Consider the following 46,974-nt stretch of genomic DNA (forward strand, 5'->3'; position numbering starts at 1 on the left):
GCGCGCGGCCGCCCGCGTGGTGGTCTTCGGCTCCGCCGCCTTCCGGGTGCGCGTGGTCTTCGCCGGTTCCGGCGTCTGCGCCGGTTCGGCCTTTGCGCGGGCGGGCTTCGCCGGAGCTGGTTTGGCCGGAGCGGGCTTGGCCGCCTTGGCGGGGGCGGGCTTGGCCGCGGTGGCTTTTGCCTTGACCGGCGCGGCCTTGGCGGGCGTGGCCTTGGCGGGCGTGGCCTTGACCGGCGCGGCCTTGGCGGGCGCGGCTTTCGCGGCGGCCGGCTTCGGCGTGGTCTTTCTCGCGCCGGGGACGAGCCGCGGCCGGTTCTTGCGACCGCCGGTGCGGCGGCCGGCGTCGGCGTACCGCTGCAGGAATGCGCGCAACGCCTCGGCGTTGGCGAAGGAGAGGTCGATGTCGTAGTCGATGCCGTCCACCCCGAACCCGACGGTCTCCGCCGCGGGCCCACCGGTCAGATCATCCAGCACCTGCACAGCCGTGTTCCTGGCCACGACAAACCTCCCGTGCTCGAACGTGTGATGTGTCCGCGAGCACCGGGCCCGACGGCATCCGGTGCCGCCGAAAACTTGCAGCTTCCTGACGGAGGATAGCCGTTGGCTTGCGTGATCCCGCGTAGTGGTGTGCGCTGAAGCCATGGCTGCACAGACTTTTGACGTAGTGGTGATCGGCGCGGGCCCGGTGGGGGAGGTGGCCGCCGAACGAGCGGCTCGCGGAGGCCTGAAGGTCGCCCTCGTCGAGCACGAACGCTTCGGCGGCGAGTGCTCCTACTGGGCCTGCATCCCGAGCAAGGCGTTGCTGCGGCCGGGAAATCTCCTCGCCGCGGCGAAGCGGGTGCCCGGGATCCCGGTCGGCGACCGGCTCGACCCGGCGGCCGTGTTCGCGCGCCGTGACTGGTTCACCGGCAAGGGCGACGACTCGGGACAGGTCGACTGGGCTCGCGGCGCCGGCATCGAACCGGTTCGCGGTCACGGCGTGCTCACCGGTGAGCGGGAGGTGACCGTCGACGGCGACCGCGTGCTGACCGCGCGGCACGCGGTGATCGTCTGCACCGGCAGCGTGCCCAGCAAGCCGTCGATCCCCGGGCTCGACACGATCCGGCCGTGGGGTTCGCGCGAGGCGACGTCGGCGTCTTCGGTGCCGGCGCGGCTCGGCGTGCTCGGCGGCGGCGTGGTCGGCGTCGAGATGGCGCAGGCGTTCGCTTGGCTCGGGTCGGAGGTGCACCTGGTGATCACCGGCGAGCGGCCGCTGCCGCGCAACGCCGGGTTCGCCGGTGACCTCGTGCTGGCGGGGCTGCGCGAAGCCGGCGTCGAGGTGCACACGGACTCGGGCGTTTCGCAGGTCGCGGCCGGGGACTCCGGGACGACGCTGACGCTGAAGGACGGCTCGACGCTGGTCGTCGACGAGTTCCTGGTGGCGACGGGCCGCCGTCCCGCGACCGCCGGGCTCGAGCGCTTCGGGATCGAGCCGGGGCATCCGCTGGAGACCGACGACACCGGCCGGGTGTCCGCAGTGGACGGTGACTGGCTGTTCGCGGCCGGCGACGTCACCGGCCGCGCGCCGCTGACCCACCAGGGCAAGTACGGCGCCCGCGCGGCGGGGGACACGGTGGCGGCGCTGGCCGCGGGCACGCCGGTGCCGGCTTCGCCGTGGAGCCGGTTCACGGCCACGGCCGACCACCACGCGGTGCCGCAGGTGGTGTTCACCGACCCGGAGGTCGCGGCCGTCGGCCTGGCGGACGCGCGCCCGGGCTCGTCGGACCGCGTCGTCGACATCGACATCGCGGTGGCGGGCTCGTCCCTGCACGCGGACGGCTACACCGGCAAGGCCCGGATGGTCGTCGACACCGAACGGAACGTGCTGCTCGGCGTGACGTTCGTCGGCCAGGACGTCTCGGAGCTGCTGCACTCGGCGACGGTGGCGATCGTCGGGGAGGTGCCCCTGGACCGGCTGTGGCACGCGGTGCCGTCGTTCCCGACGATCAGCGAGGTGTGGCTGCGGCTGCTCGAGGCCTACGGGCTCTGATTCACCGGGCGGGCAGGTCCAGGGCGGCCTTCGCGGCCCTGAGCAGGCCGGGATCGTCCGGAGAGGACGGTCCCGGCGCCCACACGGCCTGCACCAGCCGGACGGAGGAGCCGTCGAGCTTGCTGGCGTAGGCGGCGTTCTCGAACTGCGGGGCGGGCGTGGCGCCCCACTGGCCGGTCTCGGTGGCGAGGTCGAGGACCCCGCCACCGCCCGGGGTGTCGGCGACGGCCTTGAAGGCCGCGGCCTGCGCGGCATCGGGGAATTCGACGATCCCGACGGTGACGGCCCCGCCCCGCCCGTCGACGGTGGCGGCGTAGCTCGCCCGCCGCACGCCGGAGCAGCTGGTCCGCTGCAGACTGGCCTGGGCATCCCCGAAGGCGTGCGACGCACACCGCTGATCCCCACCGGCGGCGCGCAGGGCGAACTGGAGGTTCCGCACGGGAGCGGCCGACCTGCTCGGTGAGGCCTGGGTCGCCGGGCCGGCCGGAGCGACGGGCGCGGCGGCGGTGCCATCCCCGGTGGTGGCCACGGCGATGGCGGCGACGACCAGCAGGACGAGTGCACCGATGGCTGCCAGGGGAAGCCAGCGCACGGTCCGCGAGGCCGAGGGGCCGGGCTGCGGCCGCGGGGCGGGGAAGGAAGGGGGGTCGGCGGCCGCGGTTTCGGCGGCCGGCGGCGCGGTGGGGTGCGGGGTGGTCCGCCCGGCGGCGGCAAAACCTTCGATTCGCTCGCTGCTCGGCGAGGGAAGACGGAGGTTTTCGGTGCGCTCGCTCTCCGCGCCGGCCGGTTCCGGACCATCCGGCGGGATGGCTCCGGGGAACGGCGATGGCTCCGCGGCTCCGGTCCCGGGGAACACGGGCCGCGCCGGGAGACCAGCGGGACGGTCCGGTTCCTCCTCGGCTGGCGAGGGGAGAACCTCGGTGCGCCCGGCTTCCGCGGCTGCTTCCGCATCGGCGGGCGGGGGAGTGAGGTCCGCGGTCGCGGAAAGCTGCGGCTCGGCTTGGGCGGGTTGGGTTTCCGGGGCGGGTGGGGAGTCGCTGGTGGGTTGCGGCTCGGCAGATGCGGGCTGGGTTTCCGCGGCCGGTGGGGAATCACTGGTGGGCTGCGGCTGGGTTTGGGTGGGCTGGGTTTCCGCAACGGATGCGGAGTCACCGGCGGGCGGCGGCTCGGCTTGGACCGGGGCCTTGGTCCGCCAGTCGCTTGCGCCCACCGCGGGCAGAGCCGCGGCCGCCGGACGGGGCTTGGCCGGGCCGGGTTCCGGCGGGTCTGCGGGTGCAGTTGTGGCCGGGGCCGGTGTGGCCGGAACCGCGTCGGCTGAACCGGCTGCGGCGGGTGCCGGTGGGCTTGCCGAGGCAGTTGTCGGTGTGGCTGGGGTGCTTGCATCCGGGCGGGGTGCGGTCGGGCCGGGTTCCGGCGGGTCTGCGGGTGCAGCTGTGTTCGAGGCTGAAGCCGAACCGGCTGCGCCGGGCGCAGCCGGAGCCGGGCCAGCCGGAGCCGGGCCAGCCGAAATCGCGCCAGCCGGATCCGCGGCCGCCGAGTCCGCTGCAGCCGGGCCGCGCTCCACCGTGGACGAGCCGGCCGCCGAAGCCTCGCCCCCCGGTGGCTGGGCCGGGACCGCCGGACCGGCGTCCCAAAGGGACTCCGGTGGCGCGTCGTCGGTCAACCGGCTGAAACCCTCGCCGAGCAGCACCTCGTCGGAAAACTCCGGTGCCGACGGGGCCAGCCCGCGGATCAGCGCGCGGGCCTGGTCCACCGAGCGGGGACGGTGGGCCGTCGCCAGGGACACCGTTGCCGCCAGCATCGTCGTCGGCGTGGGGTGCAGCACCCGGACCGGGCCCGCCAGGTCGCCCGCCGGCTGGTCGACCGTCTCCACGTACGGGCCCACCGCGATGATCGTGCCCACCGGGGCCGTGCCCGGGACCAGGTCCGCGATGCGCCTTTCGCACGCCTGGGAGAGGTCCAGTGCCTCCGTCGCCGGGTTGATCGCGTCGTCGTCGGCGACCAACGGCCAGCCGTCCGCCTTCCACGGGCCACCCAGGGGTGCCTCCAGGCGGAGCGCGGGGTCCGGGAGGTCGACGCCGATGACGATGATCACCCCGTGCGGGAGCACCACCACCGCCTCGATCGGGCGCTCGGTCACCGAGCCGACACCGACGAGGGCGATGCCGCCGATGACGGTGCTGCCGCGGCCCAGGGACGCCAGTGCCGCCCGGATGTCGTCCGCCACCCGGGACTGCTGCCGCTCCAGGCGCACCAGTCGCACCGAAACCCCCTCCCTGCTCATCGTTCCGGGTCAACACGCTAGCGCGCCCGGCGCAGTGGACCGCGCGACACGGGGACGGCGCGGCCGCTTGCCCTCCGAAAGTGTGTGCGAGGTGACTTGTGGTGTTCGTGTGGCCAAACGGCACGCTTGGGGTGCAGAATGTGCTTCAACGCATCGGAGGCGGCATTCGGGAGCCGCGCTGAGGCCCACGCTGCAGCTCGGAGTAGGGCGTAGGGGAAGACGTCCCTCGTCGAGCAAGCGGAGGTAGCAGTGAGCACCCGTGGCAGCACCCGAGGTGTGGTGTACGTCCACTCGTCGCCGTCTGCGGTGTGTCCGCACGTCGAGTGGGCCATATCGGGCACCCTGGGTGCCCGCGTTGACCTGAAGTGGACGGCGCAGCCGGCCAGTCCGGGTCAGCTTCGCGCCGAGTGCGGCTGGCGCGCGCCCGCGGGCACCGGCGCCAAATTGGCGGCCGCGCTCAAGGCGTGGCCGATGCTCCGGTTCGAAGTCACCGAAGAGCCCAGCGCGGGCGTCGACGGCGAACGGTTCTGCTTCGCGCCCGGCCTCGGCCTGTGGCACGGACGGACCAGCGCCAACGGCGACATCGTGGTGGGCGAGGACCAGCTGCGCGCCCTCGTCAGCATGACCCGCGGAGGTGAGTCGCTCGCGCACAAGCTCGACGAACTCCTCGCCGCGAGCTGGGACGAGGCGCTCGAGCCCTTCCGCCACGCCGGCGACGGCGCGCCGGTGACCTGGCTGCACCAGGTGGGCTGAGCCGTGGGACGGGGGCCGGTACGCTCTCCGGCGTGACCACCCCCGCCCCCAGCTCTCGCCAGCGCTGGCTGGTGCCCGTCGTGGTCGTGGTGCTGTCCGTGACCGTCGGCGGTGGCTTGCTCGCGCGCGAGCTCTACCGCCGTCCCGACCTGCCCGCCGACGACGCCTCCATCGCCGTGTCGGCGCCGTCGACGTCCAGCAGCGGCGAGCCGGGCGCGGCGGACGACGTCCGGATGACCGACGACGCGCGGGCGCACCCGCAGGCCGACGCCGTCCGGCGGCTCTTGAGGAAGTACTTCGACGCCATCAACACCAAGCAGTACGCGCAGTGGACCGCCGTGGTCACCGAAGAGCGGGCTGCCGGTCAGTCGCAGAAAGCCTGGAAGGACGGCGTTCGCACCACAAAGGACAGCGACGCCCTCGTCTACCGGATCGAGCGCTCGTCCGGGTCGTCGCTGCGGGTCCTGGTCGGGTTCAAGAGCGAGCAGGCCCTCGACGACGCCCCGCCGTACTTCCGGGAGCCCTGCATCAGGTGGCGGCTCGTCCTCCCGATGGTGCTCGACAATTCCGCGCTGAAGATCGCGGCCGTCGACGGTGGCCCGCCACCCGAACACGAGAAGTGCTGAACGCGGGGAAGGGGCCCGGCCGAAGCCGGGCCCCTTCTCCGTCTGCGTGGTGCGGTCAGGCCGCCGGCGTGAACAGCAGCGCGGTGTTGTGGCCGCCGAACCCGAACGAGTTGCTGATCGCCGCGGTCAGCTCGACCTTGCGCGGCTCACCCGCGACGACGTCCAGCTGCACCCGCGGGTCCAGGTCCGTCAGGTTCAGGGTGGCCGGCACGAGACCGTGGTAGAGCGACAGGATCGTGATGATCGCCTCCACCGCGCCGGCGCCGCCGACGAGGTGGCCGAGCGCGCCCTTCGGCGCCGTCACGACCGGGTGTTCCCCGATCGCGTTGCGGATCGCCGTGGCCTCGCCGATGTCACCGACCACAGTGGACGTCGCGTGCGCGTTCACGTGCCCGACGTCCGCGGCGGTCACCCCGGCCATCTTCATCGCCGCGCGCATCGCGGCGATCTGGCCGATGCCCTCGGGGTGGTTGCCGGTGATGTGGTAGGCGTCCGAGGTGATGCCGTGCCCGGCGATCGTCGCGTAGACGCGCGCCCCGCGGGCCTTCGCCAGGTCCGCGCGCTCCAGGATGACCACGCCGGAGCCCTCGCCGAGGACGAAGCCGTCGCGGTTCGCGTCGAACGGCCGCGACGCGCGCGCCGGGTCGTCGTTGCGCGTGGACACGGTGCGGGCCTGGGCGAACCCGGCCAGCGTGATCGGGTGGATGCACGCTTCGGCGCCCCCCGCGATCACGACGTCGGCGCGCCCGGAGCGGATCATCTCCACCCCGCTGGCGATGCCCTCGGCGCCCGAGGCGCAGGCCGAGGCCGGGGAGTGCACCCCGGCCCGCGCCTTGAGGTCGATGCCCACGTGCGCGGCCGGGCCGTTCGGCATCAGCATCGGCACGGTCAGCGGCGACACCTTGCGGAGACCCTGCTGGTGCAACAGGTCGTTCTGGGTGAGCAGGGTGACCGGGCCGCCGACGCCGGTGCCGATCGACACGCCGAGGCGGTCGGGGTCGACGTCCGTGTGGTCGTCGGTCGGCTCGGCGTACCCGGCGTCGGCCCACGCCTGGCGGGCGGCGATCAGCGCGACCTGCTCGCAGCGGTCCAGCCGGCGGGCCTGCACCCGCGGGAGGACTTCCGAGGGATCGACGGCCAGCATGCCGCCGATCTTGACGGGCAGCTGCAGCTCCTCGACCCAATCGGCCTCGATCGCGCGAACCCCGCTCGCCCCGGCCAGCAGACCGTCCCAGGTGGACGTGACGTCCCCGCCGAGCGGTGTGGTGGCGCCGAGACCGGTGATCACGACGTCGATGTTGCTCATGGGAGTCTCCTCAAGGAGGGAAGAGGTCTTACTTGGAGTTGGCCGACACGTAGTTGACGGCGTCGCCCACGGTCTTCAGGTTGGCCAGCTCGTCGTCCGGGATCTTGACGCCGAACTTGTCCTCGGCCTGCACGGCGATCTCGACCATCGACAGCGAGTCGATGTCGAGGTCGTCCACGAACGACTTCTCGGCGGTGACGTCGTCCTGAGCCACACCGGCGACCTCTTCGACGATCTCGGCGAGGCCGGCGAGGATCTCAGCGTTGTCAGCCATGGGGGTGTTCCCTTCTCGGTCTTACTGGGGGTCTGTTTCCCTCGGGCGAATGCCCGCGGGGAGCGTAGCGGTGGTCAGGGGCAGATGAACGCCTGGCCGGCGTAGGACAGGCCCGCGCCGAACCCGACCGCCAGCACCACGTCGCCGGACTTCGCCGTCCCGGCCTTGCGCATGTGGTCCAGCGCCAGGGGGATGGACGCCGACGAGGTGTTGCCGGAGTACCTGATGTCGTCGGCGACGACCATGTCGTCGCGGGCGCCGTTGGCCCGCAGCTTCTTCGCGATCGCCTCGACGATGCGCAGGTTCGCCTGGTGCGGGATCAGCACGTCCACATCGGACGGCTTGAGCCCGGCGGCGTCGAGCGCGCCCAGCGCGATCGGCGCGATCCGGGTCGTCGCCCACCGGAAGACCGACTGGCCCTCCTGGTAGATGTACTTCTGGTCGCGCATGTAGATCAGGTCGACCAGGTCGCCCGCGCTGCCCCAGGACACCGGGCCGATGTGCGGCTCGTCCGACGCACCGACGACCGCGGCGCCCGCACCGTCGGCGAAGATGATCGCGTTCGCGCGGTCGGTGGGGTCGACCCAGTCGGTGAGCTTCTCGGCGCCGATCACGAGGACCTTCTTGGCCGAGCCCGCGCGGATCAGGTCCGAGGCGACGCCCAGGCCGTAGCAGAAGCCGGCGCACGCGGCGTTGAGGTCGAACGCGCCGGGACCCGGGATGCCGATCCGGGCCGCGACCTGCGCGGCGGCGTTCGGGATCTGCGTCGGCATCGTGCAGTTCGGCAGGATGACCGTGTCCACTTCGGACGGGTCGACCCCGGCGTCGGCGAGCGCGGCGGTGCCGGCGGCGACGGCGAGGTCGGTCAGCAGCTCGTCCTTCTCCGCGAACCGCCGCTCGACGATCCCGACGCGCGTCTGGATCCACTCGTCGTTGGTCTCCATGATCTTCGAGAGGTCGTCGTTGGTGACGATCTTCTCGGGCTGCGCGCTGCCGATGCCCAGCACGCGGCTGCCGCGGGAGCCGGGGTTGAGGCTCAGGGCGGGTCGGTCGGTCACGAGGCGTCCTCCTGGCGCAGCGCCGCCAGCTCGGACGGCGACTTCAGCGCGGTGATAGTGGTGACGACGCCCTTGAGCTGCCGCTTGACCAGGCCGGTCAGGGTGCCCGCGGGCGCGAGTTCGATCGTGCGGGTGACGCCGAGCGCGACCAGGCCGTCCATCGTCAGGTCCCACCGGACCGGCCGGGTGACCTGGGAGACCAGCCGCGCCAGGTACTCGGCCCCGCTGGTGACGACGGTACCGTCCGCGTTGGACAGCAGCGGCCGGGTGGGGTCGGCCGGGGTCAGCTCGGCGGCGTGGGCGCGCATCGCCTCTTCGGCGGGCGCCATGTAGTGCGTGTGGAACGCGCCGGCGACCTTGAGGGCGCGGATCTTCGTGCCTTCGAGGGGCTCGGCGACGATCTTCGCGATGGCGTCGGCGGCGCCGGAGGCGACGATCTGCCCGGCACCGTTGCGGTTCGCCGCGGTCAGTCCCTGGTCTTCGAGCCACGAGACGATCTGCTCGGGATCCCCGAGCATGACCGCGGCCATCGACGTCGGTTCCAGCGCGCACGCCTTCGCCATCTCGGCACCGCGGACGGCGGCGAGCGCGACGGCGTCTTCCGGCTTCAGCACCCCGGCGATCGCGGCGGCGGCGAGCTCGCCGACGGAGTGACCGGCGACCGGCGCGTCCGCGGGCACCGGCGCGGTGGCCTGGAGGTGCTCGAAGGTGAGCAGTGACAGGGCGACGATCAGCGGCTGCGCGATCGCGGTGTCCTGGATCTCCTCGGCCGCCGCCTCAGTGCCCAGGCGGAGCAGGTCGAGCCCGGCGCGGTCGGACCACTGGGCGACGCGCTCGCGGGCGCCGTCGAGGTCGAGCCAGGGGGTGAACATACCGGGGGTCTGGGACCCCTGGCCGGGAGCGAGGACTGCTGCTGTCACCCTTCTAGACAACACGTCCAGGGGGCTGTCCGGGGATGCCGACGCTCACAGTGTCTGTGCGGCGTCTTTGTCGGAAACCTCCAAAAATGCGCCGCAGAAGCTCGCGCGTAACCCGGAAGCCTTGTCGGGTTCAATCACCTTTCGCTGTTAAGTCCATCACGTGACGCCCGTCTCGGGAAGGGCAGGGCCCGGGTCACCAGAGACCGCGGGCCCTCGCCAGCCGCCCCACGGCCAGGGCGATCCGCAGCACCAGGGCGTCGCGGGGGTCGGTCGCCTGGCAGCCGGTGAGGTCCGCGGCCTTCCGCAACCGGTACCGGACGGTGTTCGGGTGGACGAACAGCGTCTTCGCGCACGTCTCCAGCACGCCGCCGCTCTCCAGGTACGCCTCGACCGTGCGCTGCAGGGTCGGGCCCGCCTCCTCGAGCGGGCGGGCGATCGTGTCCACCAGCAGGCGTTCCGCCTCCGCGTCGCCCGACAGCGCGCGTTCGGGCAGCAGGTCCGTCGACCGCACCGGCCGGGGGGCACCCGGCCAGCCGACCACCGCCCGCAGCCCCGACAACGCCTCCGTCGCGCTGTGGTGGGCCGCCGCCAGTGTCGGGACGGTCGGGCCGGCGACCACCGGTCCCTCGGCGAAGGCCACCGACATCCGGGTCAGGATCTCCCGCTCCTTCACCCCGCCCTCGGTCGGCCCGCCGACCACGACCACCAGCCGGGAGCCCTGCACCGACAGCAGCACCGGACGGCCGACGCGGGCCGCGCGGCTGCGGACCTCGAACACCACCGTCGGCGGGTCCTCCGACGGCGGGTTGCCGACCAGCACGGTCGCGGCCGCCGTCGGGTCCCAGCCCAGCGCCGTGGCCCGCGAAAGCACCGACTCCTCGGCGTCGCCGCGGACGATGCCGTCGACGACCAGCGCCTCCAGCCGGGCGTCCCAGGCGCCGCGCGCCTCGGCCGCGGCCGCGTAGGAGTTCGCCGCCGCGAAGGCGATTTCCCGGCCGTAGCGCAGGATTCCCTCGATCAAGGCGGCTCGTTCCGCTTCGTTCGCGGCGAAGTCGGGCAGCTGCTCCTCGAACACCTCGATGGCCAGCCGGACCATGCCGACCGCCTGGCGCAGGCTGATCCACCGCGACAGCTCGGCCGGCGCGTCGCGGAACGCCTCGGTGGTGAGCTTCAAGGCCTCTTTGGAGTCCCGCAGCCAGCTGACGAAGCCCGCGGCCCCGGCCTGGGTGATCAGCAGGACGCTCGCGCGCTGGTCGGCGGGCAGCCGGGCGAACCAGGTCAGCCGCCGCTCCATCACCGCGATGCTCGCGCTCGCCAGGCTGCCGGACGCGTGCTCCAGCTGCCGGAGCGTCTTCGCGGACAGTCCGTGGTGCTTCGGCACCCGGCGCGGGGCGGCGGTTCCATCCATGGCGGAGGCGATCCTACGTGCCCGCAACTTTCGTAGCCCGGCGCGGCAACGCGCGAGGGTGGGCGGCGCGTCTACGCACTGCCTAGGATCGGGGCCCACACAGGAACGGGGGAACCGGAATGACCGGTTTAGAGATCGACGGGATTTCCAAACGGTACGGCGACGTGGTCGCCCTGCGCGAAATGACATTCGACGTCCGGCCGGGCGAATTGTTCGGTTTCGTCGGCAGCAACGGTGCCGGCAAGACCACGACCATGCGGATCGCGCTCGGCGTGCTGTCCGCCGACGCCGGCGAAGTCCGCTACGACGGCGTGCCGGTGACGCACGAGACGCGCCGCCACATCGGGTACATGCCCGAAGAACGCGGCCTCTACCCGAAGATGAAGGTCGCCGAGCAGCTGACGTACCTCGCGCGGCTGCACGGCATGCCGGCGGCCGACGCGCGGGCGTCGGTCGGGAAGTGGATCGAACGGCTGGGCGTCGCCGGCCGCCGCGACGACGAAGTGCAGAAGCTCAGCCTCGGCAACCAGCAGCGCGTCCAGCTGGCCGCGGCGCTGGTGCACGAGCCGCGGATCCTGGTGCTCGACGAGCCGTTCTCCGGCCTCGACCCGGTCGCGGTCGACGTGATGAGCCAGGTGCTCAAGGAGAAGGCGGCGGACGGGGTGCCGGTCGTGTTCTCCAGCCACCAGCTCGATCTGGTGGAACGGCTCTGCGACCGCGTCGGGATCGTCCGCAGTGGACAGATGGTGGCCAGGGGCACGGTCGGCGAGCTGCGGGCCGGTGGCGCGGTGCGGCTGCGGGTCGACGTCCCCGGCGCCGCCGACGGGTGGGCCGACGGGCTGCCCGGGGTGAAGGTGCTCGGCCGGACGGGCCCGGTGACCGAGCTCGAGCTGGGCGAGGGCGCCGACGACCAGGCTGTGCTCAAAGCGGCGCTGGCCACCGGCCCGGTCCGCGAGTTCGCCCGCGAACAGCCGTCGCTGACCGAACTGTTCCGTTCCGTCGTCACGACCGAGGAGGTCGCCGCATGAGTACCCCGGACGTCCGGATGAGCCCGACGGCGGCGGTGGGGCTGGTCGCCTCCCGGGAGATCAGCACCCGCGTGAAGTCGAAGGCCTACCGCGCGAGCACCGTGGTCATGCTGCTGCTGATCGTGGTCGGCATCGTGCTGATCAAGCTGATCTCGGGCGGGAACGACGCCGACTCGACGGTCGGCTACACCTCGGCGACCGCGCCGCTCGCCGCGCCGCTGAAGGCCGGTGGCCAGGCGGTCGACGAGAAGATCGACACGGTGCAGGTGGCCGACGAGGCCGCCGGGCGCGCGAAGCTGGCCGACGGCTCGCTCGACGCGCTGCTCACCGGCGACGGCAAGAGCGTGCACGTCCAGGTGAAGAAGGACCTCGACGGCAAGCTGGCCAACGTCCTGCAGCTGGTGTCCCAGCAGGTGGCGGTCAACCAGCAGGTGACGGCGCTGGGCGGGAACCCGGCGCGGTTCCAGGCCGCGATCGCGTCGGCGAAGTTCGTCGAGGACCCGCCGCTGGAGGAGCCGTACGACTACAACGGCCAGCAGCTCGTGCTGGGCATCGTCGCCGGGATCCTGATCTACATGTCGCTGCTGCTCAACGGCCAGAGCGTCGCGCAGGGCGTCGTCGAGGAAAAGACGTCCCGGGTCGTCGAACTGCTGCTCTCGACGATCAAGCCGTGGCAGCTGATGGCCGGGAAGGTGCTGGGCATCGGGTTGGTCGGGCTGATCCAGATGGTCGTGATCGGCGCCGGTGGTGTCATCACCGGACTGGCCACGGGGGTGCTCACCATCTCCGTTTCCGCGGCCGTCGGCACGGTCGTCTGGCTGATCGTGTGGTACCTGCTGGGGTTCTTCATGTACTCGATCGTGTTCGCCGCGCTGGGGGCGCTGGTTTCGCGCCAGGAAGACGTCGCCGGCGCGACCATGCCGGCGCTGATGCTGGTGATGGTCGGATACATCGTCGGCATTTCCGTGCTGCCGTCGGATCCGGGCAACACGTTCGCCGAAGTACTTTCGGTGATTCCGGTGTTCTCGCCGACGCTGATGCCGATGCGGCTCGCCATGGGCGGGGTGCCCGTTTGGGAAGCGGTGGTGTCGGTGGGACTGGTGGTGCTGCTGATTCCGGGACTGGTCTGGTTCGCCGCCCGGATCTACCGCAACGCGGTGATGCGCACCGGCGCCAAGGTGAAACTCCGCGATGCCCTGCGGGCCGCCTGAGTTTTGCTGTCCTGACAATGCTCGAGCCCGGTAATGCTCGAGGCCGCCCGGCGCTTGCGGTTTACGCTGCGCCGGACGGCCTCGTCTCCCCGGTCCCCACCGGTAGAACCAGTATGGCCACGGGTGATCTTCGCGCGCCAGTCGTCTCACTCGATCGTGGGGCGCACGACTTGCCGCCGCCGGGTACCTGATCAACGATCCGGTGCACGCGATTCGGCGTGAACCCCGTGGAGGGAGTCGGTATGGGCCAGCAACTGAAGGACGGACTCGGGCAGGCGTGGGCCATGGTGGCCACGTTCGTCCCGAAACTCGTCGGATTCCTGATCATCCTGCTGATCGGCTGGCTGATCGCCAAAGCCGTCTCGAAAGGGCTGGGGCTCGTCCTCGGAAAAGCCGGTTTCGGGAAACTCGTCGAGAAGACCGGCCTGAGCGGAAAGATCGGCCAGCAGAAGATCGACGCGACCGGGATCGTCGTGAAACTGGTGTATTACTTCATTCTGCTGATCGCGCTGCAGCTGGCGTTCGGCGTGTTCGGGCCGACCAACCCGGTGAGCCAGTTGCTCAACGACATCATCGCGTTCCTGCCGCGGATTGTCGTGGCACTGGTGCTCGTGGTGGTGGCCGCGGCCATCGCCAAGGTGGTGCGCGACGTCGTCGCGTCCGCGTTGTCCGGCCGCGGGGCGGCTCGCCCGCTTTCGCTGGCGGCCTACTGGCTGATCATGGCGTTCGGCATCATCGCGGCGCTCGGCCAGGTGAACATCGCGACGGCGATCACCGGCCCGGTGCTGATCGCGGTGCTGGCGACGATCGGCGGCGTGATCGTGGTCGGCTTCGGCGGCGGCCTGATCAAGCCGGCCCAGGACCGCTGGCGCGGCTGGATGGCGAACATGGAGCACCAGCTGGAGACGCCGGCGCAGCGCACGGGCGAGATGGGGGCCGGTGCACCTGCGCGGGTGCCGGTCGGCGCGGACAACACCCCGACGCCGCCGGTCGGCACCCCGCGCCCCCAGGGCTGAGCGGAGGACGGTGCGGGCCCGGCGGACGAAGCGGCCGCCGGGCCCGCACCGTCCCACGAGCCGGGATGTTCCGCCGCTCACAGTCTCTGGGGAATGCGTCCGCCGGGGAGCATGTTGGGAGCGGTAGGACGAAAGGGGCGTGACGTGGACTTCCTGCTGCACCACGGAATCACGGTGCTCGGCCAGTGGATCTCGATCGCGGAGCTCGCCGGGCAGGTGTTCGCGCTGGCCGTGGTGTTCCTCGCCCAGCGTCGCACCCTGTGGACGTGGCCGGTGCAGGTCGGGGCCACCGTGCTGCTGTTCGCCGTCTACGTCTCCGCGCACCTCGGCGGGCTCGCCGCCCGGCAGGTCGCCATCCTCGCCATCTCCGTCTACGGCTGGTGGGCCTGGACGCGCCGCAAGGACCCGGTCTTCGGGGTCGTCGTCCGCAAGGGCCGGCTCGCCGAGCGGCTGGCGATGCTCGGCGCGTTCGTCGTCGGCACCACCGTGATGGCGCTGGTCCTCGACGCCCTGCACGCGTCATGGGCGCCCTGGCCGGACGCCGCCATCTTCGTCGGCACGCTCGTCGCCTTCGGGGCGCAGGGGCTCGGGCTCGTCGAGTTCTGGCTGGTCTGGCTGGCCGTCGACGCGATCGGCGTGCCGCTGCAGATCTCGTCCGGGCTGTACTTCTCGGCCGCGATCTACATCGTCTTCGCCGGGCTGGTCGTGCACGGCTGGTGGAGCTGGAACCGCTCTGCCCGGCGCGTCGCCGCCCGGCCCGGGGTCACGGCAGCATCCAGCTGAGTGCCGCGGTGCTCTGACCCCACACGATCAGGCACATCGCGAGCAGCAGCCCGATGCTCCACGGCAGCACCTTCCGCAGCAGCTTCCCCTCTTCGCCGGGCAGGTTCGCCGCGACGCAGGCGATCGTGAGGTTCTGCGGCGACACCATCTTGCCGAGGACGCCGCCGGAGCTGTTCGCGGCGGCCAGCAGGTCGGCCGGCAGGCCCGTCTGGTGCGCCGCCGTCACCTGCAGGGCGCCGAACAGCGCGTTGGCCGAGGTGTCGGACCCCGAGACCGCGACGCCGAACCAGCCCAGCACCGGCGAAAGGAACGCGAGCCCGGCGCCCGCGGCCGCGATGAACGTGCCGATCGCGGGAGTCTGCCCGGAAAGGTTCATGACGTAGGCGAGCGCGAGCACCCCGGTCACGGTGAGGATCGCGAACCGCAGCTCCTTGACCGTCGCCAGCCACTCCTGCGCGGAGTCGCTCGCCTGCACCGCCAGCAGCGCCGCCGTGATGACGCCGGCCAGCAGCACCAGGGTGCCGCCGGTGTTGAGGAACGGCAGCGAGAACGTGTTGCCGGAAACCGATTTCCCGTTCGGCGCGGCGACGTTCAGCGCGGGCCAGTGGAACTTCCAGGTCGCCTTGTCGAGCAGCTTCTTGACCGGCGGCAGCACGGCGATCGAGAAGATGACGATGATGAGCAGGTACGGCAGGTACGCCTTGACGACGTCGCCGCGCGCGTCCTCCGGCGGCGTCTCGGCGGTCGCCGTCCCGCCGGTGCCGATCCGGACGGCCTCGGGCACCGGGCGCCGGGTCTGGGGCAGCGCCACCAGCGCGGCCGCACCGGCGAGCGCCGCGCCGATGTCGGCCAGCTGCGGCGACACGTAGTTCGAGGCGAGGAACTGCACGAGCCCGAACGCGACGCCGCAGACGAGCGCCGGCACCCAGGTGTCCTTCAGGCCGCGCTTCCCGTCGACGATGATCACCAGCAGCAGCGGCACGAGCAGGGCGAGCAGCGGCGTCTGGCGGCCGACGATCGAGGAGACCTGCTGCAGCGGGAGGCCGGTGACCTGGGCCAGCGTGACGACCGGGGTGCCCATCGCCCCGAACGCGACCGGCGCGGTGTTCGCGACCAGCGCGACGACGGCGGCCTTCACCGGGTGGAACCCGACGGCCACCAGCATCACGGCGCTGATCGCGACCGGCGCGCCGAAACCGGCCAGCGCCTCCATGAGCGCGCCGAAGCAGAAGGCGATGATCAGCGCCTGGATCCGCGGGTCGTCGGAGATCCGGCCGAACGAGCGGCGCAGCACGTCGAAGTGCCCGGTCCGCACGGTCAGCCGGTAGATCCAGAGTGCGTTGACGACGATCCACATGATCGGCCACAACCCGAACGCGGCGCCCTGCAGCGCCCCGGAGACGGCCTGGACGACCGGCATCCCGAACGCGGCGACCCCGACGACCAGCGCGACGAGCAACCCGATCAGCGCGGCGTGGTGCGCCCGCATCCGGACGACGCCGAGCAGCACGAGCACGGTGGCCAGCGGCAGCACGGCGACGAGCGCGGACAGGCCCAGCGAGCCGAGCGGAGTCACGTCTTGGATGAACACAGCCTGCACGAACACGGGCGACCTCCGTTTCCACGATGCGAAAACGGCCTTTCGGCGAGTGTCCGAGATCTTCGTCACAAACCAGCCGGTCCGTCAAGAACTTGAGACCGGTTGGCCCAACGAGTCAGGCGGTAACCCGGATCTCGCGTGATCCAAGCCGGAACTCGCGAGTTACGGGTCTGATCACGCGAGTTCGGGGTCTGATCACGCGAGTTACGGGTGTGTTCACGCGAGTTGCGGCCGCGGCAGCACGGCGAGCGCGGTGTCGGCGATCGCGCGCAGGCTGTCCGGCTCGACGCCGCCCTTGCCCAGCGCTTCGAGGCCGCGCAGGACCGCGAGCACCAGCCCGGCGAGGTGGGCGGGGTCGGCTCCGGCGTGGATGTCGCCGGCGCGCTGCGCGCCCGCGATGCAGGCCGTCAGGTAGTCCTGCAGGTCGCGGAAGGCTCGCCGGGTCCGCGTGGCGACCGCCTCGTCGTGCTCGGCGCATTCGGCTGCGCCCTTCGCGATCAGGCAGCCCCTGCGCTCCCGGTCGGCGGCGACCGACTCGGCGATGGCCCGCACGTGGTCGCCGAGCCGCCGGTAGGCCGTGTTGTCGGGGCCTTCGAGCTGGTGCCGCACGCCGTCGGTCGATTCGGTGCAGTAGTAGTCGTAGACGCGCAGGTAGAGCGCGTGCTTGTCGCCGAAAGCGCCATACAGGCTGCCTTTGCCGAGGCCGGTCGCGGCGGCGATGTCGTCGACCTTCGTGCCGGCGTAACCGTGTTCCCAGAACTGGTCCCTGGCCGCGCGCAGGACCGCTGTCTCGTCGAAGCTCCGGGGTCTCGCCATGAGAGCAGGCTACCCATTCTTGACTATCTCGTCCAGAACGGCGTACGTTCTGGACGAGATAGTCAAGAACTTGGAGGGCATCGTGAACCTGGAGAACAAGACCGCGGTCGTGACCGGCAGCAGCACCGGCATCGGGCTCGCCATCGCGAAGCGCTTCGCGGCCGAAGGCGCGCACGTGTTCATCACGGGCCGCCGCAAGGAGGCCCTCGACGACGCGATCGCCGAGATCGGGGGCGACGTGACGGCGGTGCGGGCGGACTCAGCGAACCTGGCCGACCTGGACGGGCTCTACCGCGCGGTGGCCGAGCGCGGCCGCGGCCTGGACGTGCTGGTGGCCAACTCCGGCGGCGGCAGCTTCGCCCCGCTCGGCGAGATCACCGAGGAACAGTTCGACGCGACCTTCGACACGAACGTCAAGGGTGTCGTCTTCGCCGTCCAGAAGGCGCTGCCGCTGCTGAACGCGAACGCGTCGATCATCCTCACCGGCTCGACGGCGTCGACGCGGGTCGACCCGGCCTTCAGCGTCTACGGGGCGACGAAGGCGGCGGTGCGCAACTTCGCCCGCGGCTGGGCGACCGACCTGAAGGGGACCGGGACGCGGGTCAACGTCCTGAGCCCGGGGCCGACGCGCACCCCCGGCCTGCTCGGTCTCGTCGCCGAGGACGAGCGGCAGGGTTTGATCGACACCCTCGCGGCGCAGGTCCCGCTCGGCCGGGTCGGGGAACCGGCCGAAATCGCGGCCGCGGCGCTGTTCCTGGCCTCCGAGGAGGCGAGCTTCGTCAACGGCGTCGAGTTCTTCGTCGACGGCGGCCTCGCGCAGGTCTAACGCAGGGTGGCGTGGCTCGGCGTCAGGTCCTTCAGCGTCCGGACGCCGAGCAGCTGCATCGTGCGGACCAGTTCGGTGCGCAGGATGTCGACGCAGCGCTGGACGCCGCGTTCGCCGCCGGCCATCAGGCCGTACAGGAACGCGCGGCCGATCAGGACCGCGTCCGCGCCGCGGGCGATCGCCGCCACGATATCGCCGCCCGACAGGATGCCCGTGTCGATCCAGACCTCGGCGCCGCCCTGGAGCTCGTCCAGGACCGCCGGGAGCAGTTCGAGCGGCGTCGGGGCGCGGTCGAGCTGGCGGCCGCCGTGGTTGGACAGCAGGACCGCGTCGGCGCCGTGCTTCACGACGTCGCGGGCGTCGTCGACGTTCTGCACGCCCTTGACCACGAGCTTGCCCGGCCAGGTGCGGCGGACCCAGTCGAGGTCGTCGTAGTTCAGCGTCGGGTCGAACAGCTTGTTGAGCAGCTCCGCGACCGTCCCGTCGAAGTGGCTGAGCGAGGCGAAGTTCAGCGGCTCGGTGGTGAGCAGGTTGAACCACCACGCCGGGTGCATCGCGCCGTCGAGGAACGTCTTGAGCGTCAGCGCCGGCGGGATGGTCAGGCCGTTGCGGACGTCGCGCAGGCGGGCACCGCCGACCGGGGTGTCCACGGTCAGCATGAGGGTGTCGTAGCCGTGCTCCCACGCGCGATTCATCAGATCTTCACCGGCGCCGTGGTCGCGCCAGACGTAGAGCTGGAACCACTTGCGGGCGCCGGGCGCGGCCGCCGCCAGGTCCTCGATCGACGTCGTCGCCATCGTCGAAAGGCCGACCGGGATGCCGCTGCGCTCGGCGACGCGGGCCACCGCGGCCTCGCCCTCGTGCTGCATCATGCGGGTGAACCCGGTGGGGGCGAAGGCGAACGGCAGCGCCGACGGCTTGCCGAGGACCTCGCGGGTGGTGTCCACATCGGACACCCCGCGCAGCACGTTCGGGTGGAACTCGATGCGGCGGTACGCCTGCCTCGCGCGGAGCAGGCTGTCCTCGAGCTCGGCCGCGCCGTCGGTGTAGTCGAACGCCGCCCGCGGGGTGCGTTTGCGGGCGATCATCCGCAGGTCGGCGATGGTGTGGGCGTTCGCCAGCCGCCGGTCCGTCGGGTTCAGCACGATCGGCTTCGGTCGGAGGATCTGCTTCAGCTCGTCCGGCTTCGGCAGTCGGCGCTTCGTCACCATCATCAACTCCCTGAACGGACTACGCGGCAAGCGGGACCCGGCAGACATCGGATGTCTGCCGGGTCCTTTCTAGCACCAGATCACGCGTTACCGGAATCCGACGTCTGCGGCCCGGCGGCCGTGATGTCGTCGAGCCGGTACTTCCCGGCCGCTTCGAGGACCTTCGCCTGGTCGACCTCGCCGCGCTTGGCCAGGATCGACAGCGCCCCGACGGTGATCGACTCGGCGTCGACCAGGAACTTCCGCCGCGCTGCCGGCCGGGTGTCGGAGAAGCCGAAGCCGTCCGTGCCCAGCGTCAGCATGTCGGTCGGCACGTACGGGCGGATCAGGTCCGGCACCGCGCGCATCCAGTCCGACACCGCCACGACCGGCCCGTTCGACCCCGAGAGCGCCTCGGTGACGTACGGCACGCGCGGCTCGCTGCCCGGGTAGAGCAGGTTGTCGTGGTCGATCTCGACGGCTTCGCGCCGCAGCTCGGTCCACGACGTCGCCGACCACACCGCGGCCCGCACGCCCCACTCCTCGGCCAGCAGCTTCTGCGCCTTCAGCGCGTCCGGCATCGTGACGCCCGAGACCAGGATCTGCACCTCGGGGCCGTCACCCGACGGCGCGTCGGCGTACTTGTACAGACCCTTCAGCAGGCCGTCGACGTCGAGGTTCTCCGGCTCGGCGGGCTGCTGGTACGGCTCGTTGTAGATCGTCATGTAGTAGAAGACGTTCTCGCCGTTGCCGTCCGGGCCCGTCTCGCCGTACATCCGGCGCAGGCCGTCCTTGACGATGTGCGCGATCTCGAACGACCACGCCGGGTCGTAGGCCACCGCGGCCGGGTTGGTCGCCGCCAGCAGCAGCGAGTGCCCGTCCGCGTGCTGCAGACCTTCACCCGTCAGGGTGGTGCGGCCGGCGGTGGCGCCGATGACGAACCCGCGGGCCATCTGGTCGGCGGCGGCGTACAGGCCGTCACCGGTCCGCTGGAACCCGAACATCGAGTAGAAGATGTAGATCGGGATCATCGGCTCGCCGTGCGTGGCGTACGACGTGCCGACGGCGGTGAACGACGCGGTCGAGCCCGCCTCGTTGATGCCTTCGTGCAGCAGCTGGCCCTTTTCGGACTCCTTGTAGGCCAGCATCAGGCTCGCGTCGACCGACGTGTACGTCTGGCCGTGCGGGTTGTAGATCTTCGCCGTCGGGAACATCGAGTCGAGGCCGAAGGTGCGGGCCTCGTCCGGGATGATCGGGACGACGCGCTTGCCGATCTCGGAGTCCTTCGCCAGCTCGCGGACCAGCCGGACGAACGCCATCGTCGTGGCGACCTCCTGCTTGCCGGAGCCCTTCCGGATGCCCTCGTAGACTTTGTCGCCGGGCAGGACCAGCGCCTTCGCGGCCTTCGGGCGCCGCTCCGGCAGGAAGCCGCCGAGCGCCTTGCGGCGGCCGATCAGGTACTCGATCTCGGGCGAGTTCGCGCCCGGGTGGTAGTACGGCGGCAGCTTCGGGTTGCGCTCCAGTTCCTCGTCGCTGACCGGGATCCGCTGCGAGTCGCGGAACAGCTTCAGGTCGTCGAGGGTGAGCTTCTTCATCTGGTGCGTGGCGTTGCGGCCCTCGAACGCCGGGCCCAGGCCGTAGCCCTTGATGGTGTGGGCCAGGATCACCGTCGGCTGGCCGTGGTGCTCCAGTGCCGACTTGTACGCCGCGTACACCTTGCGGTAGTCGTGGCCGCCGCGCTTGAGGTTCCAGATGTCGGCGTCGGAGAGGTCCTTGACCAGGTCCTTCGTCCGCGGGTCGCGGCCGAAGAAGTGCTCGCGGACGAAGGCGCCGTCGTTGGCCTTGTACGTCTGGTAGTCGCCGTCCGGCGTGACGTTCATCAGGTTGACCAGCGCGCCGTCGCGGTCGGCGTGCAGCAGCGAGTCCCACTCGCGGCCCCAGATGACCTTGATGACGTTCCAGCCGGCGCCGCGGAAGTACGACTCCAGCTCCTGGATGATCTTGCCGTTGCCGCGCACCGGGCCGTCGAGCCGCTGCAGGTTGCAGTTGATCACGAAGGTCAGGTTGTCGAGGCCCTCGCCCGCCGCGACGTGGATCAGGCCGCGGGATTCGGCCTCGTCCATCTCGCCGTCGCCGAGGAATGCCCAGACGTGCTGGTCGTTCGTGTCCTTGATGCCGCGGTCGCGCAGGTAGCGGTTGAACCGCGCCTGGTAGATGGCGTTCATCGGGCCGAGGCCCATGGACACCGTCGGGTTCTCCCAGAAGTCCGGCATCAGCCGCGGGTGCGGGTACGACGGCAGGCCGCCGCCCTCGCCCGCGTGGCTGTACTCCTGGCGGAAGCCGTCGAGCTGCGACTCCGAGAGCCGGCCCTCGAGGAAGGCGCGGGCGTAGATGCCGGGGGAGGCGTGGCCCTGGATGTAGATCTGGTCGCCGCCGCCGGAGTGGTCCTTGCCGCGGAAGAAGTGGTTGAAGCCCACTTCGTACAGCGCGGCCGAGGAGGCGTAGGTCGAGATGTGGCCGCCGACGCCGACGCCCGGGCGCTGCGCCCGGTGCACCATGATCGCCGCGTTCCACCGGATGTAGGCGCGGTAGCGGCGCTCGATCTCCTCGTCGCCGGGGAACCAGGGCTCGTTCTCGGTGGGGATGGTGTTGACGTAGTCCGTCGAGGTCAGGGCCGGTACGCCGACGTTCCGCTCCCGGGCCCGCTCGAGGATGCGCAGCATCAGGTACCTGGCTCGCTGCTGCCCGCCCCTCGCGAGGGCCTCGTCGAAGGAGTCCAGCCACTCGGCGGTCTCCTCCGGGTCGATGTCGGGCAGGTGCGCCGCCAATCCGTCACGGATGACGCGTACGCGTGCCGGGGTCTCCTTGCCGGAGGCGCCGTCGTTCTGCGGGGCCAAGGGGTCTCCTTGCGAAAAGTTGTAGCCGGTGGTGCTCGTACGCGGGGGTGTACGACTCTCCATCGTCGTCTTCCGTCCCGGCTTCCGCACCGCTACTTGGCGGTAACATAGACCGGCCCGGTCGAGCCACTCCCTGCGAGCGGTGTATCGCGCGCGCGTTTTCTTCCTCCCCACCCTAGGGGACGACCCCCGGAGGGGTGGCAGTCCGGTGCCGCGAGGCACCCGAAACGCCGTCGCGGACGGCCGGTCGCGGGCCGTATCCTGCGACACGAGTTGTCAAAGATCCGGTGTGGACGGTTGCGCGCGGAGCTTCACCAGTGTTCGCTATCGGCAACCGGGTAGCCGAGTGTGGCGGAGCCGTACCCTCCGAGGGTGCTCCGACGCCACGCTCCGTCGCAGTTGGAGGAGTGAAAGCAGTGGTCGCCGCGGGAGACGCTGATCAGAGCAGCGTCGCCGAGAGGCTCGGCATCAAGCCCGAGATGGTGGTCCAGGAGATCGGCTGGGACGAGGACGTCGACGACGACCTCCGCGCGGCGATCGAGGAGCAGATCGGCGGGGACATCCTCGACGAGGACGCCGACGAGGTCATCGACGTGGTGTTGCTGTGGTGGCGCGAGGACGACGGCGACCTGGGTGACGCGCTCATCGACGCCAGAGGCCCCCTGGAGGAGACCGGCGTGATCTGGGTGCTGACCCCGAAGAACGGGCAGCCGGGACACGTCGAGCCGAGCGAAATCGCCGAAGCGGTACCTGCCGTCGGCCTGGCCCAGACCGCCAACATGAGTGTCGGTGCGAACTGGATCGGCACCAGGCTGGTGTCCCCGAAGTCGAAGTCGAAGCAGCGCTGAGCCGGTCTCACCGGACGGACACGATAGGGTTGTCGATGCAGGCACGTGTCCGTTCGGGAGAGGAAACGCGGTATGACCGTCGAGGTCGGTTCTGAGGCCCCTGACTTCACACTCAACGACTACAACAAGCAGCCGGTCCAGCTGTCGTCGTTCCGGGGTGACAAGCCGGTTCTGCTGGTCTTCTACCCGTTCGCGTTCAGCGGCATCTGCACCGGCGAGCTGTGCCAGCTCCGCGACGAGTTCGCCGACTACGACAACAAGGGCGTCCAGGTACTGGGCGTCTCGGTCGACACGCCGTTCTCGCTCAAGGCGTGGGCCGAGAAGGAGGGCTACCAGTTCCCGCTGCTGTCCGACTTCTGGCCCCACGGCGACGTGGCCCGCGCGTACGGCGTCTTCAACGAGGACGCGGGCCTGGCGGTGCGCGGCACGTTCCTGATCGACACCTCCGGGGTGGTCCGGTTCGCCGAGGTCAACGCCCCCGGCGAGGCCCGCGACCAGCAGGGCTGGAAGAAGGCCGTGGCCGAACTGACGGCTTGAGACCCACCACCGCCGGCTCCCTCGGGAGCCGGCGGTACCGGGCGCATAGCTCAGCGGAAGAGCACTCGGTTTACACCCGAGCGGTCGCAGGTTCGAACCCTGCTGCGCCCACCAGCGGAACCGGGGCTCCCGAGATCGTCAGGGGCCCGCTGGTCTCCCCCTGCTTCATCCCGCCATGGCCGGTTCGGGCGTGGCGGTCTCGGTGCGGCGCATCGTCGTCACCAGCAGCGCGAGTCCCGTGAAGAGCACCGCCGCGATCACGCCCGTCACGTTCAGCGCGCCCGTGAACGCCTGCTTCGCCTGGTCCGCCACCTCCGGGCGGGTGACGTCGGCGGCGAGCGTGGTGCCCGCCGGGAACGCCGCGTGGTAGACCGCCGACGCCGTCAGGCCGATCAGGGCCAGTCCCAGGGATCCGCCCAGGTAGTTGCCCGTGTCCGCCATCGAGGCCGCCGAGCCCGCGCGCTCCGGGGGGACCGAGCCCAGCACCAGGCCGATGCCCAGCGCGAACAGCGGGCCCGTGCCCAGCGCGAGCAGGGTGATGCCCACCATGATCGGTCCGAGGCCGCCGGTGCAGGCCAGCAGGAGGCTGCCCGCCGCGGACACCGCCAAGCCGCCCGCGATCGCCGTGGCCGGAGTCAGCCGGCGGGTCAGCGACGGCGCCGTCATCGTGCCCGCCGCCACGCCGAGGCCCATCGGGGCGAACAGCAGTGCCGAGACGAGCGGGGAGTGGCCGAGGACGCTCTGCAGGTACTGCGTCACCAGCAGGCCGACGCCGGCCATCGCGACCCCGGCGAACACCAGCGCCACCAGCACCGCGGTGAACGGGCGGTTCCGGAACAGCCGCAGGTCCAGCAGCGGCGACGCCGTGGTCAGCTGGCGGCGGACGAAGACGGTGCCCAGTGCCGCGCCGGTGGCGATCGCCGCGACCGGCAGGACCGGCGAGCCGGTCGGCAGCTGCTTGAGGCCGAACACGATCAGCAGCACGGCGGCCAGCGAGAGCGCGACACCGGGGAAGTCCGGCCGCCCGGACGCCGGGGCGCGGAACTCGGGCAGCAGGAACGGACCCGCCACGAGCAGGACGGCCACGGCCGGGACGGCGACCAGGAAGACCGAGCCCCACGTGAAGTGCTGGAGGAGGAACCCGGCGAACACCGGACCGGCCGCGCCACCCGCGAACTGGCAGGTGGCCCAGACCGAGATGGCCGTCCCGCGCTGCTTCTCGTCGCGGAACATGTTGGTGATCAGGGCGAGCGTCGACGGCATCAGCGTCGCCCCGGCGATGCCGAGCGCGCCGCGGACGACGATCAGCATCTCCGGGCTCGTCGAGAACGCGGCGACGATCGACAGGAGCCCGAAGGCGCCCCCACCGGCGAGCAGCAGCCGCCGTCGCCCGATCCGGTCGCCGAGCGTGCCCATCGTGATGACGAACCCGGCGACGACGAAGCCGTAGCTGTCGGTGATCCACAGCTGCTCGGTGCTGGTCGCCCCGAGGTCCGCGCTCAGCTGCGGCAGGGCGAGGAACAGCGAGGTCATGTCCATTGCGACGAGCAGGGTGGGCAGCACCAGGACCGCCAGTCCCAGCCACTCCCGCCGTCCGGCCGGCTTCTCCATTTCGGGCTCCTCTCCGTGGTCGGTTTCACCAGGGGTCGGAGCCGTCCCGGCGGACCGGACACGGGCGCGGAGATTTTTCGCGGAAGTTCTTCCGGCGGAGGTGGTCAGCCGCAGTGCCGGCGCACCACCGCTTTGGCGGGATCCGGTGAGTGCACCGTCACGGTGCCGACCACGTCGCCGTTCCCGGCCACTTCACGCGCCCGGGCGTCCTGCCCGGCCGGTGCGACGGCGGTCTGTGCCGGGCCACCGTCGGGCGGGAGGAACAGGGTCGACCCGCCGTCCGCGTAACCCACGATCGCGCCCGCGGAGTTCATCGCCGCCACGCTCCTCAAGCCCGGCAGTGCTCGGTCGAACGAGCCGTCGAGGTGCCAGAGGAACGCCCCGCCACGGGCGTTGATCGCCAACGCCTTGGTGTCCGGGTACCCCGGCGGGTCGGGCAGCCGCTCGAAGTGGCCGCCGGTGTACCGGACGGCGTGGTTCAAGGGGAACTCCCGGAACTCCCGCGGATCGGTGTACGAACCGACCGCGTCGCCGGACGCGTTCACGTCGGTCAGTTCGGTGTCCCGCCCGAAGGCCGCGCCGAGCACCTGCGGGCCGTCGGCGCGCCACACCACGCCCACGAGCGGCTCGCCGGGTGCGTCCGGCCGCAGGGTGCCGGCTACGGCCCCCGCTCCGTCACCCGTGCCGAGATCCTGGAACCGGTAGCCGTCGGGCAGCGGCAGCGTGGCCGGTGCCCACTGGCACCCGCGCGCTGCTTCGGCAGCCGGTGCCCCGGCCAGGATTCCCCCATCAGTACCCCCGCGGCGGCGGCGGTGTACTTCCCCGGTGTTCTCAAATCGTCCTCCCCGGACATCGGACCAGCCCCCGACCGAACACCTCGAAGGTTACCGGCGGGCACCGACAAAAACGGGATTCCTGTTGTCGGGCAAGGAAAACCGGTTGACAAGTCCGCCGGCGTCGAGGCGATGAAGATCATCCTGCTTGGCGCCTGCCGCGCCCTCGTCGAAGGTGAGGCGAACGGCCGTACCGTCGCGCCTCCGGTGACGGCGATCTTTTGTCAAGATCCGCGGAGAAGCCCCGGATTTGTTGAGCGAAAACAAAAATTCCCGACCGGACGTAACGGGTGCTCGGTGGTCTCCGACAGGCAGAGCGGCAAGTGACCGACTTACTCATCAGGGGGATTCTGTGAGAGGTTCAGGATTGCTGAAGCGAGCCGCCGCCGTTGTCGCGGTGCCGGTGCTCGCCGTGCTCGTGGGGGCCGTGCCGGCGCAGGCGCAGACCGTCGCCACGGGATCGCTGTCGTTCGGCGGTGACCAGGGCGACTACATCAGCGGGGGCCGGGCCTACGCCTACTCGACGGAGGCGAAGGACCAGCTCACCGTCAACGCGTCGGAAGACCGCAACCACATCGCCGTGAGCGTCAGCGCCTTCAACAGCGACTGGTGGACGCTCGACCTGGCCGCGCCCAGCGGCACGGGCCTGGCCGCCGGCACCTACGACGGCGCGACCCGGTACCCCTTCCAGGGGGCCAACGCGCCGGGGCTGGACCTGAGCGGGAACGGCCGGGGCTGCAACACCCTGACCGGGACGTTCACCGTCCAGAACGTCGTCTTCGGGCCGCGTGGGTACGTCCAGACGCTGGACGCCACCTTCGAGCAGCACTGCGAAGGCGACACGGCGGCCGCGCGCGGTGAGGTGCACATCGCGAACCCGCCGGCACCGCCGGAGCTGGCGATCGGGCTCAAGGTGGCCACCGACGGCACCGCGAGCACGCTCAACGGCAACGCCTACCTGCACGGCACCGTCGAGTGCACCGCTGCGGCCAAGGTCACCTTGAGCGGGTCCGCGACGCAGGTGAAGCGCAACGTCATCATCCGCGGCACCTACTCGGCGCAGGTCCCCTGCACCCCGGGCACGCCGGCGCCGTGGACGGCGACCGTGGTGCCCTCGGGCACCACGCCGTTCCAGAAGGGGAAGGCCGAGGTCGTCACCCAGGCGACCGCGCTCGACCCGAACTACAACACCAACGTCTCGGTCGACGACACCAGCGTCGTCACCTTGGTGCAGGGCTGATTCCCGGCCGTGGGGCCGCCGCACAGGCGGCCCCACGGCTTTCACGCCGCATGCCACGCGTGCTCGGCGAAAGCCTCGTCGAGCGGGGCCCGGGTGAGCCGGTTCGCGTACGTCGACAACGTGTACGTCCCGATCCCCAGCACCACCTCCAGGGCGTTCCGTTCCGTGTAGCCGGCGCCGGTGAACGCCGTCAGCGCGCCGGCCGGGACCTCGCCCTTCGTGTCCATGACCGCGTGGACGAAGCCGCGCAGCGCCTCCAGCCGCGGCTCCGGCAGCGGGGACTCCGCCCGCAGCGCCGCCACCAGTTCCGGGGCGGCGGACAAGCGGGTCAACGTGGCCGTGTGCATCGCCACGCAGAGGTGGCATTCGTTGCGCGCGGCCACCGTCATGATCAGCACTTCGCGTTCCAGCGCCGTCAGCGTCGTGGACTCGAAGATCGCGCTGAGCTTCAGGAAACCGTTCAGCAGTTCCGGTGAGGTCGCCAGCCGGGCGACGGCGGACGGCACGCGGCCGAACTTCTTCGCGGTGGCCGTCATCGCGGGGCGGGCGGCCGGGGGAGCGGATTCCGGGGTGTGATCGGCGAACAAGGCGTCTCCAGGATAGGGTCGTCAACGTGGTTGTCGAAGTGGCTGACGAAACCGTAAACCTGGTTGTCGAGTTTGGCAAGCGGCCATGACCGGCACGCCCGGCTACGAGCTGCCGTTCCTGCTCTTCGGCGGTTTCCGCACGCTCATCGACCGCCTGCACGCCGAGCTCGCCCGCCGCGGCCACCCCGACGTGCGGCCGTCGTACGGCTTCGCCATGCAGGCCGTCGGTGTCCAGGGGGCGACGGCGTCCGAGATCGGCCGCCGCCTCGGCGTCTCCAAGCAGGCGGCGGGCAAGACCGTCGACCGGCTCGAGGCGCTCGGGTACGTCGAGCGCGCCGACGACCCGGCCGACGCGCGCCGCAAGATCGTGCGGCTCACCGCGCACGGCGTCGACGCGCTCACGAAGTCGGCGGAGATCTTCGACGAGCTGCGCGCGGACTGGGCGCGCACGGTCGGCCCCGAGCGGATCACCGCGCTCGAGAACGACCTGCGCGCGGTCGTCGGCCCCGCGGCGTACCGGCTCGACGCGGCCGGCTGGTTCTCGGGCTAGAAGCCGCAGCCGGGGTTGGGGGCGTCCTCGGACAGCGGGCTGCCCGCCGGGAGCACGTACAGGACTTCCAGCACCAGCGGCGTCGACCCGAGGTTGCGGCCGATGTGCACCTGGTCGGGCTTTTCGGTGAACGCGCGCCCGGTGCCGAAGACGCCGTCGAGGCTGCAGTCGGCCAGGTTGTGCGTCAGCGTCCCGGCCTTCACGTACGCGTAGAGCGTGCCGTCGTGGAAGTGCCAGCCGGTGTACCCGCCGGGCTGGACGGTGATCTCCCGCAGCGTGTAATCCGTGTGGCCGATGGTCTTCTGGGCCAGGACCGTGCCGGTGACGCCGCTGCCGGGCGTCGCGGAAGCGGTGGACGGAAGCAGGACGGCGGCGAGCACGGCGGCGGCGAGAACGGTGATCGGCTTGCGCATCGGCCCAAGCTACCGCGTCCGGGCGTGCCCGTGGGGGCAGTGATCCGGGTAGCGTGCCGACACATGGACGCGGACGTTTTCGGGCAGGTCCTCGGCGCAGTGCGGGAATTCGTGCGCAAGGAGGTCGTGCCGCGCGAGGCCGAGATCGACGAACGCGACGAGATTCCCGCCGAAATCCGGGAAAAGGCCGCCGAACTCGGCCTGTTCGGCTGGGCGCTGCCGGAGGAGTACGGCGGGCTGGGTCTCGCCATGGCCGAAGACGTCCGGCTGGCGATCGAGCTCGGCTGGACGACGCCCGCCTTCCGGTCGCTGTTCGGCACCAACAACGGCATCGCCGGCCAGGCGATCGTGCACTACGGGACGCCGGAGCAGCGCACCCGCTGGCTGCCGCGGCTGGCCGCCGGCCGGTCGATCGCGTCGTTCGCGCTCACCGAAGCCGAGGCCGGCTCGGACCCGGGTGGGCTGACCAGCCGCGCGGTCCGCGACGGCGACCGCTACCGGCTCTCGGGCACCAAGCGGTTCATCACCAACGCGCCGCTCGCCGAGGTGTTCGTCGCGTTCGCGCGCACCGGCCCGGAAAACACGGGCAGCCGCGGCATTTCCGCGTTCCTCGTGCCCGCGGGTGCGCCCGGCGTCACCGTCGGGCCGCACGACGCCAAGATGGGCCAGGCCGGCGCGTGGACGTCGGAGGTGGTCTTCGACGACGTCGAGCTGCCGGCCGACGCGCTGGTCGGCGAGGAGGGCAAGGGCTTCGGCATCGCGATGGCGTCGCTCGCCCGCGGCCGGCTGCACATCGCGGCGCTGTGCGTGGGCATGGCCGAGCGCGCCCTCGCCGAGGCGGTCGAATACGCGCGGACGGCCCGCCAGGGCGGCCGGGTGATCGGTGAACACCAGCTGGTGCAGGCGCTCCTGGCCGAGTCGCACGCCGAGCTCGCGGCCGGCCGCGCGATGGTCCACGAAGCTGCCGCGAAGTACGACTCGGGCGAGGACCGCAAGCTGGGGCCGTCGTCGGCGAAGTTGTTCTGCACCGAGATGCTCGGACGGGTCGCGGACCGCGCGGTGCAGGTCCACGGCGGGACGGGCTACGTCCGCGGCGTCACGGTCGAGCGCATCTACCGCGACGCGCGGCTGTTCCGGATCTACGAGGGCACCAGCGAGATCCAGAAGCTCGTGATCGCGCGGCAGCTGCTCAAGGGCTGAACTTGCGCTGGAGTGCGCTCCAGCTCTTACCGTCGACGGTATGGCCACTGCACAGCACAAGATCGGCTCGGGGTTCGGTGCCACCACCACGGCGGCCGAGGTCGTCGCCGGGGCCGATCTGACCGGCAGGCTCGCGATCGTCACCGGCGGCTACTCCGGCATCGGCCTCGAGACGACACGGGCGCTGACCGCGGCCGGCGCGCAGGTCGTCGTCCCGGCCCGCCGCCGTGCCACGGCGGAAGAAGCGTTGCGGGGCTTCGAAAACGTCGAGGTCGACGAACTCGACCTCGCGGACCTCGGCAGCGTTCGCGCGTTCGCCGGGCGGTTCGTCGCTGCGGGTCGCGGGATCGACGTCTTCGTCGGCAGCGCCGGGATCATGGCGTTGCCGGAGACCCGCGTCGGGCCGGGCTGGGAGGCGCAGTTCGCGACCAACCACCTCGGGCACTTCGCTCTGGTGAACCGGCTTTGGCCCGCGTTCACCCCGGGCGCCCGCGTGGTTTCGGTGTCCTCGCGCGGCCACCACTACGGCCCGGTGCGCTTCGACGACCTCGAATTCCGGCAGGGCTACGACAAGTGGCTCGCCTACGGCCAGGCGAAGACGGCGAACACCCTCTTCCCGGTGCACCTCGACAAGCTCGCGCGTGGTCAGGGCGTCCGAGCGTTCGCCCTGCACCCCGGCCGGATCCTCACCGACCTGGTGCGCCACCTGGACCGGCAGGAGCTGGTCGACGCGGGCATGGTCGACGAGTCCGGCCGGGTCACCGGCGGCGCGAAGACGCCGGAACAGGGCGCGGCGACGCAGGTCTGGGCCGCGACCTCCCCGCAGCTCGACGGCCTCGGCGGCGTCTACCTCGAAGACTGCGACATCGCCGAGCGCGCCCCCGCCGACGGCACCCGCACCGGCGTCAAGGACTACGCGATCGACCCGGTGCAGGCCGAGCGGCTGTGGATGGTCTCGGCCGGGCTGACCGGGGTGAACGCCTTCTAGAGCTTCTCGATTTCCTTGACCAGCAAACCGATCTCGTCCTCGGTGTTGTAGTAGTGCACCGACGCCCGGACCAGGTCCGGCAGGGCGCGCGCGGTGAAGTCGTACTGGGCCGAGGTGCGCGTCGACAGCGACGTGTTGATGTTCGCCTCGGCGAGCCGCGCCTTGATCTCCGCGGCCGGCGTGCCGTCGACGCTGAAGGTGACGAGACCGCATTTCCGCGCGCCGGTGTCGTGGACGCGCGCGCCGGCTTCGGTGAGCCGGTCGCGCAGGGTGGCGGCCAGCGAAGCGACGCGCGTTTCGATGGCCGGCAAACCCCAGCCGAGGGCGTAGTCGATTGCCGCGCCGAGGCCGCACACGGCGGCGAAGTCGCGTTCCCACAGCTCGAAGCGCTTGGCGGTCGGGTCGACGACGTACTCCGTGGGCGACTCCCAGCTCGCCGAGTGCAGGTCGAGCACGGCCGGTTCCAGCCGTTCGCGCAGCCGCGGGTGCACGTAGAGGAACCCGGTGCCGCGGGGGCCGCGCAGGTACTTGCGGCCGGTGCCCGACAGCGCGTCGCACTTCAGGCGCGTGACGTCGAGGTCGAGCTGGCCCACCGACTGGCACGCGTCGAGCAGGAACGGAATCCCCGCAGCGGAAGCGACCGCGCCGATCTCCTCGGCCGGGTTCACCAGGCCGCCCTGGGTGGGCACGTGGCTGACGGCGATCAGCTTGACGGCGCCGTCGACGCGCCGCCGCAGCTCTTCGACGTCCAGCTGCCCCGATTCGTCGTCGCCGATCACCTCGACGACCGCGCCGGTGCGCCGCGCGACCTGGAGGAACGCGATGGCGTTGCTGGCGTACTCCGCCCGCGAGGTCAGGATCCGGTCCCCGGGCCCGAACGGCAGTGCGTAGAACACCGCCTGCCACGAGCGCGTCGCGCTGTCGGTGAGTGCGATGTCGTCGGTCCCGGCGCCGAGCAGCCGGGCCACCGACGCGTACACCGCGTCCAGCCGGTCCGCGGCCCCGGCAGCGGCTTCGTACCCGCCGACCAGCGCCTCGTGGCGGAGGTACTCGACGACGGTGTCGGTCACGACGGCCGGGGGCAGCGCCGCGCCGGCGTTGTTGAAGTGGATCACTCCGGCACAACCCGGGGTCTCGCGGCGCGCGCGGTCGACGTCGAAGCTCATACGAACTGAATACAGTAGATAGCTATTGTATGCAATACTGCCCGCCATGGCCCGCACCCCGTTGCGCAGCGACCTCATCGAGCAGATCACCGCCCGCGTGCTCGACCGGCGGCTCGCCGCGGGTGCCCGCGTCAACGAGGTGCACCTGGCCCGGGAGCTGGGGGTCAGCCGGACGCCGCTGCGGGAGGCGCTGATCGGGCTCGCCGACCGCGGCCTGCTGGTCTCCGCGCCGGGGCGGGGGTTCCTCGTGCCGCCGTTCGACCCGGAGGAGGCGCGCCGGCTGTACCCACTGGTGGCCGAGCTCGAAGTCCTCGCGCTGCGCTGGACGTCGCCGGTGGAGCTGGCCGGGCTGCCGGACGCGCTCGACGCCGTCACCGACGAGATGGCGCTCGCGGACGGCGGGGATCTGTCCACATTGGACGACCGGTGGCACGCGCTGCTGCTGTCCCGCTGTCCGAACCCGCACCTGCTGCGGCTGATCGAGCAAACGAAGCCGCTGCTCAAGCGCTACGAATCGGCGTACTTCGCCCGGCACGACCATGCCGGGGAGAGCATCGCCGAGCACCGGCGCATCGCCGCGGCCCTGCGCGACGGCGACCTGGCCGCCGCGTCCGCGGTGCTCGTCGCCAACTGGGTCAAGGCGCTGGCGTACCTGGGGAAGGACGAAAATGATCATCGCGCACCTGAGTGACCTGCACCTCGACGGCGATCCGCGCGCGGAAGACCGCGTCGCCGCCGTCATGGGCTACCTCGGCGGCCTGGCGCAGCCGGTCGACGCGGTCGTCGTCACCGGCGACATCGCCGACCACGGCACGCCCGCGGAATACGCCCGCGCGGCCGAGCTGCTGGAGTACCCGGCACCGGTGCTGGTGTGCCCGGGCAACCACGACGTCCGCGCGGCGTTCCGCACCGGGCTGCTCGACCTACCGGCTTCGGACGGCCCGATCGACCTGGCGCAGGAGGTCGGCGGGGTGCTGTTCGCGCTGTGCGACTCGACGATCCCGGGCCGCGGCGCGGGTTTCCTCGCCGACGAAACCCTGGCGTGGCTCGACGGCGTCCTGTCCGGCGGTGACGGCCCGGCGTTCGTCGCGTTCCACCACCCGCCGGTGGAAGTCGGCGTCCCGCTGGTGGACGCGATCCGGCAGTCCGGCGAAGATCGGCTGGCTTCCGTGCTGGCCAGGCACCCGCGGGTGACGGCGCTGCTGGCCGGCCACGTGCACACCGGCGCCTCGACGACGTTCGCCGGCGTCCCGCTGCGCATCGCCCCCGGCGTCGTCTCCGGCTCGCTGCTGCCGGTCGAGCCGGGCGGCGACCACGGCTGGGCCGACGGCGGGCCGCTGGAGTACGACCGGCCGCCGTCGCTGCTGCTGCACGTCCTGCACGACGACGGCCGGGTGACCACCCACCACCGGACGGTCCCGCTCTGACCTCGAAGGCGTAGCTTTCACGTGAAAGCTACGCCTTCGAGGTCTCAGCCGCCGAACACCGGCAGCGTGAGCCGGGACGGCCGGGTCGCGTCGTGGAACACCTCGAAGCGGTTCGGCTTCCCGTCGACCGCTTCGGTGACCGGCTCGCCCGTGCCGTGGTTGCGCGCGAAGCGGGGGAACGCGCCGCCCGCCACCTGGACGCGCAGCCGGTGGCCGCGGCGGAAGCGGTAGGCCGTCGGGTCGAGCGGCACCTCCGCGGTGACCACGCCGTCCGCGTCGGCGGCCGGGAAGCCCGGCCGCAGCCGCAGGATCCCGTCGGTGACGTTGCGGGAGGTCCCGCCGGCGTCGACGTCGCAGAGGCGGACGTAGACGTCGGCGTGGCCCAGCTCGGTGCGCACGTGCACGGTCGCCGACACCTCGCCGATGAGGTCGAGGTCCGACGGCAGCGGCTCGCCGGTGAACACGAGCACGTCGGGTCGCGCCTCGACCTCCTGGTTGTCGCGCTGCTTCCACTCGCCGGTCAGCAGGGGGCCGCCGACCGCGGGGGTCGGGTCGGCCGGGTCGTAGGTGAACGGCGTCGGCAAAGCCGGTTCACCGAAGCTTTCGCCGAGCCCGCCGATCGGCCGCAGGTGCGCCGCGGTCGCCTTCGACGGCGGCGGCCAGGATTCGAAGTCCAGCCAGGAGTTCGCGCCCTGGAGGAACAGCCGGACCGGGGCCCGCTGCAGGAAGGTGCGGTCGCCGAGCAGGTGCGCGCGCAGGAAGCCGAGCTGGTCGCGGATCATCGGGCCCATGCTCGCGGGCTCGCCGTGCGCCCACGGCCCGATCGTGATCCGCGGTGCCTTGCCGGCCTCGGCGAGGATCCGGAAGTCGCGCAGCTGCCCGCGGATGAACAGGTCGTACCAGCCGGTGACCATCGACACCGGCACGTCGAGCTCCGCCACTTCGGCGCTGTGGTCGGACATGGCCCAGTAGTCGTCCTCGGGCACGAAGTGCTCGGTGATGTCCTGGAGGAACCGCACCGGCTTCCCGATCGCGGCGACGTCGGCCCCGCTGATCGGCAGGTGCGCCATCGCGCGGCGGGTCTTGCGCTTCTGCACCGGGTTCGGCAGCGCGGCGAAGCGCTCTTCCTGGCGGCCGATCATCGCCGACCACGAGACCATGTTGTCCGCCGCGAGCGTCCCGCCCGGGTAGAACGTCGAGACGAACTCCGACGCCGTCACGCCGAGGCACATCGCCGCCAGTGGCGGGTCGAGGTACGGCCCGAGCGCCCACTGCGTGTGCCCGAGGTAGCTGGCGCCCGCCATGCCGAGGTGCCCGTCGCACCACGGCTGGGCGCGCAGCCACTCGGCGGTCGCGAGGCCGTCCTCGCGTTCGAGGTGAAACGGCCGGAATTCGCCGCCGGAGCCGAACGAGCCGCGGGTGCTCTGGATGACCGTCTGCAGCCCGTGCCGGGCGAAGGTGTCGCCGAAGAGCTTCGAAAGCAGGCCCGTGCGGCCGTACGGCGTGCGGATCAGCACCACCGGCGCCGTCGTCGTCCCGGCCGGGGCGTACCGGTCGGCGAGCAGCGTGACGCCGTCGGGCATCGGGACGGCGAGGTCGCGCGTCACGACCGGCTTCGGTCCTTCGGCGCGGGGGAGCCCGAGCAGCTTGTCGACAAATCGGTCCAGCACCGGCGGCCCGCCTTCGAAGTGGAGTAGATCCTTCCGGATCCGACGGTACCTCAGTTCGCCCGGGCGAGGGTCTCCGGTCGCAGCAGTCTCCCCAGCTCTTCGGCCGGGATCAGGCCCTTCTCGACGACGAGTTCGGCCACGCCGCGCCCGGTTTCGAGGGCTTCCTTCGCGATCTCCGTCGCGGCCGCGTAGCCGATACTCGGGTTCAGCGCCGTGACCAGCCCGATCGAGTTCTCGACGTAGGAACGCATGACGTCCACGTTCGCCGTGATCCCCGAAACGCACTTCGTGGCCAGCACCCGGCAGGCCGCGCCCAGGTGCGTGATGCTCTCCGACAGCGAGTGCAGGATGATCGGCTCGAAGGCGTTGAGCTGCAGCTGGCCTGCCTCGGCGGCCATCGTCACGGTGACGTCGTTGCCGATCACCTCGAACGCGACCTGGTTGACCACCTCCGGGATCACCGGGTTGATCTTGCCGGGCATGATCGACGACCCCGCCTGCACCGGCGGCAGGTTGATCTCGTTCAGCCCGGCACGCGGTCCCGAAGACAGCAGCCGCAGGTCGTTGCAGCTCTTGGAGAGCTTGACCGCGATCCGCTTGAGCACGCCCGAAAGGTGTACGAACGCGCCGCAGTCCTGGGTGGCCTCCACGAGGTCCGCGGCGGTGACGACCGGCAGCCCGGTGATCTCGCGCAGGTGGCGGCACGCGGCTTCGGCGTAGCCCGGCGCGGCGTTGAGGCCGGTGCCGATCGCGGTCGCGCCGAGGTTGATCTCGTGCAGCAGGGCGACGGCTTCGGTCAGCCGCAGCCGGTCCTCGCCGAGCATCACCGCGTAGGTGCCGAACTCCTGGCCGAGCGTCATCGGGACGGCGTCCTGCAGCTGCGTGCGGCCCATCTTCAGCACGTCGTGGAACTCGACGGCCTTCGCCGCGAACGCCTTCTCCAGCACGATCATCGCTTCCGACAGCTGGCGCACGGCGATGATCGTCGCGACGTTGACCGCGGTCGGGTACGCGTCGTTCGTCGACTGCGAGAGGTTGACGTGCTCGTTGGGGTGCACGACGTGGTAGTCGCCCTTGGCGTGCCCGAGCAGCTCGAGCGCCCGGTTGGCGATGACCTCGTTGGCGTTCATGTTGGTCGACGTCCCGGCGCCGCCCTGGATGACGTCGACGGCGAACTCGCCGTGCAGCGCGCCTTCGCGGATTTCCCGGCAGGCGGCGCCGATCGCGTCGGCGATTTCGGGGGAGAGCAGGCCCAGCTCGGCGTTGGCGCGCGCGGCGGCCTCCTTCACCGAGGCCAGCGCCTCGACCAGGTGCGGATAGGCGGCGATCGTCGTGCCCGTGATCGGGAAGTTCTCGCGGGCCCGGGAGGTGTGCACGCCCCAGTACGCGTCGGCGGGGACGTCCTTGTCGCCCAGCAGGTCGTGTTCGCGGCGCGTGGTCATACGGAGCTCCCCACAGAAAGGATGAAACGCAGGTTTTCCGGGCCGGGCGGGACGGCGGCCTCGCACAGTTCGAGCAGCGCGGCCAGCACCGGGTACCGCGCCCGGTCCCCGCCGTCGGCGATCTTGAAGGCGATCGCGGTGCCGTCCGGCAGCGCGGCGATCTGAACGGCCTCGAAGCCGTCCTTGGCGATCAGCCCGGGCACCGCGCGCATGACGGCGGTGACGTCGCGGCGGCTGCCACCCACCAGCTCGGGGTGCTGCCGGATGCCGTCGGCCACCAGGTGGTCCGGCGTGCCGGGGGCGGCCGTGGCGATCTTCGAGACGGCCGTGGCGAGTCCCCGCAGGGTCGTCGCGAAGAGCGGCGCGCCGCAGCCGTCGACCGCGACCCGCGGGATGCCGCGGCCGGTCAGGTCTTCGAAGGCGGCCGCGATCGCGCGCTGCAGCGGGTGCGCCGGGTCGAGGTAGCCCTCGGTGCTCCAGCCGTTCAGCGCGCAGGTCGCGAGCATGGCCGCGTGCTTGCCGGAGCAGTTGTGCGCCGGCCGGGTGGGCGCCTGGCCCGCGGCGATCCAGCGGTCCCGCTCGACCGGGTCGAACGGGAAGTCCGCGGGATTTCCCAGCAGCTCGGGGGAGCGGCCGTCGAGCACCTCGCGAACGGCGTCGAGGTGCGCGGGCTCGCCGGAGTGGCTGGCCGCGGCGATCGCGAACCCGGCGGGGGACAGGCGCAGGCCCAGCCGCGCCATCGCCGTGGCCTGCAGCGGCTTCGCCGTCGACCGCGGGTACATCGCGGTGTCGACGTCCCCGGCGGCGAACAGCGTCGAGCCGTCCGGGGCGAGCACCACGGCCGAGCCGTGGTGGACGCCCTCGACCATCCCGTCGCGGACCAGCTCGACCAGCGGTTCGGGGCTCACAGCCCCGCCTCGTCGAACGCCCGCATGTCGATCCGCTTGCGCACGCGGAACCAGCCCACGACCAGTGCGACGACGATCACCGGCAGCACCAGCAGGGTGATCCGGCCGGTTTCGTCGAAGCCCATCAGGACGACGACGGCGGCGAGGAACACCAGCGTGGCGATCTCGGTGTAGGGCGAGAACGGCAGCCGGAACGCCGGCCGCTCGAGGTCGTCGCGCTTCGTCTTGCGCACGTACAGCAGGTGGCAGAGCACGATGATGGCCCAGGTGGCGAGGATGCCGATCGCGGCGAAGTTCAGCACGATGTCGAAGGCCTCCTTCGGCACCAGGTAGTTGAGCCCGACGCCGAGCACGCAGACGGCCGCGGTGAGCAGGATCCCGCCGTAGGGCACGTGGTTGCGGTTCATCACGCCGGTGAACTTCGGCGCCGAGCCCGCCATCGCCATCGAGCGCAGGATGCGGCCGGTCGAGTACAGCCCGGAGTTCAGGCTGGACAGCGCCGCGGTGAGCACGACCAGGTTCATCACGCTGTCCGCCGCGGGCACGCCCAGGTGCGAAAGCACGGTGACGAACGGGCTCTGGTCCTTGGTGTAAGAGCTCCACGGCAGCAGCATCGCCAGCAGCACGACCGAGCCGACGTAGAAGACGAGGATGCGCCACATGATGGAGTTGATCGCCTTCGGCATGATCTTCTCCGGGTTCTCGGTCTCGCCCGCGGCGACGCCGACCAGCTCGACCGACGCGTAGGCGAACACCACGCCCTGCACGATCAGCACCATCGGCAGCAGCCCGGACGGGAAGATCCCGCCGTGGCCGGCGATCAGCTGCGGGCCGCCCGCGACGCCGTCGATCGGCGTCTGCGTCACCAGCAGGAAGATGCCGATCACCATGAACAGCACCAGCGCGGCGACCTTGATGATCGCGAACCAGAACTCCATCTCGCCGAACAGCTTCACCGACACCATGTTCAGCGTCAGGACCACGGCGAGCGCGATCAGCGCGAGCACCCACTGCGGGATCGGCGAGAAGAACGACCAGAAGTGCGCGTACAGCGCGATCGCCGTGATGTCGGCGATGCCGGTGGTCGACCAGTTCAGGAAGTGCATCCAGCCGGCGACGTACGCGCCCTTCTCGCCCATGAACTCGCGGGCGTAGGAGACGAAGGCGCCGCTGGACGGCCGGTGCAGGATGAGCTCGCCGAGCGCGCGGACGACGAAGAAGGCGAAGAGCCCGCAGACGCCGTAGACGATCGCCAGCGCCGGCCCGGCCTGGGCGAGCCGCCCGCCCGCGCCGAGGAACAGGCCGGTGCCGATCGCGCCGCCGATGGCGATCATGTTCACGTGCCGGGACTTGAGGGCCTTGCTGTACCCGGCGTCGCCCGCATCGGTGGTGTTGGCGGCCGTGATGGTCTGTTCGGTCACTGGTCCCCGTTCACGATGCTGGTCAGAGTGGTTTCGACGTGCTGCAGGTGCGCCGTCATGGCTTCGACGGCGCCGGTCTCCGAGCCGTCCGCGATCGCCGTGACGATCTCCCGGTGCTCGATGTTCGACCGGCGGCGCCGGTCGCCGAGCTGGTTGAGGAAGGCGGACTGCCGGGCGAGCGCGTCCCGGATCTCCTCGATCACCTTCCCGAACACCGGGTTGCCCGAGGCCTGGGCGATGGTGATGTGGAAGAGCGAGTCGAGGGCGACCCAGGCGGTGTTGTCGGTCTCGGCGTCCATCCGGTCGAGCAGGTGGGCGAGGAGGTCGAGGTCGTCCTGGCTGCGCCGCACGGCCGCGTACCCGGCGACGGGGATCTCGACGTGCCGGCGCACCTCGATGAGATCGCGGGCCGAGTAGGGCCCGAAGGTGGGGTTGTCGGCCGGGCCGGTCGCGGTGACGAAGGTGCCCTTGCCGGTCTTCGACTCGGTCATGCCGAGCGCCTGGAGACCGCGGAGGGCTTCCCGCAGTACCGACCGGCTGACCTCGAACTCCCTGCTCAGGGTCGCTTCGGAGGGAAGCTTCTCGCCGACGGCGTACTCGCCGCGCTCGATCGCGGCGCGCAGGTGGGCCAGCACGGCTTCCATGGCACTCACCCGGCGAGGACCACCTTGTCCGGCTGTCTGGCTGTCAGACAGGTTCATGGCGGGAATGCTCGGTGCCGGTGGGTCCGCTGTCAATGCGAGCCCCGCACGTGTGGCCCAGCTCACCACCCGCAGGCGCGGGTTCCGGGTGGCGCGGAGGGCGGACTGCCCATTGGCGGGGACGCCCCGCGTGACCGTCCGGCCGCGGCGCGTGTCGTGCTCGTTTCCGCCGAAGGAGCAGCGCGTCGATGCTCTCGTCCGGCCCCGCCGAGGGGCACAATCGAGCCCGTCGAGCGCGGGATAGGGTGGGAGACCCGGGCGCGCCGGTCCGATCCACCTAGGGGAGGTTTTCGCTGGTGTCGAACGATTCTTTCGTCCACCTGCACGTCCACACCGAGTACTCGATGCTCGACGGTGCGGCGAAGATCGCTCCCCTCTTCGCGGAGGCGGCGCGCCTCGGCATGCCCGCGGTCGGCATGACCGACCACGGCAACATGTACGGCGGCGACGAGTTCTACCAGCAGGCGAAGAAGCACGGGCTCAAGCCGATCATCGGCATCGAGGCCTACGTCGCCCCGGAGAGCCGGTTCCACAAGAAGCCCGTCTTCTGGGGGCAGGCGAACCAGCGCGGCTCGGACGAGCTGGGTGAGGGCGGCGACGTCTCCGGCGCGGGCGCGTACACCCACATGACCATGCTCGCGCAGAACGCCACCGGCCTGCGGAACCTGTTCAAGCTGTCTTCGCTGGCCAGCATGCAGGGCTATTACCGCAAACCCCGGATGGACCGCGAGCTGATCTCGGACAACCACTCGGGGATCATCGCGACCACCGGCTGCCCCTCCGGCGAGGTGCAGACCCGGCTGCGGCTGGGCCAGAAGGAGGCGGCGATCCAGGCCGCGTCCGACTACAAGGACATCTTCGGCGCCGACAACTTCTTCCTCGAGCTGATGGATCACGGCCTGCCGATCGAGCGGTCGGTCCGCGAGGGCCTCCTGGAGGTCGGCCGCCTGCTCGACCTCAAGCCGATCGCCACCAACGACTCGCACTACGTCACCAAGGACCAGGCGGACACGCACTCGGCGCTGCTGTGCGTCCAGGCGGGCAAGACCCTCAACGACCCGACCCGGTTCAAGTTCGACGGCGACGGCTACTACCTCAAGTCCGCCGCCGAGATGCGCGAGTACTGGGACAAGGAGGTCCCCGGCGCGACCGACACGACGCTGCTGATCGCCGAGCGCGTCGAGTCCTACGAAGACGTCTACGCGCACAAGGACCGGCTGCCGTTCTTCGAGGTGCCGGAGGGTTACGACCAGGGCGGCTGGCTGCGCGAAGAGGTCCAGCGCGGCCTGAAGTGGCGGTTCCCGGGCGGCGCGCCCGATGGCTACCAGGAGCGCATCGACCGGGAGCTCGACGTCATCATCGGGAAGGGCTTCCCGGCCTACTTCCTGATCGTCGCCGACCTCATCAGCTACGCCCGCAAGGTCGGCATCCGGGTCGGTCCCGGCCGTGGTTCGGCCGCCGGCTCGCTGGTCGCGTACGTGCTCGGTATCACCAACCTGGACCCGATCCCGCAGAAGCTGTTGTTCGAACGGTTCCTCAACCCCGAGCGCGTCTCGATGCCCGACATCGACATCGACTTCGACGACCGCCGCCGCGGCGAGATGATCCGGTACGCGACCGACAAGTACGGCGTGGACAAGGTCGCCCAGGTCATCACCTTCGGCACGATCAAGACGAAGGCGGCGATCAAGGACAGCGCGCGGGTCCACTTCGGCCAGCCCGGCTACGCCATCGCCGACAAGATCTCCAAGGCGCTGCCGCCGCCGATCATGGCGAAGGACATCCCGCTCTCGGGCATCGTCGACAACAAGCACGAGCGCTACGGCGAGGCCGCCGAGGTCCGCGCGCTGGTCGAGACCGACGACGAGTGCAAGACGATCTTCGAAACCGCCCGCGGTCTCGAAGGCCTGATCCGCAACGCCGGCGTCCACGCCTGCGCGGTCATCATGTCCTGCGACCCGCTGACCGACGCGATCCCGCTGTGGCAGCGCGACGACGGTTCGATCATCACCGGCTGGGACTACCCGTCCTGCGAGGCCATCGGCCTGCTGAAGATGGACTTCCTCGGCCTGCGCAACCTCACCGTCATCGGCGACGCGATCGACAACATCAAGACCAACCGCGGGGTCGACGTCGACCTCGACACCCTCGGCGTCGACGACCCCGAGACGTACAAGCTGCTCGCCCGCGGCGACACGCTCGGCGTGTTCCAGCTGGACGGCGGCCCCATGCGCGACCTGCTGCGCCGCATGGAGCCCACGGTGTTCGACGACATCGTCGCGGTCGGCGCGCTCTACCGCCCCGGCCCGATGGGCATGAACGCGCACAACGACTACGCCGACCGCAAGAACAACCGGCAGAAGGTCAAGCCGATCCACCCGGAGCTCGACGAGCCGCTGCGGGAGATCCTGGCCGACACGTACGGCCTGATCGTGTACCAAGAGCAGATCATGCACATCGGCCAGAAGGTGGCCGGGTACACGATGGGTCGCGCGGATGTGCTCCGGCGCGCGATGGGCAAGAAGAAGAAGGAAGTCCTCGACAAGGAGTACGAGGGCTTCGAGGCCGGCATGCGGGCCAGTGACCTGCGGCCCGGCGGCTTCTCGCCCGAGGCGATCAAGGCGCTCTGGGACACGATCCTCCCGTTCGCCGGGTACGCGTTCAACAAGAGCCACGCGGCCGCGTACGGCCTGATCTCGTACTGGACCGCCTACCTCAAGGCGAACTTCCGGGCCGAGTACATGGCGGCCCTGCTCACGTCGGTCGGCGACAACAAGGACAAGTCCGCGGTCTACCTGTCCGAGTGCCGCCGCCTCGGCATCAAGGTGCTCCCGCCGGACGTCAACGAGTCGGCCCTGCGGTTCGCGGCCGTCGGGGACGACATCCGCTTCGGGCTGGGTGCCGTCCGCAACGTCGGCGCGAACGTCGTCGAGTCGATCATCAAGACCCGCGCGGAGAAGGGCAAGTACGCCTCCTTCATCGACTTCCTCGACAAGTCCGAGCTCGTGGCCTGCAACAAGCGGGTCATCGAGTCGCTGATCAAGGCGGGCGGGTTCGACTCGCTGGGGCACACGCGGCTGTCGATGATCCAGGTCCACGAGGACGCGGTCGAAGCGGTCGTCCCGCTCAAGCGCCAGGAGGCGATGGGGCAGTTCGACCTGTTCGGCTTCGGCGGCGACGACGATGACGCAGTGGCCTCCTCGCCGCTCGCGCACCTGAAGTTCGGCGAAGACGAGTACCCGCGCAAGCAGCTGCTCGCCTACGAGCGCGAGATGCTCGGCCTGTACGTCTCGGCCCACCCCCTGGACGGCGCCGAGCGGATCCTGCGCAAGCACGCACCCAAGCCGATCGCCGGCATCCTCGCCGATCCGCCGAGGGAGGGCGAGATCATCGTTTCCGGGTTGATCACGTCGCTCGAACGGCGGGTCAACAAGAAGGGCGAGCCCTGGGCGATCTGCACGGTCGAGGACATGGACGCCTCCCTCGAGGTGCTCTTCTTCCCGAAGGCGTACGCGCTCTTCTCGAGCGAGCTGATCGAGGACAACGCGGTGCTGGTCAAGGGCCGGGTCAACTGGCGCGAAGACAAGATGTCGATCTTCGGCGGCGGTCTGGCGACCCTGGACCTGTCCGAGGTCGGCACCGGCAACGGCGACGACGAGCCACCGCTGGTGCTGCTCGCGGCGGCGGAGAAGATCGACCAGGCGGTCGTGAGCGAACTGCGGTCCACGCTGCTGGCCCACAAGGGCGAAACCCCGGTCCACCTCAAGCTGGTGGGGCGGAACCAGACGGTGTTCGCCCTCTACGACTACCCGGTGAAGGTCAGCTCCATGCTGATCGGCGAGCTGAAGGGCATCCGGGGCATCACCGCCAGCACCTGACCGGCCTGGAATCCGCGCGCGGGACAACGCGCGCGGATTCCACCTTTCGTGTTTGCTGGGTGGGGTATCCCCGGCCCGTGAACTCGCGTGAGGTCTGCCCTCGATGATGTACGAACCCGATCCCCGCCGCTGGAAAGCGCTTGCCGTCTCGCTCACGGCCGGGTTCATGGGCCTGCTCGACGTCAGCATCGTCAACGTCGCCCTCCCCTCGATGCAGGCCGGCCTGCACGCGAGCAGCGGCGGCATCCGCTGGGTCGTCTCCGGCTACGCCCTGGCGTTCGGCCTGGTCCTGGTCACCGGCGGCCGCCTCGGCGACGCGTTCGGCCGCCGGAACATGTTCCTCGGCGCCCTCGCCGCCTTCGTCCTCACCAGCGCACTGGCCGGCGCGGCCCCGGACGAAACCACGCTGGTGCTCGCCCGCCTCGCCCAGGGCGTGGCGGCGGGCATGCTCACCCCGCAGAACACCGGCCTGATCCAGGACCTCTTCCGCGGCGCCGAGCGCGGCCGCGCGTTCGGGATGTTCGGCGCGGTCGTCGGGATCTCGACGGCGGTCGGCCCGATCCTCGGCGGCTTCATCATCGCCGTCTTCGGCGGCCAGGACGGCTGGCGCTGGGTGTTCTACGTCAACGTCCCGATCGGCGTGCTCGCGTTCGTCCTCGCCCTGCGGCTGCTGCCGCGCAGCGAAAAGAAGCAGCTCAAGATCTCCTCGGAGATCGACTTCGTCGGCATCGCGCTGCTCGCGGTCGCCGTCCTCGGCGTGCTGCTCCCGGTCGTCGACGCGGACCAAGGTGGCCTCACGCGGTGGTGGTGGCTGTTCCCCGTCGCCGTCGTCTTCGGGGTCGCGTTCGTCCGCTGGGAGCACTCGGTGGTCCGGCGCGGCCGGTCGCCGCTGCTGGACACCCGCCTGTTCACCGGCACCCCCGGCTACGCCACCGGCGCGGCGGTCGGCGCGCTCTACTTCTGCGGGTTCGCCGGGATCTGGCTGGTCTTCGCGATGTACTTCCAGCAGGGCCTGGGCTACTCGCCGCTGCAGTCGGGCCTGTCGGTGACGCCGTTCGCGCTCGGTTCGGCGGTGTCCGCGGCCGTCGCCGGACGGCTGGTGCCCCGCTTCGGCAGGCGGCTCACCGTCACCGGGCTGGGCATGGTCGCCGTCGGGCTGCTGGCCGTCGCGCTGATCGCCGAGCTGGTCCCGCCGTCGGCGTCCGGGTGGGCGTTCGCGCTGCCGCTGGTCTTCGCGGGCGTGGGCGGCGGGATGGTGATCTCGCCGAACACGACGTTGACGCTGGAGTGCGTGCCGGTCCGGCTGGCCGGGGTCGCCGGAGGAGCGCTCCAGACCGGGCAGCGGATCGGCACGGCGATCGGCACCGCCGTGCTCGCGTCGGTCTTCGGCATGGTCATCGGCCACGGCTATCCCGTGGCCCTCACCGTGGCGCTCAGCTGCGCGGCCGTCCTGACGTGCGGCGCTCTCGCCCTCGCGATCGCCGAGCTGCGGGCGCGCCGGCACCGGGCGGCCGAGGCGGAGCGTGGCGCCCAGGAAGGCGAAGTCTCCGCGGCGGACGTCCATCCGAGCTGAGCCCCACACTACTTTCCGCAGATTCGCGATACTCCATCCGAGTGACGAACACGGAAAGACACTGGTGCTACACAGAGCCACCGGGTAAGTCTTATGGAGCCTTCGCTGCGCGGTTTGGCTACCGACAGTGGCAATCAATCGGCCACCCGGGGATGGGGTGACCGGTTTGAGCGATCGAAGCGTCCGGAGTTCGAGGGAATGGACACACTCGGTCACCTTCCGTCCAGTGGGTTTCGGCGTCCGCGGGGGACCGTCCGGCGCTCACGGAAGGGCTGCCCATCGGTGTCCCCGGCGCGTGACGGCGGCGGGCGGGCCCGGGTGAGGGGGAACCGGGCCCGCCCATCCTCTGCACCCGTGTCGCGCTCACCGCTCCCGCCCTGATCGTGCTGGGATGGTCGGCGTCCGTCCGACGCCGACGCGGGAGTCCAGATGACCGAGCAGCCGTCGCGGCCCTCGGCCCGGCTGCGGGTCTGGTACCGGCCGATGCGCCCCCGCGACCGCGGGGAGCACCACCGCGTCGCGACACCGCTGGAACTGCTCTTCGACCTCTGTTTCGTGGTCGCCGTCGGCCAGGCCGCGGCCTCGCTGCACCACGCGCTGGCCGAAGGTCACGCCGCGCACGGCGTTGCGTCGTTCGCGATGGTGTTCTTCGCGATCTGGTGGGGCTGGCTGAACTTCAGCTGGTTCGCCTCGGCGTTCGACACCGACGACGTCCCGTACCGGTTGGCCACGCTCCTGCAGATCGCCGGCGGGCTGACCATCGCGGCCGGGGTGTCCAGTGCGTTCGAGGGCGACTTCCGCGTGATCGTGATCGGGTACGTCCTGATGCGGCTGTCGCTGGTCGGGCAGTGGCTGCGGGCCGCGGTCCGCGCCCGGGACCCGGCCCGCCGCCCTCCGGTTCGCCGCCGGGATCGCGCTCTGCCAGGTGCTGTGGATCGGCCGGGTGTTCCTGCCGCCGTCGACGGCGACCGCGACCTTCGTGGCCGTCGTGCTCTGCGAGCTCGCGGTGCCGATCGTCGCCGAGCGCAGCGCGCGGACGACGTGGCACCCGCACCACATCGCCGAGCGGTACGGCCTGTTCACCCTGATCGTGCTCGGCGAGACCATCCTGAGCGCGACCAACGCCATCAAGGAAGGCGTGTCCGGCGCGGAGCACGTCGGGAGCCTGGCCGGGCTGGCGGCGGCCGGCCTGGTGCTCGTGTTCTCCATGTGGTGGCTGTACTTCGACCAGCCGGGACACGCGCGGCTCGTCCGCCGTCCGGGCATGTTCACGGCGATGAGCTGGGGGTACGGCCACTACCTGATCTTCGCCTCCGCGGCGGCGGTCGGCGCGGGGCTCGAGGTGGCGGTCGGGGACGACACGGGGACGCTCCACGGCGTCGGCGGTGTCGCCGCGGCGATGGCGACCACGATCCCGGTCGCGGTTTTCCTCCTGAGCGTGTGGCTGCTGCACATCGGCCCGACGAACGAATGCCGCCCGATCGCCATCGGCTTCCCCGTGACGGCGGTGCTCGTCGTGGCGGCGTCGTTCACGCCGGCGCCCATCCCTGTGGCCGCCGGGCTCGCCGCCGCGCTCGTCGCGCTGACGGTCGTCGCGACCCACGGAGAGCACCGGCCGACTTGAGCGCCTATCGGTGCAGGTCAGCGGCCTGGCGCGAGAAAGGGGACCCCCCTGTGAGAGGGGTTTCGGGGGCATGTAAAGTTCTCCAAGTCGCCAGGGAAACCGAGCGGCCGCCGGGAACACGAACCAAGCTCCCACAATCGTGGTAGAGTGGGTGGTCCCGAACCAGGGTGGTATCCCTGGAACAAAGCTTGAAACAATAGCCGAAGACCAAAGCGCTTCGCGGCGCAGCGGTCCGAAGTGTGTTGCTTGAGAACTCAACAGTGTGCTAGTGAACTAAGCCAGTAGAGCTTATGTATTGAACCTCGTTTGAGGTTCCTTTGAGAGCATTAATT

40 protein-coding genes, 1 tRNA gene and 1 pseudogene (1 of these 42 only partly in view) are annotated in these 46,974 nt (G+C 71.0%); 21 read left to right on the forward strand and 21 right to left on the reverse strand.

The features are described 5' to 3' along the window. A protein-coding gene (locus AB0F15_RS05285) for a histone-like nucleoid-structuring protein Lsr2 (protein WP_360265464.1) crosses the window boundary here: on the reverse strand, positions 1-498 show its 5' portion. The gene continues 36 nt to the left of window position 1, outside the view; 498 of the gene's 534 nt are visible here — the first part of the coding sequence; its start codon is at positions 496-498; its stop codon lies beyond the left edge, outside the window. Positions 499-640: 142 nt separating this feature from the next. Between AB0F15_RS05285 and AB0F15_RS05290 the strand changes: the two genes are divergently transcribed. Next, the gene (locus tag AB0F15_RS05290) at positions 641-2,029 is read left to right on the forward strand and encodes an NAD(P)/FAD-dependent oxidoreductase (protein WP_360265467.1); all 1,389 of its coding nucleotides are present in this window, start codon (positions 641-643) and stop codon (positions 2,027-2,029) included. Position 2,030: 1 nt separating this feature from the next. Here the strand turns inward: AB0F15_RS05290 and AB0F15_RS05295 are convergent, their stop codons facing one another. Beyond that, the gene (locus AB0F15_RS05295; RefSeq protein WP_360265470.1) at positions 2,031-4,292 is read right to left on the reverse strand and encodes a hypothetical protein; all 2,262 of its coding nucleotides are present in this window, start codon (positions 4,290-4,292) and stop codon (positions 2,031-2,033) included. Between the two features lie 270 nt (positions 4,293-4,562). On the opposite strand from AB0F15_RS05295, the gene AB0F15_RS05300 reads away from it, so the two are divergent. Together AB0F15_RS05300 and AB0F15_RS05305 are read left to right on the forward strand one after the other, a co-directional pair. Continuing rightward, the gene (locus tag AB0F15_RS05300) at positions 4,563-5,066 is read left to right on the forward strand and encodes a DUF3145 domain-containing protein (protein WP_360265473.1); all 504 of its coding nucleotides are present in this window, start codon (positions 4,563-4,565) and stop codon (positions 5,064-5,066) included. A gap of 32 nt (positions 5,067-5,098) precedes the next feature. Next, positions 5,099-5,692, forward strand: coding sequence for a hypothetical protein (locus AB0F15_RS05305; protein WP_360265476.1), 594 nt, complete (start codon positions 5,099-5,101; stop codon positions 5,690-5,692). A gap of 55 nt (positions 5,693-5,747) precedes the next feature. On the opposite strand, the gene AB0F15_RS05310 is transcribed toward AB0F15_RS05305, so the two are convergent. From AB0F15_RS05310 to AB0F15_RS05330, 5 genes are all read right to left on the reverse strand, one after another. Then, positions 5,748-6,998 (reverse strand): beta-ketoacyl-[acyl-carrier-protein] synthase family protein, encoded by a 1,251-nt coding sequence (locus tag AB0F15_RS05310; RefSeq protein WP_360265479.1) that lies wholly within the window; start codon positions 6,996-6,998, stop codon positions 5,748-5,750. A 28-nt stretch (positions 6,999-7,026) separates the two neighbouring features. Further along, entirely contained in the window at positions 7,027-7,272 is a 246-nt protein-coding gene (locus AB0F15_RS05315) for an acyl carrier protein (protein WP_004559006.1), read from the reverse strand. Positions 7,273-7,346: 74 nt separating this feature from the next. Further along, a complete protein-coding gene (locus AB0F15_RS05320) occupies positions 7,347-8,330 on the reverse strand; it encodes a beta-ketoacyl-ACP synthase III (protein ID WP_360265482.1) in 984 nt (327 codons plus the stop codon). After that, positions 8,327-9,250 carry an ACP S-malonyltransferase gene (locus AB0F15_RS05325; RefSeq protein ID WP_360265485.1) on the reverse strand — a complete coding sequence of 308 codons (924 nt, stop codon included), beginning with the start codon at positions 9,248-9,250 and terminating at the stop codon, positions 8,327-8,329. Before AB0F15_RS05325 ends, AB0F15_RS05320 begins: the two co-directional genes overlap by 4 nt. A gap of 193 nt (positions 9,251-9,443) precedes the next feature. Next, entirely contained in the window at positions 9,444-10,658 is a 1,215-nt protein-coding gene (locus AB0F15_RS05330; protein WP_360265487.1) for a helix-turn-helix domain-containing protein, read from the reverse strand. 119 nt (positions 10,659-10,777) lie between these two features. Here AB0F15_RS05330 and AB0F15_RS05335 point away from each other — a divergent pair, with 119 nt between their 5' ends. The 4 genes from AB0F15_RS05335 to AB0F15_RS05350 all read left to right on the forward strand — a co-directional run bounded on the left by AB0F15_RS05335 (position 10,778) and on the right by AB0F15_RS05350 (position 14,696). Further along, positions 10,778-11,686 carry an ATP-binding cassette domain-containing protein gene (locus tag AB0F15_RS05335; RefSeq protein WP_360265490.1) on the forward strand — a complete coding sequence of 303 codons (909 nt, stop codon included), beginning with the start codon at positions 10,778-10,780 and terminating at the stop codon, positions 11,684-11,686. Next, entirely contained in the window at positions 11,683-12,897 is a 1,215-nt protein-coding gene (locus AB0F15_RS05340; protein ID WP_360265493.1) for an ABC transporter permease, read from the forward strand. The genes AB0F15_RS05335 and AB0F15_RS05340 overlap by 4 nt, the downstream gene beginning before the upstream one ends. A gap of 242 nt (positions 12,898-13,139) precedes the next feature. Further along, positions 13,140-13,913, forward strand: a complete 774-nt coding sequence (locus tag AB0F15_RS05345) for a hypothetical protein (RefSeq protein ID WP_360265496.1) — start codon at positions 13,140-13,142, stop codon at positions 13,911-13,913. Between the two features lie 144 nt (positions 13,914-14,057). Beyond that, positions 14,058-14,696 carry a nicotinamide mononucleotide transporter family protein gene (locus AB0F15_RS05350; protein ID WP_360265498.1) on the forward strand — a complete coding sequence of 213 codons (639 nt, stop codon included), beginning with the start codon at positions 14,058-14,060 and terminating at the stop codon, positions 14,694-14,696. On the opposite strand, the gene AB0F15_RS05355 is transcribed toward AB0F15_RS05350, so the two are convergent. Together AB0F15_RS05355 and AB0F15_RS05360 are read right to left on the reverse strand one after the other, a co-directional pair. Beyond that, on the reverse strand, positions 14,677-16,287 hold the full coding sequence (locus AB0F15_RS05355) for an L-lactate permease (protein ID WP_360265602.1): 1,611 nt from the start codon (positions 16,285-16,287) through the stop codon (positions 14,677-14,679). The two genes, AB0F15_RS05350 and AB0F15_RS05355, sit on opposite strands and share 20 nt — an antisense overlap. Positions 16,288-16,512: 225 nt before the next feature. Beyond that, complete coding sequence (locus AB0F15_RS05360; protein ID WP_360265501.1) at positions 16,513-17,112, reverse strand: TetR/AcrR family transcriptional regulator; 600 nt, start codon at positions 17,110-17,112, stop codon at positions 16,513-16,515. A gap of 70 nt (positions 17,113-17,182) precedes the next feature. On the opposite strand from AB0F15_RS05360, the gene AB0F15_RS05365 reads away from it, so the two are divergent. Next, entirely contained in the window at positions 17,183-17,938 is a 756-nt protein-coding gene (locus AB0F15_RS05365; protein ID WP_360265503.1) for an SDR family oxidoreductase, read from the forward strand. On the opposite strand, the gene AB0F15_RS05370 is transcribed toward AB0F15_RS05365, so the two are convergent. Both AB0F15_RS05370 and aceE read right to left on the reverse strand, forming a co-directional pair. Continuing rightward, complete coding sequence (locus AB0F15_RS05370; protein ID WP_360265506.1) at positions 17,935-19,146, reverse strand: alpha-hydroxy acid oxidase; 1,212 nt, start codon at positions 19,144-19,146, stop codon at positions 17,935-17,937. The genes AB0F15_RS05365 and AB0F15_RS05370 overlap by 4 nt on opposite strands. Positions 19,147-19,229: 83 nt before the next feature. Next, positions 19,230-22,025 carry a pyruvate dehydrogenase (acetyl-transferring), homodimeric type gene (gene aceE, locus AB0F15_RS05375; RefSeq protein WP_360265509.1) on the reverse strand — a complete coding sequence of 932 codons (2,796 nt, stop codon included), beginning with the start codon at positions 22,023-22,025 and terminating at the stop codon, positions 19,230-19,232. Between the two features lie 416 nt (positions 22,026-22,441). Here aceE and AB0F15_RS05380 point away from each other — a divergent pair, with 416 nt between their 5' ends. The 3 genes from AB0F15_RS05380 to AB0F15_RS05390 all read left to right on the forward strand — a co-directional run bounded on the left by AB0F15_RS05380 (position 22,442) and on the right by AB0F15_RS05390 (position 23,524). Next, positions 22,442-22,873 carry a DUF3052 domain-containing protein gene (locus AB0F15_RS05380; RefSeq protein ID WP_329050182.1) on the forward strand — a complete coding sequence of 144 codons (432 nt, stop codon included), beginning with the start codon at positions 22,442-22,444 and terminating at the stop codon, positions 22,871-22,873. A 72-nt stretch (positions 22,874-22,945) separates the two neighbouring features. Continuing rightward, positions 22,946-23,410 (forward strand): peroxiredoxin, encoded by a 465-nt coding sequence (locus AB0F15_RS05385; RefSeq protein WP_360265512.1) that lies wholly within the window; start codon positions 22,946-22,948, stop codon positions 23,408-23,410. Between the two features lie 39 nt (positions 23,411-23,449). Then, positions 23,450-23,524: transfer RNA gene (locus AB0F15_RS05390), tRNA-Val, on the forward strand. A gap of 51 nt (positions 23,525-23,575) precedes the next feature. Here the strand turns inward: AB0F15_RS05390 and AB0F15_RS05395 are convergent. Together AB0F15_RS05395 and AB0F15_RS05400 are read right to left on the reverse strand one after the other, a co-directional pair. Continuing rightward, positions 23,576-25,021 carry an MFS transporter gene (locus AB0F15_RS05395; RefSeq protein ID WP_360265515.1) on the reverse strand — a complete coding sequence of 482 codons (1,446 nt, stop codon included), beginning with the start codon at positions 25,019-25,021 and terminating at the stop codon, positions 23,576-23,578. A gap of 104 nt (positions 25,022-25,125) precedes the next feature. Continuing rightward, positions 25,126-25,641, reverse strand: a complete 516-nt coding sequence (locus AB0F15_RS05400) for a hypothetical protein (RefSeq protein WP_360265518.1) — start codon at positions 25,639-25,641, stop codon at positions 25,126-25,128. Positions 25,642-25,986: 345 nt separating this feature from the next. Between AB0F15_RS05400 and AB0F15_RS05405 the strand changes: the two genes are divergently transcribed. Continuing rightward, on the forward strand, positions 25,987-26,181 hold the full coding sequence (locus AB0F15_RS05405; protein WP_360265521.1) for a hypothetical protein: 195 nt from the start codon (positions 25,987-25,989) through the stop codon (positions 26,179-26,181). Positions 26,182-26,221: 40 nt separating this feature from the next. Continuing rightward, entirely contained in the window at positions 26,222-27,094 is an 873-nt protein-coding gene (locus AB0F15_RS05410; protein ID WP_360265524.1) for a hypothetical protein, read from the forward strand. A 41-nt stretch (positions 27,095-27,135) separates the two neighbouring features. On the opposite strand, the gene AB0F15_RS05415 is transcribed toward AB0F15_RS05410, so the two are convergent. Next, complete coding sequence (locus AB0F15_RS05415; protein ID WP_360265605.1) at positions 27,136-27,630, reverse strand: carboxymuconolactone decarboxylase family protein; 495 nt, start codon at positions 27,628-27,630, stop codon at positions 27,136-27,138. A 136-nt stretch (positions 27,631-27,766) separates the two neighbouring features. Here AB0F15_RS05415 and AB0F15_RS05420 point away from each other — a divergent pair, with 136 nt between their 5' ends. Next, a complete protein-coding gene (locus tag AB0F15_RS05420; protein ID WP_360265527.1) occupies positions 27,767-28,231 on the forward strand; it encodes a MarR family winged helix-turn-helix transcriptional regulator in 465 nt (154 codons plus the stop codon). On the opposite strand, the gene AB0F15_RS05425 is transcribed toward AB0F15_RS05420, so the two are convergent. Next, positions 28,228-28,644 (reverse strand): cupin domain-containing protein, encoded by a 417-nt coding sequence (locus AB0F15_RS05425; protein ID WP_360265530.1) that lies wholly within the window; start codon positions 28,642-28,644, stop codon positions 28,228-28,230. The genes AB0F15_RS05420 and AB0F15_RS05425 overlap by 4 nt on opposite strands. 63 nt (positions 28,645-28,707) lie before the next feature. Between AB0F15_RS05425 and AB0F15_RS05430 the strand changes: the two genes are divergently transcribed. After that, positions 28,708-29,844 (forward strand): acyl-CoA dehydrogenase family protein, encoded by a 1,137-nt coding sequence (locus AB0F15_RS05430; protein WP_360265533.1) that lies wholly within the window; start codon positions 28,708-28,710, stop codon positions 29,842-29,844. Between the two features lie 40 nt (positions 29,845-29,884). Further along, the gene (locus tag AB0F15_RS05435; RefSeq protein ID WP_360265536.1) at positions 29,885-30,832 is read left to right on the forward strand and encodes an SDR family NAD(P)-dependent oxidoreductase; all 948 of its coding nucleotides are present in this window, start codon (positions 29,885-29,887) and stop codon (positions 30,830-30,832) included. Here AB0F15_RS05435 and AB0F15_RS05440 read toward each other — a convergent pair. Continuing rightward, complete coding sequence (locus AB0F15_RS05440; protein WP_360265539.1) at positions 30,829-31,998, reverse strand: aminotransferase class V-fold PLP-dependent enzyme; 1,170 nt, start codon at positions 31,996-31,998, stop codon at positions 30,829-30,831. The genes AB0F15_RS05435 and AB0F15_RS05440 overlap by 4 nt on opposite strands. Positions 31,999-32,044: 46 nt before the next feature. Between AB0F15_RS05440 and AB0F15_RS05445 the strand changes: the two genes are divergently transcribed. Then, entirely contained in the window at positions 32,045-32,689 is a 645-nt protein-coding gene (locus AB0F15_RS05445) for a GntR family transcriptional regulator (protein ID WP_360265542.1), read from the forward strand. After that, entirely contained in the window at positions 32,667-33,425 is a 759-nt protein-coding gene (locus AB0F15_RS05450; RefSeq protein ID WP_360265545.1) for a metallophosphoesterase, read from the forward strand. Before AB0F15_RS05445 ends, AB0F15_RS05450 begins: the two co-directional genes overlap by 23 nt. A gap of 44 nt (positions 33,426-33,469) precedes the next feature. Here AB0F15_RS05450 and AB0F15_RS05455 read toward each other — a convergent pair whose 3' ends face one another. From AB0F15_RS05455 to AB0F15_RS05475, 5 genes are read right to left on the reverse strand one after another with little or no spacing between them, the layout of a single operon-like run. After that, positions 33,470-35,095, reverse strand: coding sequence for a CocE/NonD family hydrolase (locus tag AB0F15_RS05455; protein WP_360265547.1), 1,626 nt, complete (start codon positions 35,093-35,095; stop codon positions 33,470-33,472). A 50-nt stretch (positions 35,096-35,145) separates the two neighbouring features. Continuing rightward, positions 35,146-36,537, reverse strand: a complete 1,392-nt coding sequence (aspA, locus tag AB0F15_RS05460) for an aspartate ammonia-lyase (RefSeq protein ID WP_360265549.1) — start codon at positions 36,535-36,537, stop codon at positions 35,146-35,148. Next, positions 36,534-37,445 (reverse strand): asparaginase, encoded by a 912-nt coding sequence (locus AB0F15_RS05465; protein ID WP_360265551.1) that lies wholly within the window; start codon positions 37,443-37,445, stop codon positions 36,534-36,536. The genes aspA and AB0F15_RS05465 overlap by 4 nt, the downstream gene beginning before the upstream one ends. Continuing rightward, a complete protein-coding gene (locus tag AB0F15_RS05470; protein ID WP_360265554.1) occupies positions 37,442-38,866 on the reverse strand; it encodes an amino acid permease in 1,425 nt (474 codons plus the stop codon). Before AB0F15_RS05470 ends, AB0F15_RS05465 begins: the two co-directional genes overlap by 4 nt. After that, positions 38,863-39,510: a FadR/GntR family transcriptional regulator gene (locus AB0F15_RS05475; RefSeq protein WP_360265608.1), complete on the reverse strand. Its 648-nt coding sequence runs from the start codon at positions 39,508-39,510 to the stop codon at positions 38,863-38,865. The genes AB0F15_RS05470 and AB0F15_RS05475 overlap by 4 nt, the downstream gene beginning before the upstream one ends. A 353-nt stretch (positions 39,511-39,863) precedes the next feature. Between AB0F15_RS05475 and dnaE the strand changes: the two genes are divergently transcribed. The 3 genes and pseudogenes from dnaE to AB0F15_RS05490 all read left to right on the forward strand — a co-directional run bounded on the left by dnaE (position 39,864) and on the right by AB0F15_RS05490 (position 46,642). Further along, positions 39,864-43,445: a DNA polymerase III subunit alpha gene (gene dnaE, locus AB0F15_RS05480; protein WP_360265557.1), complete on the forward strand. Its 3,582-nt coding sequence runs from the start codon at positions 39,864-39,866 to the stop codon at positions 43,443-43,445. Between the two features lie 103 nt (positions 43,446-43,548). Then, on the forward strand, positions 43,549-45,018 hold the full coding sequence (locus tag AB0F15_RS05485) for an MFS transporter (RefSeq protein WP_360265559.1): 1,470 nt from the start codon (positions 43,549-43,551) through the stop codon (positions 45,016-45,018). 429 nt (positions 45,019-45,447) lie between these two features. Next, a pseudogene (locus AB0F15_RS05490) lies at positions 45,448-46,642 on the forward strand (low temperature requirement protein A). Positions 46,643-46,974: the final 332 nt, after the last annotated feature.

The sequence above is a fragment of the Amycolatopsis sp. NPDC026612 genome (genome assembly GCF_040638285.1).
In the GTDB taxonomy this organism is placed as follows: Bacteria; Actinomycetota; Actinomycetes; order Mycobacteriales; family Pseudonocardiaceae; genus Amycolatopsis.

Coding starts and splice junctions, on each gene's coding strand:
- AB0F15_RS05290 (WP_360265467.1), top strand. CDS start 641: ATGGCTGCACAGACTTTTGACGTAGTGGTGATCGGCGCGGGCCCGGTG.
- AB0F15_RS05310 (WP_360265479.1), bottom strand. CDS start 6,998: ATGAGCAACATCGACGTCGTGATCACCGGTCTCGGCGCCACCACACCG.
- AB0F15_RS05315 (WP_004559006.1), bottom strand. CDS start 7,272: ATGGCTGACAACGCTGAGATCCTCGCCGGCCTCGCCGAGATCGTCGAA.
- AB0F15_RS05330 (WP_360265487.1), bottom strand. CDS start 10,658: ATGGATGGAACCGCCGCCCCGCGCCGGGTGCCGAAGCACCACGGACTG.
- AB0F15_RS05335 (WP_360265490.1), top strand. CDS start 10,778: ATGACCGGTTTAGAGATCGACGGGATTTCCAAACGGTACGGCGACGTG.
- AB0F15_RS05340 (WP_360265493.1), top strand. CDS start 11,683: ATGAGTACCCCGGACGTCCGGATGAGCCCGACGGCGGCGGTGGGGCTG.
- AB0F15_RS05345 (WP_360265496.1), top strand. CDS start 13,140: ATGGGCCAGCAACTGAAGGACGGACTCGGGCAGGCGTGGGCCATGGTG.
- AB0F15_RS05360 (WP_360265501.1), bottom strand. CDS start 17,112: ATGGCGAGACCCCGGAGCTTCGACGAGACAGCGGTCCTGCGCGCGGCC.
- AB0F15_RS05385 (WP_360265512.1), top strand. CDS start 22,946: ATGACCGTCGAGGTCGGTTCTGAGGCCCCTGACTTCACACTCAACGAC.
- AB0F15_RS05395 (WP_360265515.1), bottom strand. CDS start 25,021: ATGGAGAAGCCGGCCGGACGGCGGGAGTGGCTGGGACTGGCGGTCCTG.
- AB0F15_RS05405 (WP_360265521.1), top strand. CDS start 25,987: ATGAAGATCATCCTGCTTGGCGCCTGCCGCGCCCTCGTCGAAGGTGAG.
- AB0F15_RS05415 (WP_360265605.1), bottom strand. CDS start 27,630: ATGACGGCCACCGCGAAGAAGTTCGGCCGCGTGCCGTCCGCCGTCGCC.
- AB0F15_RS05420 (WP_360265527.1), top strand. CDS start 27,767: ATGACCGGCACGCCCGGCTACGAGCTGCCGTTCCTGCTCTTCGGCGGT.
- AB0F15_RS05425 (WP_360265530.1), bottom strand. CDS start 28,644: ATGCGCAAGCCGATCACCGTTCTCGCCGCCGCCGTGCTCGCCGCCGTC.
- AB0F15_RS05430 (WP_360265533.1), top strand. CDS start 28,708: ATGGACGCGGACGTTTTCGGGCAGGTCCTCGGCGCAGTGCGGGAATTC.
- AB0F15_RS05435 (WP_360265536.1), top strand. CDS start 29,885: ATGGCCACTGCACAGCACAAGATCGGCTCGGGGTTCGGTGCCACCACC.
- AB0F15_RS05440 (WP_360265539.1), bottom strand. CDS start 31,998: ATGAGCTTCGACGTCGACCGCGCGCGCCGCGAGACCCCGGGTTGTGCC.
- AB0F15_RS05445 (WP_360265542.1), top strand. CDS start 32,045: ATGGCCCGCACCCCGTTGCGCAGCGACCTCATCGAGCAGATCACCGCC.
- AB0F15_RS05450 (WP_360265545.1), top strand. CDS start 32,667: ATGATCATCGCGCACCTGAGTGACCTGCACCTCGACGGCGATCCGCGC.
- aspA (WP_360265549.1), bottom strand. CDS start 36,537: ATGACCACGCGCCGCGAACACGACCTGCTGGGCGACAAGGACGTCCCC.
- AB0F15_RS05475 (WP_360265608.1), bottom strand. CDS start 39,510: ATGGAAGCCGTGCTGGCCCACCTGCGCGCCGCGATCGAGCGCGGCGAG.
- AB0F15_RS05485 (WP_360265559.1), top strand. CDS start 43,549: ATGATGTACGAACCCGATCCCCGCCGCTGGAAAGCGCTTGCCGTCTCG.